58 protein-coding genes (2 of these 58 running past the window's edge) are annotated in these 54411 nt (G+C 72.9%); 28 read left to right on the forward strand and 30 right to left on the reverse strand.

Going from position 1 to position 54411, the window contains the following annotated elements:
* A protein-coding gene (locus tag ABZ444_RS03685) for a thiolase family protein (protein ID WP_357992153.1) crosses the window boundary here: on the reverse strand, positions 1–923 show its 5' portion. 262 nt of this gene lie to the left of the window's left edge; the window shows 923 of its 1185 coding nt (coding positions 1–923); its start codon is at positions 921–923; the stop codon falls past the left edge of the window.
* Between the two features lie 40 nt (positions 924–963).
* Positions 964–1692: a hypothetical protein gene (locus ABZ444_RS03690; protein WP_357992156.1), complete on the reverse strand. Its 729-nt coding sequence runs from the start codon at positions 1690–1692 to the stop codon at positions 964–966.
* 225 nt (positions 1693–1917) lie between these two features.
* Here ABZ444_RS03690 and ABZ444_RS03695 point away from each other — a divergent pair, with 225 nt between their 5' ends.
* Positions 1918–3432, forward strand: a complete 1515-nt coding sequence (locus ABZ444_RS03695; protein ID WP_357992159.1) for an LCP family protein — start codon at positions 1918–1920, stop codon at positions 3430–3432.
* 16 nt (positions 3433–3448) lie between these two features.
* On the opposite strand, the gene ABZ444_RS03700 is transcribed toward ABZ444_RS03695, so the two are convergent.
* Positions 3449–3742, reverse strand: coding sequence for a helix-turn-helix domain-containing protein (locus ABZ444_RS03700; RefSeq protein ID WP_357965003.1), 294 nt, complete (start codon positions 3740–3742; stop codon positions 3449–3451).
* Between the two features lie 93 nt (positions 3743–3835).
* On the opposite strand from ABZ444_RS03700, the gene ABZ444_RS03705 reads away from it, so the two are divergent.
* The 8 genes from ABZ444_RS03705 to ABZ444_RS03740 all read left to right on the forward strand — a co-directional run bounded on the left by ABZ444_RS03705 (position 3836) and on the right by ABZ444_RS03740 (position 13644).
* Positions 3836–5263, forward strand: coding sequence for an FAD-dependent monooxygenase (locus tag ABZ444_RS03705; protein ID WP_357992162.1), 1428 nt, complete (start codon positions 3836–3838; stop codon positions 5261–5263).
* Positions 5264–5354: 91 nt separating this feature from the next.
* Entirely contained in the window at positions 5355–6449 is a 1095-nt protein-coding gene (locus ABZ444_RS03710) for a hypothetical protein (RefSeq protein ID WP_357992165.1), read from the forward strand.
* 124 nt (positions 6450–6573) lie between these two features.
* Positions 6574–7575 carry a LacI family DNA-binding transcriptional regulator gene (locus tag ABZ444_RS03715; RefSeq protein ID WP_357992168.1) on the forward strand — a complete coding sequence of 334 codons (1002 nt, stop codon included), beginning with the start codon at positions 6574–6576 and terminating at the stop codon, positions 7573–7575.
* 31 nt (positions 7576–7606) lie between these two features.
* On the forward strand, positions 7607–8380 hold the full coding sequence (locus tag ABZ444_RS03720; protein ID WP_357992171.1) for a TIM barrel protein: 774 nt from the start codon (positions 7607–7609) through the stop codon (positions 8378–8380).
* An 8-nt stretch (positions 8381–8388) separates the two neighbouring features.
* A complete protein-coding gene (locus tag ABZ444_RS03725; RefSeq protein WP_357992174.1) occupies positions 8389–9303 on the forward strand; it encodes an alkaline phosphatase family protein in 915 nt (304 codons plus the stop codon).
* A 37-nt stretch (positions 9304–9340) separates the two neighbouring features.
* Complete coding sequence (locus ABZ444_RS03730; protein ID WP_357992177.1) at positions 9341–11911, forward strand: PEP/pyruvate-binding domain-containing protein; 2571 nt, start codon at positions 9341–9343, stop codon at positions 11909–11911.
* A gap of 17 nt (positions 11912–11928) precedes the next feature.
* Positions 11929–12543 carry a class I SAM-dependent methyltransferase gene (locus tag ABZ444_RS03735; protein ID WP_357992180.1) on the forward strand — a complete coding sequence of 205 codons (615 nt, stop codon included), beginning with the start codon at positions 11929–11931 and terminating at the stop codon, positions 12541–12543.
* A 57-nt stretch (positions 12544–12600) separates the two neighbouring features.
* Positions 12601–13644 (forward strand): glycoside hydrolase family 88 protein, encoded by a 1044-nt coding sequence (locus tag ABZ444_RS03740; protein ID WP_357992183.1) that lies wholly within the window; start codon positions 12601–12603, stop codon positions 13642–13644.
* On the opposite strand, the gene ABZ444_RS03745 is transcribed toward ABZ444_RS03740, so the two are convergent.
* From ABZ444_RS03745 to ABZ444_RS03765, 5 genes are all read right to left on the reverse strand, one after another.
* Positions 13641–14501: a sugar phosphate isomerase/epimerase family protein gene (locus ABZ444_RS03745; protein ID WP_357992186.1), complete on the reverse strand. Its 861-nt coding sequence runs from the start codon at positions 14499–14501 to the stop codon at positions 13641–13643. The genes ABZ444_RS03740 and ABZ444_RS03745 overlap by 4 nt on opposite strands.
* Entirely contained in the window at positions 14498–15649 is a 1152-nt protein-coding gene (locus tag ABZ444_RS03750) for a DUF993 family protein (RefSeq protein ID WP_357992793.1), read from the reverse strand. The genes ABZ444_RS03745 and ABZ444_RS03750 overlap by 4 nt, the downstream gene beginning before the upstream one ends.
* A gap of 29 nt (positions 15650–15678) precedes the next feature.
* Complete coding sequence (locus tag ABZ444_RS03755) at positions 15679–16824, reverse strand: Gfo/Idh/MocA family oxidoreductase (RefSeq protein WP_357992189.1); 1146 nt, start codon at positions 16822–16824, stop codon at positions 15679–15681.
* A gap of 131 nt (positions 16825–16955) precedes the next feature.
* Positions 16956–18182: a ribonuclease D gene (locus tag ABZ444_RS03760; protein ID WP_357992192.1), complete on the reverse strand. Its 1227-nt coding sequence runs from the start codon at positions 18180–18182 to the stop codon at positions 16956–16958.
* A 45-nt stretch (positions 18183–18227) separates the two neighbouring features.
* On the reverse strand, positions 18228–18824 hold the full coding sequence (locus ABZ444_RS03765) for a DUF3000 domain-containing protein (RefSeq protein ID WP_352365603.1): 597 nt from the start codon (positions 18822–18824) through the stop codon (positions 18228–18230).
* Positions 18825–19494: 670 nt separating this feature from the next.
* Between ABZ444_RS03765 and hemE the strand changes: the two genes are divergently transcribed.
* Positions 19495–20445 (forward strand): uroporphyrinogen decarboxylase, encoded by a 951-nt coding sequence (gene hemE, locus ABZ444_RS03770; RefSeq protein WP_357992797.1) that lies wholly within the window; start codon positions 19495–19497, stop codon positions 20443–20445.
* 3 nt (positions 20446–20448) lie between these two features.
* Here the strand turns inward: hemE and ABZ444_RS03775 are convergent, their stop codons facing one another.
* The gene (locus ABZ444_RS03775) at positions 20449–21396 is read right to left on the reverse strand and encodes a DUF4349 domain-containing protein (RefSeq protein WP_357992195.1); all 948 of its coding nucleotides are present in this window, start codon (positions 21394–21396) and stop codon (positions 20449–20451) included.
* A 107-nt stretch (positions 21397–21503) separates the two neighbouring features.
* Between ABZ444_RS03775 and hemG the strand changes: the two genes are divergently transcribed.
* The 3 genes from hemG to ABZ444_RS03790 all read left to right on the forward strand — a co-directional run bounded on the left by hemG (position 21504) and on the right by ABZ444_RS03790 (position 24787).
* On the forward strand, positions 21504–22907 hold the full coding sequence (hemG, locus tag ABZ444_RS03780) for a protoporphyrinogen oxidase (RefSeq protein ID WP_357992198.1): 1404 nt from the start codon (positions 21504–21506) through the stop codon (positions 22905–22907).
* Positions 22908–22912: 5 nt separating this feature from the next.
* Positions 22913–23614 (forward strand): hydrogen peroxide-dependent heme synthase, encoded by a 702-nt coding sequence (gene hemQ / locus ABZ444_RS03785; RefSeq protein WP_357964963.1) that lies wholly within the window; start codon positions 22913–22915, stop codon positions 23612–23614.
* Positions 23615–23767: 153 nt separating this feature from the next.
* Positions 23768–24787 carry a hypothetical protein gene (locus ABZ444_RS03790; protein ID WP_357992201.1) on the forward strand — a complete coding sequence of 340 codons (1020 nt, stop codon included), beginning with the start codon at positions 23768–23770 and terminating at the stop codon, positions 24785–24787.
* A gap of 189 nt (positions 24788–24976) precedes the next feature.
* Here ABZ444_RS03790 and msrB read toward each other — a convergent pair whose 3' ends face one another.
* Positions 24977–25378, reverse strand: a complete 402-nt coding sequence (gene msrB, locus ABZ444_RS03795) for a peptide-methionine (R)-S-oxide reductase MsrB (protein WP_357964958.1) — start codon at positions 25376–25378, stop codon at positions 24977–24979.
* Between the two features lie 334 nt (positions 25379–25712).
* On the opposite strand from msrB, the gene ligD reads away from it, so the two are divergent.
* Complete coding sequence (ligD, locus tag ABZ444_RS03800; protein WP_357992204.1) at positions 25713–26723, forward strand: non-homologous end-joining DNA ligase; 1011 nt, start codon at positions 25713–25715, stop codon at positions 26721–26723.
* Between the two features lie 155 nt (positions 26724–26878).
* Here ligD and ABZ444_RS03805 read toward each other — a convergent pair whose 3' ends face one another.
* Positions 26879–27178 (reverse strand): hypothetical protein, encoded by a 300-nt coding sequence (locus ABZ444_RS03805; RefSeq protein WP_357964952.1) that lies wholly within the window; start codon positions 27176–27178, stop codon positions 26879–26881.
* 331 nt (positions 27179–27509) lie between these two features.
* On the opposite strand from ABZ444_RS03805, the gene ABZ444_RS03810 reads away from it, so the two are divergent.
* Positions 27510–28046: a hypothetical protein gene (locus ABZ444_RS03810; protein WP_357992206.1), complete on the forward strand. Its 537-nt coding sequence runs from the start codon at positions 27510–27512 to the stop codon at positions 28044–28046.
* A gap of 255 nt (positions 28047–28301) precedes the next feature.
* On the opposite strand, the gene ABZ444_RS03815 is transcribed toward ABZ444_RS03810, so the two are convergent.
* The 4 genes from ABZ444_RS03815 to ABZ444_RS03830 form a co-directional block, all read right to left on the reverse strand.
* Entirely contained in the window at positions 28302–29114 is an 813-nt protein-coding gene (locus tag ABZ444_RS03815) for an MBL fold metallo-hydrolase (protein WP_357992209.1), read from the reverse strand.
* Positions 29115–29119: 5 nt separating this feature from the next.
* Positions 29120–29314 (reverse strand): hypothetical protein, encoded by a 195-nt coding sequence (locus ABZ444_RS03820; protein ID WP_357992211.1) that lies wholly within the window; start codon positions 29312–29314, stop codon positions 29120–29122.
* Between the two features lie 70 nt (positions 29315–29384).
* Positions 29385–30032 (reverse strand): response regulator transcription factor, encoded by a 648-nt coding sequence (locus tag ABZ444_RS03825; protein WP_357992213.1) that lies wholly within the window; start codon positions 30030–30032, stop codon positions 29385–29387.
* Positions 30029–31204 (reverse strand): histidine kinase, encoded by a 1176-nt coding sequence (locus ABZ444_RS03830; protein WP_357992216.1) that lies wholly within the window; start codon positions 31202–31204, stop codon positions 30029–30031. Before ABZ444_RS03830 ends, ABZ444_RS03825 begins: the two co-directional genes overlap by 4 nt.
* Positions 31205–31352: 148 nt before the next feature.
* Between ABZ444_RS03830 and ABZ444_RS03835 the strand changes: the two genes are divergently transcribed.
* On the forward strand, positions 31353–31889 hold the full coding sequence (locus ABZ444_RS03835; protein ID WP_357992219.1) for a YceI family protein: 537 nt from the start codon (positions 31353–31355) through the stop codon (positions 31887–31889).
* Here the strand turns inward: ABZ444_RS03835 and ABZ444_RS03840 are convergent.
* The gene (locus ABZ444_RS03840; protein WP_357992222.1) at positions 31849–33888 is read right to left on the reverse strand and encodes an acyl-CoA dehydrogenase; all 2040 of its coding nucleotides are present in this window, start codon (positions 33886–33888) and stop codon (positions 31849–31851) included. The genes ABZ444_RS03835 and ABZ444_RS03840 overlap by 41 nt on opposite strands.
* Positions 33889–34208: 320 nt before the next feature.
* Between ABZ444_RS03840 and ABZ444_RS03845 the strand changes: the two genes are divergently transcribed.
* Complete coding sequence (locus tag ABZ444_RS03845; protein ID WP_352325680.1) at positions 34209–34577, forward strand: RNHCP domain-containing protein; 369 nt, start codon at positions 34209–34211, stop codon at positions 34575–34577.
* A 1-nt stretch (position 34578) separates the two neighbouring features.
* On the forward strand, positions 34579–34980 hold the full coding sequence (locus ABZ444_RS03850) for an RNHCP domain-containing protein (protein ID WP_357992225.1): 402 nt from the start codon (positions 34579–34581) through the stop codon (positions 34978–34980).
* A 70-nt stretch (positions 34981–35050) separates the two neighbouring features.
* Here the strand turns inward: ABZ444_RS03850 and ABZ444_RS03855 are convergent, their stop codons facing one another.
* Positions 35051–35938 carry a tetratricopeptide repeat protein gene (locus tag ABZ444_RS03855; protein ID WP_357992228.1) on the reverse strand — a complete coding sequence of 296 codons (888 nt, stop codon included), beginning with the start codon at positions 35936–35938 and terminating at the stop codon, positions 35051–35053.
* 17 nt (positions 35939–35955) lie between these two features.
* Entirely contained in the window at positions 35956–37389 is a 1434-nt protein-coding gene (locus tag ABZ444_RS03860) for an aldehyde dehydrogenase family protein (RefSeq protein ID WP_357992230.1), read from the reverse strand.
* Between the two features lie 69 nt (positions 37390–37458).
* Between ABZ444_RS03860 and ABZ444_RS03865 the strand changes: the two genes are divergently transcribed.
* Together ABZ444_RS03865 and pgeF are read left to right on the forward strand one after the other, a co-directional pair.
* A complete protein-coding gene (locus tag ABZ444_RS03865) occupies positions 37459–38043 on the forward strand; it encodes a GNAT family N-acetyltransferase (RefSeq protein ID WP_357992233.1) in 585 nt (194 codons plus the stop codon).
* A 9-nt stretch (positions 38044–38052) separates the two neighbouring features.
* Positions 38053–38760 carry a peptidoglycan editing factor PgeF gene (gene pgeF, locus ABZ444_RS03870; protein WP_357992236.1) on the forward strand — a complete coding sequence of 236 codons (708 nt, stop codon included), beginning with the start codon at positions 38053–38055 and terminating at the stop codon, positions 38758–38760.
* Between the two features lie 26 nt (positions 38761–38786).
* Here pgeF and ABZ444_RS03875 read toward each other — a convergent pair whose 3' ends face one another.
* The 3 genes from ABZ444_RS03875 to ABZ444_RS03885 are packed head-to-tail and all read right to left on the reverse strand — an operon-like array spanning position 38787 to position 41008.
* A complete protein-coding gene (locus ABZ444_RS03875) occupies positions 38787–39125 on the reverse strand; it encodes a hypothetical protein (protein ID WP_357992239.1) in 339 nt (112 codons plus the stop codon).
* A 27-nt stretch (positions 39126–39152) separates the two neighbouring features.
* Positions 39153–40289, reverse strand: a complete 1137-nt coding sequence (locus ABZ444_RS03880; RefSeq protein WP_357992242.1) for an ATP-dependent DNA ligase — start codon at positions 40287–40289, stop codon at positions 39153–39155.
* A complete protein-coding gene (locus ABZ444_RS03885; protein ID WP_357992247.1) occupies positions 40286–41008 on the reverse strand; it encodes a pyrimidine reductase family protein in 723 nt (240 codons plus the stop codon). The genes ABZ444_RS03880 and ABZ444_RS03885 overlap by 4 nt, the downstream gene beginning before the upstream one ends.
* A gap of 132 nt (positions 41009–41140) precedes the next feature.
* Between ABZ444_RS03885 and ABZ444_RS03890 the strand changes: the two genes are divergently transcribed.
* Positions 41141–41542 (forward strand): hypothetical protein, encoded by a 402-nt coding sequence (locus ABZ444_RS03890; RefSeq protein ID WP_357992250.1) that lies wholly within the window; start codon positions 41141–41143, stop codon positions 41540–41542.
* Between the two features lie 10 nt (positions 41543–41552).
* Here ABZ444_RS03890 and glgX read toward each other — a convergent pair whose 3' ends face one another.
* Complete coding sequence (gene glgX / locus ABZ444_RS03895; RefSeq protein ID WP_357992253.1) at positions 41553–43682, reverse strand: glycogen debranching protein GlgX; 2130 nt, start codon at positions 43680–43682, stop codon at positions 41553–41555.
* Between the two features lie 33 nt (positions 43683–43715).
* The gene (locus ABZ444_RS03900) at positions 43716–44141 is read right to left on the reverse strand and encodes an OsmC family protein (RefSeq protein ID WP_357992256.1); all 426 of its coding nucleotides are present in this window, start codon (positions 44139–44141) and stop codon (positions 43716–43718) included.
* 145 nt (positions 44142–44286) lie between these two features.
* Here ABZ444_RS03900 and ABZ444_RS03905 point away from each other — a divergent pair, with 145 nt between their 5' ends.
* From ABZ444_RS03905 to ABZ444_RS03915, 3 genes are all read left to right on the forward strand, one after another.
* On the forward strand, positions 44287–44844 hold the full coding sequence (locus tag ABZ444_RS03905) for a sigma-70 family RNA polymerase sigma factor (protein WP_357964903.1): 558 nt from the start codon (positions 44287–44289) through the stop codon (positions 44842–44844).
* Positions 44844–45734: a maleylpyruvate isomerase family mycothiol-dependent enzyme gene (locus ABZ444_RS03910; RefSeq protein ID WP_357992259.1), complete on the forward strand. Its 891-nt coding sequence runs from the start codon at positions 44844–44846 to the stop codon at positions 45732–45734. The genes ABZ444_RS03905 and ABZ444_RS03910 overlap by 1 nt, the downstream gene beginning before the upstream one ends.
* A 174-nt stretch (positions 45735–45908) precedes the next feature.
* Positions 45909–46679, forward strand: coding sequence for a SigB/SigF/SigG family RNA polymerase sigma factor (locus ABZ444_RS03915; protein WP_357992262.1), 771 nt, complete (start codon positions 45909–45911; stop codon positions 46677–46679).
* A gap of 87 nt (positions 46680–46766) precedes the next feature.
* On the opposite strand, the gene ABZ444_RS03920 is transcribed toward ABZ444_RS03915, so the two are convergent.
* A complete protein-coding gene (locus ABZ444_RS03920; RefSeq protein ID WP_357992265.1) occupies positions 46767–48113 on the reverse strand; it encodes an ankyrin repeat domain-containing protein in 1347 nt (448 codons plus the stop codon).
* A gap of 145 nt (positions 48114–48258) precedes the next feature.
* Here ABZ444_RS03920 and ABZ444_RS03925 point away from each other — a divergent pair, with 145 nt between their 5' ends.
* From ABZ444_RS03925 to ABZ444_RS03935, 3 genes are all read left to right on the forward strand, one after another.
* Positions 48259–49011 carry a DUF1707 domain-containing protein gene (locus tag ABZ444_RS03925; RefSeq protein ID WP_357992268.1) on the forward strand — a complete coding sequence of 251 codons (753 nt, stop codon included), beginning with the start codon at positions 48259–48261 and terminating at the stop codon, positions 49009–49011.
* Positions 49012–49082: 71 nt separating this feature from the next.
* Entirely contained in the window at positions 49083–49583 is a 501-nt protein-coding gene (locus ABZ444_RS03930) for a SigE family RNA polymerase sigma factor (RefSeq protein WP_357964890.1), read from the forward strand.
* A 3-nt stretch (positions 49584–49586) separates the two neighbouring features.
* Positions 49587–50285 (forward strand): hypothetical protein, encoded by a 699-nt coding sequence (locus ABZ444_RS03935; RefSeq protein WP_357992271.1) that lies wholly within the window; start codon positions 49587–49589, stop codon positions 50283–50285.
* 46 nt (positions 50286–50331) lie between these two features.
* Here the strand turns inward: ABZ444_RS03935 and ABZ444_RS03940 are convergent, their stop codons facing one another.
* The 6 genes from ABZ444_RS03940 to ABZ444_RS03965 all read right to left on the reverse strand — a co-directional run bounded on the left by ABZ444_RS03940 (position 50332) and on the right by ABZ444_RS03965 (position 54013).
* Complete coding sequence (locus ABZ444_RS03940; protein WP_357992274.1) at positions 50332–51114, reverse strand: sirohydrochlorin chelatase; 783 nt, start codon at positions 51112–51114, stop codon at positions 50332–50334.
* On the reverse strand, positions 51096–51824 hold the full coding sequence (locus ABZ444_RS03945; RefSeq protein WP_125646206.1) for a phosphoadenylyl-sulfate reductase: 729 nt from the start codon (positions 51822–51824) through the stop codon (positions 51096–51098). Before ABZ444_RS03945 ends, ABZ444_RS03940 begins: the two co-directional genes overlap by 19 nt.
* Positions 51821–51964 carry an Insertion element protein gene (locus tag ABZ444_RS03950; protein WP_103955276.1) on the reverse strand — a complete coding sequence of 48 codons (144 nt, stop codon included), beginning with the start codon at positions 51962–51964 and terminating at the stop codon, positions 51821–51823. Before ABZ444_RS03950 ends, ABZ444_RS03945 begins: the two co-directional genes overlap by 4 nt.
* Positions 51961–53634 (reverse strand): nitrite/sulfite reductase, encoded by a 1674-nt coding sequence (locus ABZ444_RS03955; RefSeq protein WP_357992277.1) that lies wholly within the window; start codon positions 53632–53634, stop codon positions 51961–51963. The genes ABZ444_RS03950 and ABZ444_RS03955 overlap by 4 nt, the downstream gene beginning before the upstream one ends.
* A 103-nt stretch (positions 53635–53737) precedes the next feature.
* On the reverse strand, positions 53738–53821 hold the full coding sequence (locus tag ABZ444_RS03960) for a putative leader peptide (protein WP_311132608.1): 84 nt from the start codon (positions 53819–53821) through the stop codon (positions 53738–53740).
* Between the two features lie 66 nt (positions 53822–53887).
* The gene (locus ABZ444_RS03965) at positions 53888–54013 is read right to left on the reverse strand and encodes a hypothetical protein (RefSeq protein WP_352328175.1); all 126 of its coding nucleotides are present in this window, start codon (positions 54011–54013) and stop codon (positions 53888–53890) included.
* 55 nt (positions 54014–54068) lie between these two features.
* Between ABZ444_RS03965 and ABZ444_RS03970 the strand changes: the two genes are divergently transcribed.
* A protein-coding gene (locus ABZ444_RS03970; protein WP_357992800.1) for a TIGR03084 family metal-binding protein crosses the window boundary here: on the forward strand, positions 54069–54411 show its start. The gene runs 422 nt beyond the window's last position; only the first 343 of its 765 coding nucleotides appear in the window; it begins with the start codon at positions 54069–54071; the stop codon falls past the right edge of the window.

The following is a 54411-nucleotide window of genomic DNA, read 5'->3' on the forward strand; positions in this document are numbered from 1 at the left end:
ATGTCGCCGATGGACAGCCCGGCCAGCCGCAGCGCCCGCTCGGTGGACGGGATCGGGCCCACGCCCATCACCTCGGGGTCCACGCCCGCGAAGGCGTAGGAGACCAGGCGCATCTTCGGCGTCAGGCCCAGCTCGCCGGCGACCTCGCGGGCGGCCATGATGCAGCCGGTGGCGCCGTCGTTGATGCCGGAGGAGTTGCCCGCGGTGACGTTGCCGTGCGGGCGGAAGGGCGTCTTGAGCGCGCCCAGCGCCTCCATCGTGGTGCCGGGGCGCGGCGCCTCGTCCTCGGCGGCCAGGCCCCAGCCCTTCTCGGCCGTCCTGATCGCGGTGGGCACGAGGTCGGGCTGGATCTTGCCGTCGGCGTACGCCTTGGCCGCCTTCTCCTGCGAGAGCACCGCGTAGGCGTCGGCGCGCTCCTTGGAGATCGACGGGTAGCGGTCGTGCAGGTTCTCGGCGGTCATGCCCATGACCAGCGCGCTCGGGTCGACCAGCTTCTCCGACAGGAACCGCGGGTTGGGGTCCACGCCCTCGCCCATGGGGTGGCGGCCCATGTGCTCGACGCCGCCGGCGATGGCCACGTCGTACGCCCCGAAGGCGATGCCGCCGGCGACCGTGGTGACCGCGGTCATCGCGCCCGCGCACATGCGGTCGATCGCGTAGCCGGGCACGCTCTTGGGCAGACCGGCCAGCACCGCCGCCGAGCGGCCGATGGTCAGGCCCTGGTCGCCGATCTGGGTCGTCGCGGCGATGGCCACCTCGTCCACGCGCTCGGGAGGCAGCCCGGGGTTGCGCCGGACGAGCTCGCGGATGACGCGGACGACCATGTCGTCGGCGCGGGTCTCCGCGTACAGTCCCTTCGGCCCTGACCTGCCGAAAGGCGTGCGTACGCCGTCGACGAACACGACGTCACGAGAGGAAGGCACGGATTCGCTCCTCGTTCTTGGATGGGGTTCCGCGCCTATGCTACTCGTCGGTAACCACCCCGCAGACGAGGGCGGCGGTCAGCAGCGCGTAAACGATCGGCATGGGCGGTTCCCAGAGATGGGCGCGGGCTCCGAGCAGGGCGGCGACCGCCACGGCCGCGCCCGTCCAGAGCGCCGCGCCCCCTCGTGGACGCGCGCCCCGGCCGGGATCCCACGGATCGCCAGGTGATCCTCCCGGACGACCGGCGCGCGCCACTATCCCCAGGGCGTCCCGTGCCCACCAGACGAGGAACGACACGCCCGCGGCCAGGCCGATCACCATGGCGGCCTCGACGGCCCAGCTCAGGGCGTCGGCGAAGGCGTACCGGGCGGCCGCCCTGAACTGGCCGGGAGAGGTGCCGCCGAGCAGCAGCAGCACGGCCCAGCCGGACGCGACGCCGAGCCGGCTCAGCGGACGCCGCCGGGCCGAGGGCGGCACGGCGAACAGCTCGCGCTCGCGGCGGCGCACCAGGCGCGCCCGCGCGCCCCACACCAGCTGGGTGACCGCCAGGACGGGCAGCGCGATCGCGAACACCGCCAGCGAGAGCACCGCGAGCGGTAACGTCTGCTCTCTGGTCGGCGCGCGGTCGGCCAGCACCTGGGACGTGGCCAGCAGCGCGATCGAGCCGGTGAGCGCGACGAAGACGGCCCGGCGGGCGGTCCGGGCGGCGGTGCGCAGCCCGGCCAGCGCCTCGGCGCCTGGAGGGGGCGCCATCTCGGTCAGAAGCATGGACGTCATGATGGCGTCACGGACCGTAGTGACGCCGCGGATTCGCGCGCTTTGCATGGAGCCCTCGTCGGACGCGTCCTCCCAAGTCCGCCATCGGGTGAAATCAGCGACACGCCGTATAAATGGCGGATTGTCAGTATGCTGCGCGTCACACCAGAGGGGGCCGCGCTCTGCGAGGGGCGCGCGGGGGTGCGTCCTGTGCGGGGCGCGCGTAGAGGAGGGCGCGTGAGCGAGGGCCGGAGAGCGCCGGAACGGCCGCAGCATCGCCCCGACCACCGTCCTGATGGCCGCCCCGACGACCGCCCCGACCGTCGCCTGGACCGCCCCGCGGGGCGCGGGCGGCGGATCACGCCGCTGGCGTGGGTGAGCATGGCGCTGACGTTCGTGCTGGTCGCCGTCACGCTGGGCGGGTACGCGTACTACCGCAGCATCGACAACGGGATCCCGCGCGTTCCCGTGGACGCCGGGCCGTCGCGGCCGCCCGAGACCGGCGCGCTGAACGTGCTGCTCGTCGGCTCGGACTCGCGCGATGGCGACAACAAGAAGTACGGCGCGAAGTCGCAGGGCCTCGGCGAGCGCACCGACACGATCATGATGCTGCACATCTCCCCCGACCGGGACAAGGCCACCATGATCAGCTTCCCCCGGGACACCATGGTCATGATCCCGCCGTGCCGGAGCGGCGCCGGCGCGACGCTGGCCGGAGGACTGCGCCAGATCAACTCCGCCTTCAACGACGGCGGCATCAACTGCACGGTCCGCACGCTCGAGTCGCTCACCAACATCAAGATCAACCACATCGTGAAGGTGGACTTCACCGGTTTCAAGGGCATCGTCGACGCCCTCGGCGGCATCGAGATCTGCCTGCCCAAGGCGGTCAACGACCCCAAGGCCAAGCTCGTGCTCAGCGCCGGCAAGCACATCGTCAAGGGCGAGCAGGCCCTCGGGTACGTGCGCACCCGCTACGCCCTCGGCAATGGCAGCGACCTCGACCGCATCCAGCGCCAGCAGGTCTTCCTCACCAAGGTGCTGGACAAGATCACCGACGGCGGGCTGCTCACCGACCCCATCAAGGCCGACGCGTTCCTCAGGGCCGGGGTCAAGGCCGTCACCGTGGACGACAAGCTCACGCTGCCGCGGATGCTGGAGATCGCGGGCAGCGTCAAGGGGCTGACCGCCAAGGAGCTCAAGGGCATCACCGTGCCGGTGGAGGCGTACCCGGCCGACAAGAACCGGGTGCAGCTCAAGCAGCCGGACGCGCGCAACTTCTTCGAGGCCGTGCGCTCCGACACCGAGGTGACCCCGCCCTCGTCCGCCGCCAAGCCGAAGGTCGAGAACGGGCGGGTGCGCGTCCAGGTGCTCAACGGCACCGCGGAGTTCGGCAAGGCCGGCCAGGTGGCCGACGAGCTGGCCGACCAGGGGTTCGCCGTCGTCCAGGTCGGCAACGCCGCGCCGGTGGCCACCACGTCCATCCGGTACGCGAAGAAGGACGCCGACAACGGCGCCGCCTACGGGGACGCGGTGGCCGCCCGGCTGTCGAAGGACAAGCGCACGCCGGTGGCGGGCAAGGTCGCGCCGGTGAACCCGAAGCCGTACGCGACCAAGGTCACCCCGCTGCCCGACGGGCCGATCGTGCAGCTCGTCATCGGGGCCGACTGGCCGGGTGTGCGGGTGGTGTCGGCGATCCCCGGCTCGCTCAAGGACAAGGTGGTCGACTCCACCACGAACCCCTGCATGTGACCCGGGCGACGGGTGATCAGAGGTCCTCGGACAGCAGCAGGTCGACCAGGCCGGGGAAACGGGCGTCGAGGTCGTCGCGGCGCAGCCGGATGAACAACTTGCGGCCCTCCGGGCGCTGGCAGATGACGCCGGCCTCGCGCAGCACCCGCCAGTGGGCGGTCAGCGTCGACTTCGGCACGTCGGCCACGACCTCGCCGCAGAACAGCTCGTCCCCCGAGGCCAGCGCGCGCACGATCTTGGCGCGGACGGGATGGCCGAGCGCGGCGAGCACGTCCACCAACTGGATCTGGTCACGCGACGGGTGCAGCATGCCGCCATTGTACGGATAACACGAACGATGATTTGACGGACATTGTTCGTATGTACGAGGATTACGTACTCATCCGGTTTCGAGGAGGGTGCTGTGTTCGATGTCGCCGTGGTGGGTGGCGGGCCCGTGGGCATGTTGCTCGCCGCCGAGCTGGGCCTGCAGGGGGTGCGGCCGCTGGTGCTCGAACGGCTCGCCGTGCCGACCGGCCAGTCCAAGGCCGGGACGCTGCACGCGGGCACGGCCCGGAGCCTCGACCGGCGCGGGCTGCTGGAGGCCGTGGGGCGGTCCACGTACGGGAGCGTGAGCTTCCACTTCTCCGGCATGTTCGGGCTGGACCTCGGAGCGGTCACGGACGGCGGTCCGAGCATCGTGGGCAGCCCGCAGGCGTGGGCCGAGCAGGTGTTCGCCCGCCGCGCGGCGGCCCTCGGCGCGGAGATCAGGCGCGGCCAGGAGGTCACCGGCCTGGAGCAGCGGGACGACCACGTCGCGCTCACCGTGAACGGCCACGAGCTGACCGCCCGGTACGTCGTCGGCGCCGACGGCGCGCGCAGCGTGGTGCGCAAGGCCGCCGGCATCCCGTTCACCGGCACCGGGGCCCGCGTCGCCGCGCTCATGGGCGACGTACGGCTGCTCGACCCGTACACGGTGCCGCCGGGCTACACGCGTACGCCGCGCGGCTGGGTCATCGTCTGGCTCGACCCCGCCGGGCACAGCCGCGTCACCACCTACGACTTCCGCGCCCCGCACGCCGACCGCGAGGCCCCCGTCGCGGTGGAGGAGCTCCAGGAGGCGGCCGAGCACATCCTCGGCGTGCCGGTCCCGATGGCCGGCGCGCGCAACCTGTCCCGGTACGGCGACGCCGCCCTGCAGGCCGAGACCTACCGCGCGGGCCGCGTCCTGCTGGCCGGGGACGCGGCGCACGTGCACTTCCCGTGGGGCGGCCAGGGGCTGAACACCGGCCTGGGGGACGCCTTCAACCTGGGCTGGAAGCTGGCCGCCGAGGTGCGCGGCGAGGCCCCCGCCGGGCTGCTGGACAGCTACCACGCGGAGCGGCATCCGGTCGGCGCGCGGGTGTTGTGGAACGTACGGGCCCAGAGCGTGCTGGCCCATCCCGACCCGGCCGTCGACCCGCTGCGCGAGCTGTTCGCCGAGCTGATGCGGTTCGACCAGGTCAACGAGTACCTGAGCGGGATGATCAGCGGGGTGGACACCGCCTACGACGTGGGCGTGCCGGGGGCCGGGCGGATGGCGCCCGACCTGCCGGTCAAGACGGCCGACGGCGTGGTGCGCACCGCGGAGCTGCTGCGCGGCGGCCGGGCGCTGTTGCTGGACCTCGGCGGCCGCGACGACCTGGTGGCGGCGGCCGCTCCGTGGGCGGACCGGCTGGAGATCGTGCGCGGCAGCGCGGAGCACGACGCCGAGGCGCTGCTCGTCCGGCCCGACGGGTATACGGCCTGGACGTCGGGGGCGCGGGGGTACCCGCTGGAGGCCGCGCTCGCCCGCTGGCTGGGGCGAATGTGACGCAGAGTAACTTTAGTGAAACATGTGAAATTTCCGGACAAGTCTGTTAAGAAAGGTCGCGGTCCGTATTCAAAGCTAGAGAGGTTCCATCGTGGCGCGCGACGAGAACGACAGGCCGTACGAGGATGGGCAGGGCAAATCGTTAAACCCGGAGCTGACCGGAGACGTGCTGTCCCCCCGGTGGAGCACCGAGGACACCGACGAGCAGCCCGCGATCCAGGTCTCCGGCAACGAGACCTACATCCTCCCGGCCGGCCAGGCCGCGCAGCCCGTCGAAGCCCCGGCGACGCCGGCGGCCCCGGCCGACGCGCCGCACGACGTGCTCGACGGCCCGAGCGGCACGCACGACGTCCTGGACGGGCCGGGCGGGTCCCACGAGGCACTGAGCGGGCCGCACGAGACGCTGGCCGGGCCGTACGAGAGCCTGAGCGGGCCGCACGCCGTCCTCGGGGCGGACGGGCCCGGCGTCTCCGGCGTCTCCGTCGGCGACCGCGCGGCCGACGACGACCTGCCCTACCTGCCGCTGGACCAGGGCTACAAGCCCGAGCGCGACGACGACACGGGTGAGGCCAGGCGCGGCTTCCTCGGCTCCGGCTGGACGGACGACGCCGACGACCGCCGGGGCGGCGCCGGGCGCGATCGCGAGGTGCGCCGGCGTACCAGGGTGCTGGTGCTGGCGGCCGCCGCGGTGGTGCTGGTCGGCGCCGGGGCGGGCTGGCTGCTCACCGGCACCTCCTCCGACGACCCGTGCGGGGTCGGGACCTGCGCCGGGGCGAGCCAGGTCACCGCCCCGCCGCGGACGGCGCTCCCGGAGGAGACCGAGGCCGCGCCCGAGCCCGAGGATACGGACACCGCCGAGCCGACCGTGTCCGAGACCGTAACCCCCACCCCCGTGGCCCGCCGCCCCCGCCCCACCCGCGAGCCGTCGGTACGGCCCACCGCCCCCGCCCGCCAGAGCCGTCCGACGGCCACGCCCGACGAGAAGGTCACCCACGGCCCGCGGGACGAGATGAACGACACCTCCGACGGCACCCCCGAGGACTCGGCCGAGGCGCCCGCCACCAGGCGGCCGGAGCGGCAGGAGAGCGCACCTCCCACGCAGGCGCCGCCCGTGCAGCAGGAGCAGCCCGCCCCCTCGCCGAGCGAGAAGAAGGGCCTGTTCGACATCCTGTTCCCCTGGGCCTGAGGACCCCGTCGCCGTCCTGGTGAGCGCGGGGCCGCGAGTTGTCCCGCCGCCGGGGGCGGGCGTGCGAGGATGCGGAGCCAGGTCGTCGTCTGGCAGACTTGGAAACCGCTTTCCGGGAGGTCTCGTGGTCACGCTTGAGGACGTCGCCAAACAGGCGGGCGTCTCCCTCGCCACCGCCTCGCGGGTGCTCAACGGCAGCACCCGCCAGGTGGGCGCGACCCTGCGGGCCCGCGTCGAACGGGCCGCCGACGAGCTCGGCTACCGCGCCAACATCGCCGCCCAGACGCTGGCCCGGGGCGCGAGCAACGTCATCGGCATCGTCGTCCACGACCTGACCGACCCCTACTTCGCCGCGCTGGCCGACGGCGCGATGCGGGCCGCCGCCACCGAGGGCATGCTGGTCATGGTGGGCACCACCCACCGCGATCCCGAGCAGGAGATCGCCTACGTCGCCACCATGAACGCCCAGCGCGTGCGCGCCGTGCTGCTGGTCGGCTCGCGGGTCGCCGACCCCGTCGTGACCGGGCGGCTGCGCGAGGAGCTGGCCCGGTACCGGGAGGGCGGCGGCCGGGCCGCGTGCGTCGGCCAGGACCTGCTCGGCGTGGACACCGTCGCGCCCGCCAACCGGGCCGGCGCCGCGGCCCTGGCCCGCGCGCTGGCCGGGCTGGGGCACACCCGCTTCGCCGTGCTGGCCGGGCCGCCCCACCTGGTGACCGCCGCCGACCGGTGCGAGGGGTTCACCGAGGCGCTGCGGGAGCTGGGGCTGCCCGAGCCCGTCGTGGTCCACGGGCCGTTCGACCGCGACGGCGGCTACCGGGCCGCGACCGAGATCGGCCAGGCGACCTGCGTGTTCGCGGTCAACGACGTGATGGCCGTGGGGGCGCTGGCCGCCTGCCGGGAGCGCGGGATCCGGGTGCCCGAGGACGTCTCGGTGGCCGGGTTCGACGACATCGTCACGTTGCGTGACCACGTGCCCGCGCTGACGACCGTACGGCTGCCGCTGACGGACATGGGGGCGCGGGCCCTGGAGCTCGCGCTCGGCCGGGACGACGCCATCGCCGCCCCCGTGGTCGAGCACGTCGCGGGCGAGGTCGTGCTGCGGGAGAGCGTCAGGAGGATGGGGTGAGCGTGACGGGCGCGGAAGCCGGGGTGATGGCGTGAAGTCGGCGGTCAGCACGTTGGGGATGCCGGGGGAGGGGCTGGAGCGGGCGGCCGGGATCGCCGCCGCGCACGGCTGCCAGGGGCTTGAGCTGCGGCTGCATCCGGACACCGGCGTCCATGCCGGGCTCACCGCGCAGGAGCGGCGCGGGGTGCGGGAACGGGTGGAGCGGGCGGGGCTGGAGATCGCCGCCCTGGCCGGATATGTCGGCATCTGTGAGCCGGGACCGGACGAGCCGGTCGCCGACGCGCTCCTCGCCGACCTGCGGCTGGCCGCCGACCTGGGCGCGCCGGGCGTGCGGGTGTTCCCGCGCGGCGACGATCCGGCCGTCGGCGCCCGCAGGCTGAGGTCCGTCGCCGGTACGGCCGCCGACCTCGGCGTACGCGTCCTGGTCGAGACGCACGACCGGATGCCCACCGGCGCGGCCGTGGCCGGGCTGCTGGCCGAGGCGGGCTGCCCGGGGTCCACCGGCGCGCTGTGGGACCTGCTGCACCCCTGGCGGCACGGCGAGTCCCCGGCCGCCACGCTCGCCGCACTCGGCCCCTCGCTCGCCTACGTCCAGGTCAAGGACGCCGTCTCGGCGGAGGACACCACCCCGGTCCCGATGGGGACGGGCTCGGTCCCGCTGGAGGAGGCCGGCGACCTGCTGCGCGCGGCCGGGTACGCCGGATGGGTCTCGCTGGAGTGGGAGCGCACCTGGTACCCGGACGTGGCGCCGGTGGAGGAGATCCTGCCGGACGCGGTCGCCTGGGTGCGGCGGTTCACCGCTTAGATAGGGGAATGCCCCTTAACAAGAACAAAGTCCTCGTGGTCGGCATGGACGGCCTGCGCTTCGACCGGCTCGTCGCCCTGGCCCCGCCGGTCCTGTCGTCGTTGATGGCCTCCGGTGCGTACGGCACCAGCAAGCTCCCGTACGGCGAGGCGGCGGCCCCCAGGACGGAGTCGCCCGGCGAGGTCGTGCCCAAGGCTCCGGAGCCGCCGGCGGCGGGCCGCGTGATCAGGTCGCGCACGGACTCGGGCCCCGGCTGGTCGTCCATCGCCACGGGCGCCTGGCCCGACAAACACGGCGTCGTGGACAACAGCTTCACCAGCCCCCAGTTCACGAAATTTCCGGACTTTTTGAGTCGTGCGAAGAATGCCCGTCCCGACCTCGTGACCGCCGCCTTCCTCTCCTGGGCCGCCCTCGGCGAGCACGGCGCGTTCGGCCCCGCCATCGACCACCGCATGGTCCTCGACGGCTACGCCCTCACCTGGACCGCCGCCGACCGGCAGATCGCCGACGCCGCCGAGCGCCACCTCGCCGAGGCCGGCCCCGACCTGGCCTTCGTCTATCTCGGCGACACCGACGAGGTGGCCCACGCCCTCGGCCCCCACTGCCCCGAGTACGCCGCCGCCCTGCACGCCCAGGACGCCTACCTGGGCCGCCTGCTCGACGCCGTCCGCGCCCGTCCGGGAGAGAGCTGGACCGTGCTGGTCACCACCGACCACGGCCACGTGGACGAGGGCGGCCACGGCGGCACCTCGGCCGAGGAGCGCACGGTGTTCGTGATCGTGAACCGGCTGGGCGCGGACCTCGGCGGCCGCCCGCTGGCCGAGCCCCGCCTGGTGGACGTCGGCCCGACCGCCCTGGCCCTGCTCGGCGTGCCGCTCGACCCGTCCTGGGAACTGGACGGGACACCGCTGTTCAACAGTTGATGAATTTGTGGCAGACTCCGGAGAAGGGGTGCCTTCCATGAGGACCACGCGCGACTTCTCCGAGATCGACGCCACGATGCTCGCCGAAGTGGGCGGAAAGGCCGCCAACCTCGGCGAGCTGACCCGCGCCGGCCTGCCCGTCCCGCCCGGCTGGGCGCTCACCACCGACGCCTACCGGCAGGTCGCCGCCGGGCTCGACCTCACGCCGGGCGCCGGGCTCGCCGGGCGGGCCAGGCGCCACCTGCTCCGGGCCGAGATGCCCGCCCCCGTGCGCGAGGCGATCGTGACGTCCTACGCGCGGCTCGGCGCGGACGTCCCGGTGGCCGTGCGCTCCTCGGCCACGGCGGAGGACCTGCCGTTCGCCAGCTTCGCCGGCCAGCAGGACACCTTGCTCAACGTGGTGGGCGCCGAGGCGGTGCTCGACGCCGTGCGCCGCTGCTGGGCCTCGTTGTGGAGCGACCGCGCCGTGGCCTACCGGGAGTCCAACGGCATCGGCCACGACGGCGTCCGGCTCGCGGTGGTCGTCCAGGTGATGGTGGACGCGCGGGTGGCCGGGGTGATGTTCACCGCCGATCCGGTGACCGGCAGGCGGCGCGAGACCGTCCTCGACGCCGCCCCCGGCCTCGGCGAGGCGGTCGTCTCCGGAGCCGTCGATCCCGACCGGTTCGTCGTCTCGGGCGGCGAGGTGCTGGAACGGCGGGCGGGCGAGCCGAAGCTGGCCGTCCGGCCGCTGCCCGGCGGCGGCGTCGAACGCGTCGAGACCGCCGCCGGGGGCCTTTGCCTGACCGACGCGCAGGTGCTCGCCCTGGCCGAGCTCGGCGCGCGCGTCGAGGACCACTACGGCACGCCCCAGGACACCGAGTGGGCCATCGGCCAGGACGGCACGATCTGGCTCACCCAGGCCAGGCCGATCACCACGCTCTACCCGCTGCCCCGGCCGGCCGGGCCCGGCCGGCGCGTGCACCTGTCGCTCAACGTGGCCCAGGGCGTGATGGGGCCGTTCACGCCGATGGGGGTGTCGGCGTTCAACGTGGTCGCCTCGGGGGCGGCGACCCTGTTCGGGCACGCGCCCGCCGACCGGCTCGACGGCCCGGCGTTCCTGTCCGAGGCGGGGCAGCGGTTGTGGATCGACCTGACCACGCCGCTGCGCAGCCGTACGGGCCGGGCGGTCCTGACCCGCATGATGCCCCTGGGGGAGGCGCGGGCCGCGGCCGTCGTGCGGGAGCTGGCGGGCGACCCGCGGCTGTCGGTGGTGCAGACCTCGCCCCGCCCGTTCCTGCGCGGGCTGCGCCGCTTCGCGCGCCGGGTGCACGCGCCGGCGCGCGTCCGCGACGCGCTGCTGAGCCCGGCCAGGGCGCTCGGCCACGCCGCCCGCGTCGGCGAGGAACTGGACCGCCGGCTCGAACCGCCGCCCGGCGCCACCCCCGCCCAGCGCCTCGACCACGCCGAACGCCTGCTCGGCGGGACGTTCCCGGCCATCGTCTCGATCATGCCGATCGTGATCACCGGCTACGCCCTGCTCGGCCTGGCCGCCCGGCTCTCCGGCACGCGGGTGGGCGACCTGCAGGACGTCCTGCGCGGCGTCCCGCACAACCCGACCACCGAGATGGACCTCGAACTGTGGGACCTGGCCACCCGCGTCGAGCCCGAGCCGTTCGGCGACGTGCCCGCGGCCGAGCTGGCCCGCCGCTACCGGGCCGGCGAGCTGCCGCCGCGGACCCAGAAGGAGATCGCCGCCTTCCTCGGCAGGTACGGCCACCGCGGCGTGGCCGAGATCGACGTCGGCGTGCCCCGCTGGTCCGACGACCCCACGCACATCCTCGGCGTACTGGCCAACTACCTGCGCATGGACGCGGGTTCCGGCCTCGCCCCCGACGCGCTGTTCGCCAGGGGCGCGCGGGCGGCGCGGGAGGAGGTCGAGCGGGTCGCCGCGCTGGCCGCGCGCAGGGGCCGGTGGCGGGCGCCCGTGGTGCGCTTCGCGCTCGGCCGCACCCGGGCGTACGCGGGGCTGCGCGAACTGCCCAAGTACCACGCGGTCAGGGCCCTCGCCGCCGTCCGGCACAGCCTGCGCGCGGTCGGGGAGCACCTCGCCGAAGCCGGCGTCCTGGACGACGCCGCCGACGTGTACTTCCTGCGCATGGAGGAGGCCAGGTCTGCCCTGTCCGGCGGCGACCTGCGCGACCTGGTACGCGAACGGCGGGCGGCGTACGAGCGGGAGTCGCGCCGCAGGCACGTGCCCCGGATCATGCTGTCCGACGGCACCGAGCCCGAGGCGCTGGCCGGACCCGTGCCCGACGGCGCGCTGACCGGCACGGCGGCCTCGGCCGGCACGGTCACCGGCCTGGCCAGGGTGGTGCTCGACCCGACCGGCGCCCACCTCGAACCGGGCGAGATCCTGGTCTGCCCCTCGACCGACCCCGGCTGGACCCCGCTGTTCCTCACGGCCGGCGGCCTGGTGATGGAGATGGGCGGCGCCATGTCGCACGGCGCCGTGGTGGCCCGCGAGTACGGCATCCCCGCCGTCGTCGGCGTCCGCGACGCCACCCGCCGCATCGTCACGGGCCAGGAGATCACCGTCGACGGAGCGGCGGGTACGGTGACCCTTTAGGCCACTATGGTGATCGAGTGCCCGATCCGTACTGGAATCACAACGTGCACTACCAGCGGCTGGTGCTGAGCCTGATCCCGCACGGCTCGGCCCGCGCCCTCGACGTCGGCTGCGGCGACGGCCTCCTGGCGGGCAAGCTCGCCGCCCGCGTCCCCGACGTGACCGGCGTCGACCGGTCCGCGCAGGCGATCGCCCTGGCCAGATCCCGCCACGGCGACCGGCCCGGCCTCACCTTCGCCGAGGCCGACTACCTCGACCCGGCCGCGCTTCCGGAGTCCGGCTACGACTTCGTCAGCGCCGTGGCCGTCGTGCACCACGCCGAGTTCGGCGCGGCCGTGGGGGCGTTGCGGCGGCTGCTCGCGCCCGGCGGCCGGCTGGTGGTCGTCGGGCATGCCAGGAACCGTTCGCTCCTCGACTGGGTCATCAGCGGCACGGCGCAGGTCGTCACCCGCGTCCACCAGCTCCGCCACGGCCCCAAGAGCGGGCCGCCCGTCCCCGTCATGGCCCCCGTCATGGCCCCCGTCATGGCGTGGGCAGAGGTGGGGCGGGCCGCCAGGCGGCTGTTGCCCGGCTGCCGGTTCCGCCGGTTGTTGCTGCGGCGCTACCTGATCGTCTGGGACGCGTCCCGTTAAGCCCGTGCCGCCCCGGGTAACCGGAGGAGGCATCACGTTTCCGGATGAGGCGGTTCCATGCTGGTCGCAGAGCTGGTGCGCAGGGTCGGCACGACCCTCGCGCAGTCTCAAGGGCGCTTCCCCCTCTACGCCGACCCCGTGACGGGCGAATGGACCTGGTCCGAGGACGGAGACTGGTGCGGCGGCTTCTGGGGCGGCCTGCTGTCCCTGGCCGCGGTCGCCACCGGCGAGCCCCGCTACGCCCGCGCCGCCGGTCAGGTCGCCGAGCGGCTGGCCGCCCGCACCGACGCCCCCACGCTGCTGCGCGGCATGTTGTTCTGGTACGGCGCCGCGCTCCCGGCCGTGCTCGCCGGCGACGAGGAGCCGGGCGCCACGACCGCCGTGGCCGCCGCCCGGTCGCTGAGCATCGGCTTCGACCCGCTGGCCGGCCTGCTGCCGCCCCAGGAGGAGGACGTCGCCAAGTATGGCTGGCCGCGCCCCGGCGCCTGCGTGGACGGCCTGCCCGGAACGGTCCCGCTGCTGGCCTTCGCCTGCGAACGCACCGGCGCCCGCGAGCTGCTGGTGATGGCCGAGTCCCACGCCCGCACCGGCTACGCCATGTGCGTGCGGGGGGACGGCTCGGTCGCCCAGACCTCGGCCGGCGCCGTCAACGGCTCCTCGCCCGGCAGCACCTGGGCCCGCGCGCAGGCGTGGGCCATGCTGGGCCTGGCCCAGGCCGCCCACCTGTCGGCCGAGTTCATCGGCCCGGCCACCGAGGTCGCCGACTGGTACCTGGCCCACGTCCCGTCCGACCTGGTCTGCTACTGGGACTTCGACGACCCGGACATTCCCGCCGCGCCCCGCGACACCTCGGCCACCGCGATCGCCGCCGCCGCCCTGGCCAAGCTCGCGCCGCTGGCCAAGGACGGGTACCGCGAGCAGGCCGCCCGCACGCTGGAGGCGCTGGCCCGCGACCACCTCAACGAGCACGGCGGCCTGGTGGACGGCTGCTACGACCGGCGCAAGGGCCTGGCCACCGCCCACGAGCTGGTCTGGGGCGACTACTTCCTGCTCGAAGCCGCCCTCACCCTCGACGGCACGATCGACCCCGGCCGCGTCTAGACCACCAGCTCGGCGTAGCGGGCCTTCATCGTGGCCAGCACCTCGTCCGGGTCGGCCGCCCAGACGTCGGCGTTGAAGATCTCGACCTCGATGTCGCCCGCGTACCCGGTGGCCAGCACGGCCCGGGTGATCGGCGCGAAGTCGATCACCCCGTCGCCCATCATCCCCCGCCCGAGCAGCACGTCGGCGGGCAGCGGGTGCAGGTAGTCGCACACCTGGTACGACGCGATGCGCCGCCCGGCCCGCGCGACGTCCTCGGCCAGCCTGGGGTCCCACCACACGTGGAAGGTGTCCACCACCACCCCGACCTGCTCCTCCGGGTAGGGCAGGCTGAGGTCGAGCGCCTGGCCCAGCGTGGACAGCACCGCCCGGTCGGGGCAGTAGATCGGATGCAGCGGTTCCAGCGCCAGCCTGACGCCGCGCTCGCCGGCGTAGGGCGCCAGCACCGACAGCGCCTCGGCGACCCGCTCCCGCGCCCCGGCGACGTCCTTGGAGAAACCGGGCGGCAGCGGCTCGCCCGGCCGCACCCCCGGCAGCCCGCCGACCACCATCACCAGGCACGCGGCCGCCAGCTCGGCCGCCTCGTCCACGGCCCGCCGGTTGTCGTCGAGCGCCCGCTCGAACGCGCGCCGCCCCTCCTCGCCGGGCAGCCCGGCCGCCGTGAGGAAGCCGCCCCGGCACAGCGAGGACACCCGCAGCCCGGCCTCGCGCACCAGCTTGGCGCTGCGCGCGAGCCCCTCCTCGGCCACCTTCTCGCGCCACAGCCCGATCGCCTCCAGGCCGTGCCGCGCGCAGCCGTCCACGGCCTCGGCGACCGACCAGCGCCTGGTCGTCCACTGGTTCAGCGACAGGCTCACAGGCCGTTCACCGCCAGCAGCGCCGTCATCCTGCGCACGGCCAGCTCCGGGTCGGCCAGCAGCCCGGCCCGGTCGGCCAGTCTGAACACCTCCGCCAGGTGGCGCAGCGAGCGCGCCGACTGGGCGCCGTTCACCATGGCGAACGCGTCCTGGTGGCCGTTGAGCCAGGCCAGGAAGACGATGCCGGTCTTGTAGTGGTACGTCGGCGCCTCGAAGATCTTCCGCGACAGGGCGACCGTGGGGGCCAGGATCTCGTCGTAGCGGGCCAGGTGGTGGGCCGCCTGCTCGCCGCCGGCTGCCCCACTGGCTGCTCCACTGGCTGCCTCGGCGGCGTCCAGCTCGCGCAGGGCCGCGGCGGCGGCCGGGGCGATCGCGTCGAAGATGCCGAGCAGCGCGTGCGAGCCCGACCTGATGAGGGAGGGGTAGTTGAAGTCGTCGCCGGTGTAGAGCCGGACGCCCTCGGGAAGGGCGGCGCGCAGCCGTACCTCGTGCTCCTCGTCCAGCAGCGACACCTTGACGCCGTCCACCATGGCGGCGTGGGCGTGGACCAGCTCCAGGAACGACTCCGTCGCGGCGTCCACGTCGGACGCGCCCCAGTAGCCGGCGAGCTGCGGGTCGAACATCTCGCCCAGCCAGTGCAGGATCACCGGGCGGTCGGCCAGGCCGAGGACCTTGCCGTACACCTGGTGGTAGTCGGCGGGCCCGGCCGCGACCTTGGCGAGCTGACGGGAGGCCATGACGATCACGCCCGCCCCGGCCGCCTGGACGGCCTCCACCTGCTCGGCGTACGCGGCGGTGATCGTGTGCAGGTCGGCGGCGCCGGGCGCGTGGTCGGTGCCCGCGCCGCAGGCCACCAGCGCCGCCGGGTCGCCGAACGGGCGCGCCTCCTCGGCGCTGAGCCGGATCAGCTCCTTGGTCGCCGCCCAGTCCAGGCCCATGTTGCGCTGGGCGGTGTCCATGGCGTCGGCCACCCGCAGTCCGTGCGACCACAGGTGGCGGCGGAAGCGCAGCGTGGCGTCCCAGTCGACGGCGGCGGGGGAGCCCGGCGTGTTGTCGCCGAGCGGGTCGGCGACGACGTGCGCGGCCGCGTAGACGACCCGGCTCGCGGCCGGGGCGGCCGAGGCCGGCCAGGTCACCGGCTCGCGCAGCTCGTACGCGCCGCCCGGCAGGTCGATCCTCACAGCTGCGGCACCTCGATCCTGCGGCCCTCGGCGTTCGAGCGCAGGCCCAGCTCGGCGAGCTGCACGCCGCGCGCTCCTGAGGCGAAGTCGTTGGGGAACGGCGCGTCCTCCAGCACGTGCCGGACGAACGCCGCCCACTGGACCTTGAACCCGTTGTCGAACTCGGCGTTGTCCGGCACCTCCTGCCAGTCCTCGCGGAAGCGGGCCGTGGCGGGCAGGTCGGGGTTCCAGACCGGCTTGGGGGTGGCGGCCCGGTGCTGGAAGCGGCAGTTGCGCAGGCCCGCGACGGCGCTGCCGTGCGTGCCGTCCACCTGGAACTCGACCAGCTCGTCGCGGTTCACGCGGACCGTCCAGGAGGAGTTGATCTGCGCGATCACGTCCCCTTCGAGCTCGAAGATCCCGTACGCGGCGTCGTCCGCGGTGGCCTCGTACGCGCGGCCCTGCTCGTCCGCCCGGGACGGGACGTGCGTCACGGCCTTGGCGTATACCGACCGGACCCGGCCGAACAGGTTCTCCAGCACGTAGTGCCAGTGCGGGAACATGTCGAGCACGATCCCGCCGCCGTCCTGCGCCCGGTAGTTCCAGGACGGGCGCTGCGCCTCCTGCCAGTCGCCCTCGAACACCCAGTAGCCGAACTCGCCGCGCACCGACAGGATCCGGCCGAAGAACCCGCCGTCGATCAGCCGCTTCAGCTTGAGCAGGCCCGGCAGGAACAGCTTGTCCTGCACGACGCCGTTCTTCACGCCCCTGGCCGTGGCGGCCTCGGCCAGCGCGACGGCCTCCTGCACCGACTCGGCCGTGGGCTTCTCGGCGTAGACGTGCCTGCCCGCCTCGATGGCCTTGAGCACGGCCTTGACGCGGGCGCTGGTGACCTGGGCGTCGAAGTAGATCAGGTTGTCGTCGTCGGCGAGGGCGGCGTCGAGGTCGGTGGTGAAGTCCGGGATCCCGTGCCGGTCGGCGATGTCGGCGAGCTTGTCGGCGTTCCGGCCGACCAGGACCGGGCGCAGCCTGACCCGGTCGCCGTCCGAGAGCGTGACGCCGCCCTGCTCGTTGAGGGCCAGGACGGAGCGGACGAGGTGCTGGCGATAGCCCATTCGTCCGGTGACGCCGTTCATCACGACGCCGATGGTGCGCACGCTCATGGGAATCCCTTCAGGCAACGGATGGGGAAAGCGCTTTCCCGAAAGGTACGGCCGTCCCCCTCCGAGCGTCAAGTGGGACGGTGACGCCGGCGGGCGGAGGCGGGCCCTCCGCCCGTACGCCGGCGGGGGAACTAGCTGTCGACCCTGCCTTCGAGCCGGGCCAGCGCCTTGGCGATGGGACGGGCCGTGAGCGAGAGCTGCCACTCACGCGCCCCGAGCGCGCGCAGCCGCGCGGTCACGCTCTCGTCGGTGATCTCAGCGGGGGGTTCCCAGGTGAGCCTGCGCACCGCGTCGGGCTGGAGCAGGTTCTCCGTGGGCATACGGTGCTCCTCGGCCAGCGCGGCCACCACGGCGCGCGCCGCCGCGAGGCGCTTGGCCGCCGCCGGGTCGCGGTCGGCCCAGCGGTTGGGCGGGGGCGGCCCGTCGCCGGGCGTGCTCGGCTGGGGCAGCTCGCCCTCGGGCAACGTCCGGGCCCGGTTGACGGCGGCCAGCCAGTCGTTCATGTACCGGCGGGCGCTGCGGCCGGTGAAGGCCGAGATCTCGGTCAGGGCCTTCTTCGTGCGGGGCCCCTCAAGGGCGGCGGTGACGATCGCGGCGTCGGGCAGCACCCGGCCGGGGGCCAGGTCGTTCTCCCTGGCGATCGTGTCGCGCATGGTCCACAGCTCGCGCACGATGGCCAGCGCGCGCACGTTGCGCACCTTGTGGATGCCCGACGTACGCCGCCACGGGTCGGACCGCGGCATCGGCGGCGGGGTGTTGAGCACGGCCGCGAACTCCTCGCGCGCCCACTCCAGCTTCCCCGACCCGGCCAGCTCCTGGTGGAGCATGTCGCGCAGCTCGACCAGCACCTCGACGTCGAGGGCGGCGTAGCGCAGCCAGTCCTCCGGCAGCGGCCTGGTGGACCAGTCGGCGGCCGAGTGGCCCTTCTCCAGCCGCAGCCCGAGTACGGTCTCGACCATCGTGCCGAGCCCGACCCGTTCGTAACCGAGCAGCCGGCCGGCCAGCTCGGTGTCGAAGATCTCGCGCGGCTTGAAGCCGACCTCCATCAGGCACGGCAGGTCCTGGGACGCGGCGTGCAGCACGACCTCGGTGCCGGTGAGCGCGGCGTCGAGCGCCGACAGGTCGGGGCAGCCGACCGGGTCGATCAACGCGGTGCCGGCGCCGGCCCGGCGGAGCTGGACCAGGTAGGCCCGGTTGCCGTAGCGGTAGCCGGAGGCGCGCTCGGCGTCGACCGCCACGGGGCCGGTGCCCGCGGCGAAGGCGTCGACGACCCGAGCCAGCCCGCGCGCGTCGGCGATCACCGGGGGGATGCCCTCGCGGGGTTCGAGCAGGGGCTCTACGATGCGTTCTTCTGTCATGAGCTCACCGACCTCATGACGCTGGTGCTGTCTTGACTGGTGCCCTCACTTCGTACGGTCACTCTCCGGATCATCACGTCGGCGCGGCAGCGCGGCCACGTCGGGCGGGAGCGGCGGGATCCCCGCCGCCAGGCACATGAGGTCGCACCAGGCGGCGACGTGGCCGGACAGATCCTCCTCGGCGGGCGACCAGGACGCACGCAGTTCGAGCTCGGTCGTGACCGGGTCTTCCGCCTTGTTGCCGAAGCCCTCGGACACAGCTCTAGTCACGGTACCGCCCGCGGCGGAGTAGTCGGCTTCGTGCGCCTCCAGGGCCTCGGTCAGCCAGCTCCACACGACCGGGCCGAGCAGCGGGTCGGAGGTGATCTCCGGCTCCATGTCGGCCCGGACGTAGGCCACCAGCCGGAACGGGCCCTCCCAGCCGCGCTGGCCGTCGGGGTCGTAGAGCAGGATCAGCCGGCCGACCGCGAGCTCGTCGTCGTCGCGGTAGACCGAGGCGCCGATGGCGGCCGAGTAGGGGGCCAGCCGCTGCGGCGCGGGGAGGTCCTCCAGCTCGATCTCCGGCCTGACCTCGGACAGCCGCAGGCTCTGCGCCGCGCGGGTGAACGCGGCGGGCGGCGGTGGCTGGTCACCGAGGGTCATAGCCGAAGCGTAGGTCGAGGACGGACGGAAGGGGACCACGGGGGTGCTCATCCTTGGTGATCAAGCCGCTGCCGTAACCAGCTGGCGGACCGGTCGGGTGGTCTCGGCCGAGCCGAGCAGGATCGCGTGGCCGCATTCGGCGCAGGCCCATTCCGGGCACTCGCCAGGACCGTGCCCGTCGAAGCAGGGCGGCTGCTCGAACAGCCGCTCGCCGGCGCAGGCAGCACAGCGCTCGCTGCGAACCTCCGGGGAACTCCACAACGCGGTCATCGCACCAGTCATCGAACCGGGGCCTTTCTTCGGGTCGTGGCTCCGACGTTGGCACGAGCCGCTGACAATTCCCCGCAACGCGCTCGGCGTGTCCCGAAAGTGGTCGCTGAATCGGTGCCGCGCGGTGGGTTGGTGAACATTTGGTCCAGTCGAGACCGGCTCTCTGGGCGGGCATGGGGTGTGTTCGACCCGTGTGCGACGCCGCTGCCGGGCAGACCGGTAAACCTTCATCTGGCTATCTGATCATGATTTTGGGTATCCAATGCATGTTTTTCCGACACCTCGCGCCGATGTCTCGGCCGATCGGGTGCCATGGCACCCTTGGAGGGTGAATCTCGCCGACTCAGCCTTCCTGCGCGCCTGCCGCAGGCAGCCCGTCCCGCACACCCCGGTCTGGTACATGAGGCAGGCCGGGCGCTCGCTGCCCGAATACCTGAAGGTCCGCGAGGGTGTGCCGATGCTCACCGCCTGCGCGACGCCCGACCTGATCGTCGAGATCACCATGCAGCCCGTGCGCCGCTACGGCGTCGACGCGGCCATCTTCTTCAGCGACATCGTCGTCCCGCTCAAGGCCATCGGCGTCGACCTCGACATCAAGCCGGGCGTCGGCCCGGTCGTCGCCGACCCGATCCGCGACGCGCGGGCCGTCGCGGCGCTGCGCCCGCTGGAGCCGGGCGACGTGCCCTACGTGACGGAGGCGATCTCGGCCCTGGTCGGCGAGCTGGGCGCCACCCCGCTGATCGGCTTCGCCGGGGCGCCCTTCACGCTCGGGTCCTACCTCATCGAGGGCGGCCCGTCGAAGAACCACGACCGCACCAAGGCCATGATGTACGGCGAGCCCGCCCTGTGGCACACCCTCATGGAACGCCTGTCCGACATCGTGCTGGAGCACCTGCGCATCCAGATCGCGGCCGGCGCCTCGGCGATCCAGCTCTTCGACTCGTGGGTGGGCGCGGTGGCCCCCGACGACTACCGCGAGTTCATCCTGCCCCACACCCGGCGCATCTTCGAGGGCGTCGCGGGCGTGCCCCGCATCCACTTCGGCGTGGGCACCGGCGAGCTGCTCGGCGTGCTCGGCGAGGCCGGGGCCGACGTCGTGGGCGTCGACTGGCGGGTGCCCCTCGACGAGGCGGCCCGGCGCGTGGGGCCGGGCAAGGCGCTGCAGGGCAACCTCGACCCGGCGATCCTGCTCGCGCCGTGGGAGGTCGTGGAGCGCAGGGCCCGCGAGGTGCTGCGGCGCGGCGCGGCGGCCGAGGGGCACGTGTTCAACCTCGGCCACGGCGTGCTCCCCTCGACCGACCCCGACCAGCTCAAGCGCCTGACCGACCTGGTGCACGAAGCGGGCGCCTGACCGTCACGCCGCCGACGGGCCGGGCTCGGCGGGCTCGGGCGCGGCCGGCGGCGCGGGGCGGCGCGCGCGGTTGCGCCGCACCAGGAACACCGCCGCGGCCACCAGCGGCGCCATGACGACCAGCCACGGCAGCAGCGCGCCGAACACGGTCAGCGCCGACTTGGTGAACGACACCAGCGCCTCCCACCCGGCCTTCAGCCCGCCGAGGAAGCCCGCCGGCTCCTCGGCCGGGTCCTCCACCACGGTCACCGGCCCGACCAGCCGGAGCGTCAGCGTGGCCATCGCGACCTGGGTGGCCAGCTCCTTCTGCTGGGCCTGCAACGCCTCCAGATCCGCCTCGCGGGAGTTGATCTCCCGCTCCACCTGCAGCACCTGCCCGATGGTCTCGGCCTTCTTCAGCAACGTGCGCAGCGACTCCAGCGACTTCTGCGCCGACTTCAACCGGCTCTCGACGTCGGCGACCTGGAGGGTGACGTCCTGGGTGCCCTGGGTCATCGAGAGCTGCTTGCCCAGGTCCTTGCCCAGCCTGGCGGTCACGTCGGCGTACCGGGTGGGCGGGATCTTGAACTCCAGCAGGGCCGAGTCCTCGGTGTCGCCGGCCGACTCGGCCTCCTCCTTCGACAGGTAGCCCCCCGCCGCCGTGACGAGCTGCTTGGCCTGCTGCGCGGCCGGGATGACCTGCTTGGCGCGTACGGTCATGCTGCCGGTGTAGATCACCTGCCGGTCCTGTTGCCGCTGGGCCGGTTCGACACCGGAGACCGCGCTGTCGCCGTCCTGCGGCGCGGCCTGCTTCTTCGGCGCGGCCAGGTCCCGCGCCTCGGGGGCGGCCATGCCCTGCGTGGCCACCGCGGGCGAGCCGCCCGACGCCATCTCGACGTTGCCGCCGCCGCAGCCCGCGAGCAGCAGGGTGGCGCAGGCCGAGAGCGCGATGCCTAACCGGATTCTCCTCATGCCCTTATGACGGAAGCTGGATCACCCCGGTTTGGCGACATACATCACGGTAGGGTCACGTGCCCCGATCAGCTGGGCGGTCTGCCGAGGCGGTAGCGTCAGGAGACGTGGAAGGGAAACGGGCGCACGTCGTCGTCATCGGTGGTGGGATCTCCGGCCTGGCGGCCGCGTGGTTCCTCCGTCAGGGTACGAGCGAGCAGGTCAAGGTGACCGTGTTGGAGGGCAGCCCCCGCCTCGGCGGCAAGCTGCACGCCTCCGAGGTCGCGGGGGTGAGCGTCGACGCCGGGGCCGAGGCCATGCTGGCCCGCCGGCCGGAGGGCGTCGAGCTGGCCAAGGCCGTCGGGCTGGCGGACGAGCTGGTCTTCCCCGGCACCGTGCGGTCGGCCGTCTACTCCAGGGGCGCGCTGCGGCAGATGCCGAAGGGGCACGTCATGGGCGTGCCGGCCGACCTGGCGGAGCTGGCCAGGTCCGGCATCATCTCGCCCGGCGGCCTGCTGCGGGTGCCGCTCGACCAGGTCCTGCCGCCCACGCTGGTGCGCACCGACGTGTCCGTGGCCTCCTACATCCGGGCCAGGATGGGCGGTGAGATCGTCGAGCGCCTGGTCGAGCCGCTGCTCGGCGGGGTCTACGCCGGCCGTTCCGACATGCTGTCGCTGGAGGCGACGATGCCGCAGGTCGCGGCCGTCGCCAGGGCCGAGCGCTCGTTGCTGAGCGCCGCCCGGCACATCGTCGAGGAGGCGCCCAAGAACGGCGGGCCGATCTTCACGACGCTGCGCCAGGGCGTGGGCAGCCTGCCCGAGGCGGTGGCCAAGGCGTCCGGGGCCGACGTCCGGACCGGGGTGACCGTGCGCGAGCTCCACCGCACCGAGCACGGCTGGCGGCTGGTCGCCGGGCCGGTGCCGCGGCCCGAGGTGATCGAGGCCGATGCGGTGATCCTGGCCACGCCCGCTCCCGCCGCCGCCCGCCTGCTCAAGGCCGAGGTGCCCAAGGCCGCCGCCGAGCTGGCCAGGATCGAGTACGCGAGCATGGCCGTCGTCACGCTCGCCTACCCCGTCGACGCGCTCCCGCAGCCGCCGACCGGCAGCGGCTACCTGGTGCCGCCGGTGGAGGGCCGGCCGGTCAAGGCGGTGACGTTCAGCTCGGTCAAGTGGCCCCACCTGGCTCAAGACCTGCTGCTCGTGCGCTGCTCGGTGGGCAGGATCGGCGAGGAGCACCTGCTCCAGCGCGACGACGCCGAGCTGGTGTCGCTGGCCACGGCCGAGCTGGCCGACGTGGTGGGCGTGCGCGGCCTGCCGGTCGACAGCCGGGTCACCCGCTGGGGCGGCGGGCTGCCGCAGTACAACGTGGGCCACCTCGACCGGGTGGCCAGGGTGCGCGCCGCGGTCTCCGGTGCCGCCGGGCTCGCCGTGTGCGGCGCGGCCTACGACGGCATCGGCGTCCCCGCCTGCATCGCGACCGCCCGTACGGCCGCGGCCCGGATTCTGGACCACCTGTCGCGAGAAGGAGAATGAAGGACATGACAGAGGGCGCGCCGCGGCTGAAGGCCCGCGATCTCAACCAGGTGATCCGTTACACCATGTGGTCGGTCTTCCAGGTGACCGAGCAGGTCCCGGGCAACCGGGAGAACATGGCCGACGAGGTCGAGGAACTGCTCGCACAGGCGGCCGGGAAAGACATCGTGACCAGGGGGGTCTACGACGTCGCCGGCTTCCGTGCCGACGCCGACTACATGTTCTGGTGGCACGCTCCCACGCCCGAAGATCTCCAGGACGTCTACTCCCGGTTCCGCCGCACCGGCCTCGGCCGGCACAGCAGGCCGGTCTGGTCGGCCATGGCGCTCCACCGGCCGGCCGAGTTCAACAAGTCCCACATCCCGGCCTTCCTGGCCGAGGAGGAGCCGCGGGCGTACGTCAGCGTCTACCCGTTCGTGCGCTCCTACGAGTGGTACCTGCTGGAGGACTCCGAGCGGCGGGCGATGCTGGCCGAGCACGGCCGGATGGCCCGCGACTACCCCGACGTGCGGGCCAACACCGTGGCCTGCTTCTCGCTCAACGACTACGAGTGGATGCTGGCGTTCGAGGCCGACGAGCTCCACCGCATCGTCGACCTGATGCGCACGCTGCGCGGCGCGGAGGCCCGCCGCCACACCCGCGTGGAGATCCCGTTCTACACGGGCGCCCGCAAGCCGGTGCAGGAGCTCGTCGCGGCCCTGCCCTAGCGGTCATGGTGGCCTGGGGCGGAGCGGAACATCCAGGCCAACTTGACGATCTCCCTGCAGTGATCTATCCCCTTTGTCACAATCGAGGGTGAATTCCCTTTTGGTGGCATGGCGTCGGTGGCACGGTCCATGCAGGGGGCGAGGAGGGGCCGGGTGGAACAGTCCGCGGAAGGGCAGAGCCCCGGGCGCCGGCGCGCGCCAGGCCGCCATGCGGCGTTACGGGACACGACATCGGCCGACCAGCAGACAGGCGCCCGGACGGAGACCCGTCCGGGCGGCGCACGGGAGACCGGCGGCCGGGCGGAGGCGCGTCCGGGCGGCGCACGGGAGACCGGCGGCCCGGTGGAGGCGCGTACGGGACGCGGACGGCATGGGCGGCGGCGGCGCGGGCGTGCCGGAACACGGGGCCTGGCGGCGGGCGCGGTGGCGCTGGCCGGGGGAGTGGCGCTGCTGCTCGGCCTGAACGGCGCGCTCGGCGGGACGGTCACCGCCTCCGGAGCCCGGTCCGGCGCGGAGGGCGCCACGGCCCGGCAGGACCCGGTGGCCGAGGGCGGGGTCCCGGCGAACCCGGGCCGGGCGCCGGCCAACGGCAAGGGTGCCGCGGAGGCGCGCGAGCTGCCGAAGGGCCGGGCCCGGCCGAGCACGTCGGCCGCCGCCGACCCCGCCGGCTCTGGCGTGCCCGCCAGGACCGGCACCGCCGACCCCGCCGCGAAGCCGGACGCCGTCCAGGGCGGGCCGGACACCGTCACGGGGACGACCGAGACCGGCGACGCCGAGGTCAGCCTGCCCAAGGCCGATGAGCCGGGCGATGCCAAGGGTGGCGACTCGGCCGGTTACAAGGCCGACGGGCCGTCGCGGCACACCGACCGGGAGGCCGCCGAGTACTTCCGCGCCCGCTGGGGGCGGGGCGACAAGGCGATGAAACATCTCAAGGACATCCGCACCGTAGGCGGATATCTGCGCATTTACACGAACTTACCGGACAGTGCCGACAACTCCGCCACGGCCATCACGCTGTGCAAACGCGGCCTGGAGTACCTCAGGGCGAACGGCGTGAAGCGTCCGATCGTCTTCGTGCAGGCGGAGTTCGGCGAGAACGGGAACCCCGTCCTCGCCAACATCCTGGGCCCCTCCGATCACAACTGCCGTGTCACGTACCCCCGGCCGAACTGACGCGCGCCGGGAAAGAGCCTCCGGGGCGGGCTAGCGCACCCGGACCCTCGTCTTCGAGCACACCTCACACCGCTGAGTCACGACACGCCCGATCGTCTCAATCGTCACCCAGCGGTGGCGAAGATGGACACGGCCCACGGGCAGGCCCCTACCCCTTGTGGGCGATCGGTACGCTCTGTCGCTAATCGATCACCCCTTGGGTTCGAGCCTCAGCGAGACCGAGTTGATGCAGTAACGATCGTCGGTCGGCGTCGGATAACCCTCGCCGTGGAAGACGTGACCGAGGTGGGAGTCGCAGCGGGCGCAGCGCACCTCCGTGCGCACCATGCCGTGACTGTCGTCCTCGATCAGCCTCACCGCCTCCGACTCCGACGGCTCGAAGAAGCTCGGCCATCCGCAGTGCGACTCGAACTTCGTGTCGGACCGGAACAACTCGGCGCCGCAGGCGCGGCACGAGTACACGCCCTCGGTCTTGGTGTCGACGTACTCCCCCGTGAACGGGCGCTCGGTCCCGGCCTCCCTGAGCACGTGGAACTCCTCAGGAGAGAGCCTGGCCCGCCATTCGGCCTCGCTCTTGACCACCTTGTCCATGCGTCCAGAGTACGAGATCCGGCAAAAAGAGATCTCCGCAGGGTGAAGCATCCTTTCTCGGCGGAATTCGCGTCTTTGTCGGTAAGGGGGTGTCATCGCCTCCTGCCAAGGGGTGAGATCGTCCACGGCTCGCCGTAGCGGCACAGCCCACGCCCGTGCTGGCGCCGCTGGCGACCCGAGATGGCCGGCCGGGTGGCGCGCCAGCGCCCGGAACGGCGAAGGATGATCTTAGGTCCGTCCCGTCGAGCCCCGGTCCCGCCACCGACGCGGCTCCGGGACGGGCCCACCTCTTCTGTCGGCTGTTCTGTCGGCGCGGGGGAGTAGGTTCGGTGGCATGGCATCGCCGTTCATAGAGCTCGAGGTGGGGGAGCGGACCGTCAAGGTCACCAACCCCGACAAGGTCTACTTCCCGGAGATCGGGGCGACAAAGCGGGAGCTGGTCGAATACTACGTGAGCGTCGGCGAGGGGGCCCTGCGCGCGCTCAGAGACCGGCCGACCAACATCAAGCGCCATCCCGACGGCGTCCAGACCGAGGCCATCTACCAGAAGCGCATGCCGCCCAAGCATCCCGAGTGGCTGCAGTCGGTCACGGTCACCTTCCCCAGCGGCCGCACCGCCGACTCGCTCCGGGTGACCGAGGTCGCCGCGATCGCCTACTGCGCCAACCTGGGCACGATCGACTTCCACCCCTGGCAGGTGCGGGCCGCCGACGTCGAGCACCCCGACGAGCTGCGCATCGACCTCGACCCGCAGCCCGGCCTGGAGTTCGACGCCGCGCGCCGGGCCGCCGAGCGCACCCGCGAGGTGCTCGACGAGCTGGGCATGGCGGGGTTCGTCAAGACCTCGGGCAACCGCGGCGTGCACATCGCGGTGCGCATCGAGCCCCGCTGGGACTTCGTCCAGGTGCGCCACGCCGGCATCGCCCTGGCCAGGGCGGTCGAGGCCCGCGACCCCGAGCTGGTGACCACCGCGTGGTGGAAGGAGGAGCGCGGCGACCGCGTCTTCATCGACTTCAACCAGAACGCCAGAGACCGCACCGTCGCCAGCGCCTACTCCGTCCGGGCCCGCCCGTACGCCCCCGTCTCGACCCCGCTGACCTGGGACGAGCTGGCCGACGCCGACCCGCGCGACTTCGACATCCGCACCGTCCCGGCCCGCTTCGCCAAGCTGGGCGACGTGCACGCGGCCATCGACGACCGGGCGTACTCGATCGAGCCCCTGCTGGAGATGTACGCCGCCGACGACCGCGGCGACATGCCCTACCCGCCCAACTATCCGAAGATGCCGGGCGAGCCCAAGCGCGTCCAGCCCAGCAAGGCCAGGAACGCGCCGGAGGAGAAGTAACGCCTCGCAGAATCAGCCACGGCTCTTGTCGCGCGAAGCGGGAATCCCGGTCACCGACAGCCGGCCCTCCGTGCGGCAACCTCCGATCCCCGAAAGCCCCGAAAGCCCCGAAAGGCCGGCCACCGTTGTGGGGCCGGCCTTTTCGCGGGAGTCGGTCAGCAGGTGTCGGCTCCGTCGAAGGTGCGCACGCCGCGCGGCACGCGCGAGTAGATGGTCTCGCCGGAGTCCACGGTCTGGCACGCGCCGTCCGTCCCGCGCGCCCAGATGATCTTCAGTCGGAGCCGGTAGCCGCAGTCGTTGCGGGCATAGCCGGTCTTGGTGAGGGTTCCGGTGTTCTGCCAGACGGTCACGCACGACGGCGCGTTCCCGGCCGGCGCCGCCCAGGCCGGCAACGCGCTGAAGGTGCAGCACGTGACGGCGAGGGTGGCGAGGGCCGCTCGGGTGGCTGGGCGCATGTGAGGTGTCCTTCCGTTCCGGCCTCGGCCAGGCGGCTGCCTGGGCAGGGGGCGAGGTGGAGACAGAAGTGAACATCTCAGATCGGTAACGGCGATGGCGATCGTGAGCCGGCACAGGATGCGAGCCGCAGGTCTGGGCGTGTCGCGCGTAACGCTGGGACGGCGCTTCCGAAAATGTGGTCGAGTTCCCATAAAGTCCTGCGCCCCTTCCGCATGACGAAACGCTCCGGATGGCATGACGCGAGACGTCACGCGGCTCGGGCCGAACTTGTCAGGCGTTTCCCGCATCGAAACGGTCATGAACTCAAGCGCCACGCACAAGAGCAGCCCGATGGCCCGCCGACTCCGTGTCTGGGCGTCGACCGTCGCCCTGTCGACCTCACTGGCGCCGATCCTCGCCACGGGCGCCGCCTTCGCCGCGACCGGCCCGGCGACCGACCCGTTCCGGGGCGTCAACTGGGCGCCCGTCGTCGAGCGGGCGCTGCACTGCCCCAAGCCGGGGCCGAAGGACAGCTGGTACGTCGTCCGCGCCCGCGTCGCCGCCGTCGGCGACCTCACCCGCGACGGACGCCCCGACACGGTCGTCACCTCGTCCTGCCCGAGCCCCACGGCGGGCAACCCGGTGATGGCCTTCGTCTACGACGGCGCGTCCCGGCGTTCGGCCCCGCGTCTGATCGGCACGCTGGGCAAGAACCGGTACTTCAAGACCCAGAGCGTCGCCGTCCAGCACGGCGAGGTGCGCCTGAGCGGCAAGGTGGTCAGCGACAAGGCTCCCCGATGCTGCCCCGACCTGCTCGTCCGCCAGACCTACAAGTGGAATGGCAAGGCGTTCCACCGGACGTCGGAGAAGCTGACCCACCTCTCCTGAACGGGCCGACGGCTGTGGGCCGCACGGCCGGACCCGGCGCCTGGGACGGGACCCGACGGCCCGGCCGTGCGGCGGCACAGGAGGTGTGGCCGCAAACGAAGGTAACTCCCGTACCTCCCGCCGGGGAAGAAGTCGGATATGTAACTCTCCACTCCCGGTAGAGGATTCCTCGTCCGAGTAGAAGAAACCTCAACCCGGGCAGAGCGCCCGGAACACCCGTCCAGGAACGGGCCCGGACGGGTGCGGAGCGGGAGCTCAGCGGCGCACGAGGTGGTGCGGCGCCAGTTCGCGGGTCTCGCCGCGTTCCAGGTAGACCACGCGGTCGGCCAGGCCCACCTGCTCGATGTGATGCCGGAAGTCGTCCAGCGGTGAGCTGAAGACGCCGTAGTCGTCGTAGTGCACCGGCACCACGGTGTGCGGGTTGATCAGATCGACCCAGGTCGCGCCCTGCTCGCCGTCCATGGTGACGAGCAGGGTGCCCAGTAGGCGGGTGCCGCCCAGGTGCACGAGCGCGAGGTCGACCTCGGGGAAACGACGCGGGATCGCCTCCAGGCGGCGGTCGAGCAAGGTGTCGCCGCTGATGTGCAGGCGCAGCTCCACCAGGCCCTCGGGGCCGCGGAACTCCAGCATCGTCCCGATCACCGGCGGCAGCAGCGTCTCGGCGGGGCCGGGCGCGTGCCTGGCGGGCAGGGCGGTGACGGTCACGCTGCCCTGCGGCCCGTCCAGCTCGTGCTGCTCCCACACCTCCAGGCCCGTGCTGCGGCCGAAGCCGCGGCGGCGCAGCGTGCGCGCCGCCTGCCGGGTGGTGATGATCTGGGTGCCCTTGTCCAGGCCCTTCTCCGTCACCCGGTCCCAGTGGTCCCCGTGCAGGTGCGACAGCACCACCGCGTCGATGGGCGGCAGGTCCGACACGTCGATGGCCGGGTCCTTCAGTCGTCGCGAGCTCAGGCCGTAGCCCAGGTACGCCCGCTGGCCGCGGTGCAGGAAGTTGGGATCCGTCAGCAGCGTGAAGCCGTTGTAGCGGATCAACGTGGTCGCGTTGCCGATGAACTGCAGGCTGCCCTTCATCCGGCTCACCCCGGATACGGCGGGTGCTGGCCCGGAGGCACGCCGCCGCCCTTGCCGCCGCCCTTGTGCCCCTTGTCGCTGCCGTGCGGCCGGCCGGCCCGCCTGCCGCCGCTCTTCGACTCCGGCACGGCGTCGGTGGATTTCGAGTTCGCGCCGGACTTACCCGACCGGCGCAGTTCGGGCTGTTGCGGATTGCTCATGGCTTTTGTCCCCCTTTGCGGCTTATCACCTACCTCGCTGTTCCGCCGCCAAACCCTCCGACCGCGGCGGCTACCGGGTCAGGCCCGCGTCGTGGGCGATGAGGCCCGCCTGGGTGCGGTTGAGGCAACCCAGCTTGTCCAGCAGGCGCGACACGTACCCCTTGACGGTGGGTTCGGCCAGGTGGAGGCGGGCGGCGATCCGCGCGTTCGACAGCCCCTCGCCGAGGCAGGCCAGCACCTCGCGCTCGCGTCCGGTCAGCGACTCCAGCAGCTCGCGGGCGCGGGCGCGGGCCGGGTCCGCCGCGGCCGAGGCCGCCACCAGCCTGCGGGCGGCGACCGGCGACAGCACGGTGTGCCCCTCGGCGGCCACCCGGACGAGCCCGATCAGGTCCTCCGGCGGCGTGGACTTGACCAGGAAGCCGGCGGCTCCCGCGCGCAGGGCGCGCAGCACGTACTCGTCGGCGTCGAACGTCGTCAGCACCACGACGACCGGCGGCCGGGGCAGGTCGACCAGGCGTTCGATCGCGGTGAGCCCGTCCACGCGGGGCATGCGCAGGTCCATGAGCACGACGTCCGGACGGCTGCGCACGACCGCCTCGACGCCGGCGGCGCCGTCGTGGGCCTCGTCCACGACCTCGATGTCGGGCGCCGAGCCGAGGATGGTGCGCAGGAAACGGCAGACCATCGGCTCGTCGTCCACGACCACGACTTTGATCATGTCGCCACGTACGCCGGGAGAGTGGCCTCGACGGTGAACCCGCCGTCGGGGGACGGCCCGGCGCGCAGCGTGCCGTGCACGACCTCGACCCGCCGCCGCAGGTCGGCGATGCCGAGGCCGGAGCCGGTGCCGGCCAGGGGGCCGCCGGGCAGGCCGGTCGGCGGCGTGTTGCGCACCGTGAGCCGTACCCGTGCCTGGCCGTACTCGATCCGCACCTGCACCCGCGCGCCCGGCGCGTGCTTGCGCACGTTGGTCAGCGCCTCGCGCACGATCCGGTACGCCGTGCGCCCCACCACCGGCGAGGCCAGCGCCCGGTCCCCCTCCTCGACCAGCTCGGCCGGCGTGCCCACGGAGGCGGACTCGGCGACCAGCGCGGCGAAGTCGGCCGCCGACGGCGGCACGTCCGGCTCCGGCGCGGTGCGCAGCACGCCGATCAGGTCCCGCAGCTCGTCGAGCACCTGGCAGCCCGCGGCCCGCAGCTCCTCGGCGGTCTGCCGGGTGTGCTCGTCGGCCGCGGTGACCCGCAGCGCGCCGGCCTGCAGCACCATGAGGCTCACCCGGTGGGTGACGACGTCGTGCATCTCCCCGGCCAGCCGGGCGCGCTCCTCGGCGCGGGCCTGCTCGGCCAGCAGGTGCCGCTCGCGTTCGGCCCGCTCGGCGCGTTCGACCAGCATCCTGAGCACCCGCCGCCGTCCGTCGAGGTAGAGCGCGAGCAGCGGGCCGACGGCCGTGCGCAGCACCCCGTCGACGAGCACGCCGGCCGACGGGTCCCACACCCGTGCGATCACCATCGTGTACGCGGCCAGCACGGCGACGGCGACCCGCCGGTCCCTGCGGTCGTAGAGCGGCCCGTACGCCGCCGCGATGGTCGCGAACGGCGCCCACACGTTCCCCTGCCCGGCCGGGACCAGCATCCCGCCCGGCGAGATCAGCAACGTCACCACGAGCGTGAACGTCCCCAGCACGACCAGGACCGTCAGCGGCGCCCGGCGGCGGGCCACCAGCGACAGGCAGGCGGCCGCCTGGACCGCCAGCAGCGCCCAGGCGAGCGGACCGGGACGCTCGGGCCACCACGACAGCCCCAGCAGCGTCGAGCCGGTGTCCAGCAGCGCGAAACCGCCCGCGATGACCACGTCCAGCACGCGGGAACGGCGACACGCCCCTGCACCCATGCCGCAAACGCTACGACATCCCACCATGCCGTAAATATCGGGTGAGCGGGAAACCATACGAAAGTCGCACGTGCTCCCGCCGATCGTCGCCCCGGTGACCGACGGCCCGCCCTGCCGGACGGCCACCCCGCCGCCGTGCAATGGACCCATGACGAACCTTCCCCCGCTGGGCCGCTACGAGATCGACACCGAGAACTCCGCGATCCACTTCACCACCCGGCACCTGTACGGCCTCGCCCGCGCCCGCGGCACCTTCGACATCAGGGGCGGCACCGTGGACGTCGCCGAACCGCTCGCCGACTCCCGCGTGCGCGTGGAGATCGACACCGCCGGCTTCCACACCGGCAACCACCGGCGCGACGAGACCGTGCGCTCGCCCCGCTTCCTCGACGCCGCCCGCCACCCCGTCATCACCTTCACCGGCGGCCCCGCCGGCGACGGGACGCTGACCGGCGCGCTCACCGTCACCGGCGTCGAGCGCCCGCTCACCCTCACCGTCGAGCGCTGCGACGTGACCGCGAACGGCTTCACCGTCCTGGTTGCCGCGCGCGTGGACCGGACCGCCTTCGGGGTGACCGCCATGCCCGGGATCGCCGCCCGTCACCTGGCGATGTCGGCCGAGGTCAGGTGCGTGCGTGCGGGCGTCACGGATCGCGGGGAAGACCCAGCGCGCGCTCGGCGATGATGTTGAGCTGCACCTCCGTGGTGCCGCCGCCGATGGTGAAGGCCCGGGTGGCCAGGATCATGCGGTTCCAGTGGCGGTCGGACGGCGCCAGCGACCAGCAGAACTCCGAGACCGCCTGCGCGTGCCGCATGCCGAGCAGCTTGCGCACGCTGGAGGCGGGGCCCGGGTCGGCCCCGGCCAGCCTGGACAGCGTCACGCGCAGCCCGAGCGCCGAGATCGCCTGGCCCTCGGCCCACAGGCGGCCCGCCTGCTCGCGTTGCGACTGCCGCAGCGCCGGCAGGGCGCCGACCAGCCGGATCATGTCGGTGTGCCGGGAGCCCGGTCCCCAGGAGTCGCCGAGCGCGACCCGCTCGTGGGAGAGCGTGTCGCGGGCCACCCGCCAGCCGCCGTCCACCTCGCCCACCACCAGGTCGTCCGGGACGAAGACGTCGTCGAGGAAGACCTCGTTGAAGATCTCGTCCCCGTTGATCTCCTTGAGCGGCCTGACCGTGACGCCGGGGGCGGACATGTCCACCAGGAAGTACGTGATCCCCTCGTGCTTGGGCCTGCCGGGGGAGGTGCGGGCCAGGCAGATGCCCCAGTGGGCGTACTGGGCCAGGGACGTCCAGATCTTCTGGCCGGTCAGCGACCAGCCGCCCTCGACCCGGGTGGCCCTGGTGGACAGGGCGGCCAGGTCGGACCCGGCGCCCGGCTCGCTGAACAGCTGGCACCACACGAGCTCGCCGGTGAACGTCCTGGGCAGGAAACGTTCTCGCTGCTCGGGGGTGCCGTACGTGACGATGGACGGGACCGCCCAGGCGGCGATCCCCAGGTTGGGGCGCTTGAGGTCGCGGAACTCCTGGTGGATGATCACCTGTTCCAGCGGCGTGGCCGCGCGGCCCCACGGTCTGGGCAGGTAGGGCATGATCCAGCCGTCCCGCGCGAACCGGCCCAGCCGGGCGAGCGGCTCCTCGCGCCGCAACGACTCGGCCTCCGCCCTGATCGTCTCCCTGAGCCGGACGGACTCCTCGGGCAGGTCGGGCTCCATCGTGCGGCGGGCGCCCGCCAGGGCCAGGTCGGCGACCTGCTCGGCCCACGGCCCCGGGTCGCCGGCGAGCATGCGGCCGGACAGGGCGCGGCGGTAGTGGCGGTGGGCGTCGTGCTCGAAGGTGTAGCCGATGCCGCCGAGCACCTGGATGACGTCGGCCGCGCAGCGCACCGCCGCGTCCGGCCCCAGCACGGCCGCCACCCCGACGGCCAGCCGCACGTCGTCACCGAGCCCGCGGGGCTCGCCCGTGTGCAGGGTGTCGAGGGCGCGGGCGGCGTCCCAGACGGCGGCGCGGGCCTGCTCCAAGGCCACCAGGGCGGCCGCCACCCGGTGCTTGACGCCCTGGAACTGGCCGATCGGGCGGCCGAACTGCTCGCGTACCTTGGCGTGGGCGGCGGCCGTGCCGACCGCCCAGGCGGCGGTGCCGCACGCGTCGGCGCCGAGCAGCACCGCGGCCAGCTCCCGCACCGGCACCGGCCCCAGCAGGCGCTCCGGCGGGACGTCGAGACCCGTGACGGCCGTGACCGCGCACAGGTCCCGGTCCAGGTCGACGCCCTCGGCCGGCTCGGCGCGCACGCCGGCCCGGTCGAGCAGCGCCCACCCGTCACCGTGCGGCACGAGGAACAGGTCGGCCCCGGCCGCCCCGAGCGCGAGCGGCCCGAGCGCGACGGCCGCCGTCAGCGACCCGTCGGCCAGCCCGCGCAGCAGGCCGGGCACGGGCCTCCCGGACCGGGCGAGCGCCGCCGAGGCCAGCACGACCGGCAGGTACGGCCCCGCCACCCGCAGCTCGCCCAGCACCTCCAGCGCCACGCACAGCTCGACCAGCCCGTATCCCTGCCCGCCGTGCTCCTCCGGCAGGTGCAGCCCCAGCACCCCCTGCCCGGCCAGCGCCCGGTGCTCGACGGTACGCCCCGCCAGCCCCCGTACGGAGGCCGCCAGCGCCCGGTGTTCCTCGGTCAGCCCGATCCCCATGGACGAACACTAGAACGATATTCGGTCGATCTCCAGGGCCCAGGAAAACCGTTGGCGCTCGACCGGCGGGGGTGGTTACCCTGGCGACTGTCCCGTTCGGTGCGATTTCAGGAGGTGGGTTGATGACCGGCACGGCGCCCAGCGCGCCTCTCCGTGTCACGGGCGTGCCCGCCTCCCCTGAGTTCCAGAGCCTGAGGACGAGTATCTGAAGTCCTGGCCTCAGTGGGCCGGACCGCCTGTGGCACAAGCGTGCCTGTGAGGCCCGCTCGGCGCTCCCTTGCTGCCTTTTTTCATGACAAATCCGGCAAGGAGAACCCAGGTTGTCTGCCAACGGCAAACCTCGTTCCATCATCAGCACCGACACCTTCGCCTGCGTCCGCTGCGGCCTGACCGTCGCCGCGTACGCGCCCGGCGGCGTCCGCCGTAACCACTGCCCGAGCTGCCTGCACTCGTTGCACGTGCTCGACCGGGTGGAGGGCGGGCCGTCGGAGTGCCGGTCGCGGATGAACCCGATCTCCATCGCGGTCCTCCGCACCGGCGACTGGATGATCATCCATCGCTGCTCGCGCTGCGGCGAGCTGACGTCCAACCCGATCTGCGGGGACGACAACCAGCTCATCCTCATGCGCATGGCCGTACGCCCGCTCGCGCAGCCGCCGTTCCCGCTCGAAGCGTTCGGCGACCTGTGACATGCCCAGGAGGAACCCTGGCCGGGCCAGGCCGCAACAGCCGAAGGCCGGACAACGTGGCGAGCGCGGCGACGCGTTCCGCTGCGTCGGCTGCCGGCTGGACGTACCGATGGACGCGCCGGGCACGGCGCACCGCAACCACTGCCCGCACTGCCTGACCAGCCTGCACGTCGACCACCGGATCCCGGGGGACCGGCGGGCGGGCTGCCGGGGCCCGATGGCGGCGCTGAGCGTCACCGTCAGGCCGGACGGGGAGTGGCTGATCATCCACCTCTGCCAGGCGTGCGGCGGGCTCAGCGCCAACCGCATCGCCGGCGACGACAACGCGCTGGCCCTGCTGCGCATCGCCGTACGGCCGCTGTCCGACAGCCGCCTGCCGGTGAGCGCCCTGCTGGCGCTGTGACAGAAGGCGCTCCAGAGGTGCCTTGACGACGGCGGGCCGCCCTCCGGGGCGGCCCGCCGCTCGCGACGGCCTAGTCGTCGCCGAACTCCAGGCGCAGGGCCAGCGTGAAGTCGCTCACCGCCTCCTCGTGCCGCTCCATCTCCTGGAAGATCTCGCCGCGCACCCGGTAGGCCCAGATGTACTCGGGGTCCAGCTCGATGGCCCTGTCCAGGTCGCGCAGCGCGGCCTGGTTGTCGCCCATCTCGCTCAGCACCGCGCCCCGGCTGCCGAACGCGCGGTCGTTGTCGGGGTCGAGCTCGACCGCGCGGTTCAGGTCGGTCAGCGCCTCCTGGTAGCGGTCGATCATGCGCAGCGCCTCGCCGCGCCGGCTGAGCGCCCGCACGTGCTCGGGGTCGGACTCCAGGGCCCGGGTGTAGTCGGCGATGGCCTCGCTGTAGAGGTGCATGCGCTGGTACAGGTCGCCGCGCGCCACCCACGAGTACGCCAGCTCCTCGTTCAACGCGATGATCTTGGCGTGCTCGTCCAGGGCCTCGTCCAGCCGGTCCATGTCCACCAGGGCGTCGGCCTTGGCCTCCAGGATCCACAGGGACTCGGGGGCGAGGGTGAGCGCGTGGTCGAAGTCCTCCATCGCCTCCTCCAGCCGGCCGAGCGCCGCGTACGCCTGCCCGCGCGAGCCCAGCGCGTACGCGCTGTCGGGTTCCAGTCTCAACGACTCGTCGAAGTCCGCCAGGGCGGCCTCGTACCGCTCGATGACCCGATGGCTCTCGCCGCGCAGCCGCCAGGCGCGGGCGTTGTCCGGGACCAGCGTTATCGACTCGGTCAGATCGGCGATGGCGGCCTCGTGCCGCGACAGCGCGATGTACGATTCGGCTCGGCTGCGCAGCACGGACGCGCGCGACTGGGCGGCTGCCTCGGTCAGCTCGGTCAGCTCGGACTGGTCGTTGATCCCCTCGCTCATGGAGGGAATCTACCGAACTAAAACTGGATGATGGCCGCCTTTTCCCGGGTGTACTCCATGACGGAATCGTGGCCGTACCCGCTGTCCTTCACGCCGCCGAACGGCAGGCCCGGAGGCATCTGGCGGTAGGTGTTCACCCACACGGTGCCGCTCTGCAGATCCCGCACGAACCGGTGCGCCCGCCCGAGGTCCCGCGTCCACACCCCGGCCGCCAGCCCGTACGGCGAGTCGTTGGCGATCTCCAGCGCCTGCTCGTCGCTGTCGAACGGGATGGCCACCGCCACCGGCCCGAAGATCTCCTCCTGGCAGATGCGCAGGCCGTTGTCCTCGGTCGTGTAGAGCGTGGGCGCCACCCAGTAACCGCCCGGCAGGCCGGGCACCACCTCGGCCCCCGACCGTCCGCCGAAGACCAGCTCGGCCCCCTCCTTCTCGGCCGTCTCCAGGTACGAGCGCACCCGCTCGAACTGCCCGGCCGACACGATCGGGCCCATGGTCGTGGCCAGGTCGAGCGGGTCGTCCAGGACCAGCCCGGCGCAGACGTGCCTGATCCGCCCGAGCAGGTCGTCCCAGATCGACCGGTGGACGAGGATGCGCGAGCCGGCCACGCACACCTGCCCGGCGTTGCCGGTGTAGACGGAGTTCACGGTGACGCCCTGCGCGGCGGCGTCCAGGTCGGCGTCGGGGAAGACGATGTTGGGCGACTTGCCGCCCAGCTCGAACGTCAGCGGCTTCAGCGCGTCCGCCGAGGCCCGGGTGATGGCCTGGCCGGTGGCCGTGGAGCCGGTGAGGCTGACCTTGCCGACGTCCCGGTGCCGGACGAGCGCGTCGCCGACCTCCTCGCCGAGCCCGCTGACGATGTTCAGCACGCCCGGCGGGAACACCTCGGCCAGCAGCTCGCCCAGCCGCAGCACCGACGCGCTGGCCTGCTCGGCGGGCTTGACGATCACCGTGTTCCCGGCGGCCAGGGCGTAGGCGGCCTTGGCCGAGAACGTCGAGACGGGGGAGTTCCAGGGGATGATGCAGACCGCCACCCCGTACGGCTCGCGCCGCGTCAGCCCGAGCGCGTCCGGCCCGAGCAGGACGGTGTCGCCCTTGACCGCCTCCAGGCACTGCCCGGCGGCGAGCTGCCACAGGTACGCCATGCCCGGCAGGTCCTTCTTGAGCGTGTCGCGCAGGATGCGGCCGTTGTCGCGGGTCTCCAGCCGGGCCAGTTCCTCGGCGTGCCGGGTGAACAGCTCCGACACCTTGCGCAGGAAGTGCGCCCGGCCCAGCGCAGGCATGGCCGACCAGGCGGGGAAGGCCGCCCGTGCCGCCGCCACGGCGGCCTCGGCCTCGCGTGCGCCACTGGCCGGGATCCGGGCCCACGCCTCGCCCGTGGCGGGGTTGACGGTGTCCATCGTCCGGTCCGCGGGGACCAGCTCGCCGCCGATGAGATTGCGGTAGTCAGGCACGCGACCAAGCATATGCTTGCTTGTCGCGGGCGGGCCAGCCCTGGATGGATCGGGGCATAATGGTCTTCCGTGAAAATCGATCTGACCTGGCCGGAAACCGCCGACGAACCTCTGCTCGCCGCCGTCCACCGCGTGCTGCACGCCGTCGTCGAGGTGGGCGGCGCGGTCGGCTACCTCGCGCCGCCCACCAGGGACGAGACCGACCCCTGGGTGGAGGCCACGCTCGCGATGGCCGCGAAGGGCGAGGGGCGGCTCGCCCTGGCCACGGTGGACGGCACGGTCCAGGCCATGGGCCTGTGGCGGCGCGGCCAGGAGGCGGTCTTCCGGCACTCCGCCGAGGTCGGCAAGATCATGGCCCACCCGCAGGCGCGCGGGCTCGGGCTCGGCCGGGTGGTCGTGTCCGGCCTCGCGGACGACGCCCGCGCGGCCGGCATCGAGACGCTCACGCTGCGGGCGCGCGGCAACAACCACGGCGCGATCGCGCTGTACCAGAGTCTCGGGTTCCGCGAGTGGGGGCGGCTGCCGAACGTGGTCGAGGTGGGCGAATGGCGCTTCGACGAGGTGAACATGTACCTGGAGCTCGGCCGCCGGCCCGGCACCATCCTGCACGGCTCGTCCCCGGGCGGCCCCGGCTCCTCGCCCCAGCCCGGCTAGGATCGGGGCATGCTGCTGGCCCCCGGAGTGCACGCCGTCGTCACCGACCGCCACGGAGGGGTCAGCGCCCCGCCGTACGGCTCACGCAACCTGGGCGGCATGGTCGGCGACGACCCGGCGGCCGTACGGGCCAACCGCGCGGGCCTGGCGGCCGAGCTGGGCGTGCGTGCCGTCGTCTACATGCGCCAGGTCCACGGCGCCGACGTCGCGTACGTGAGCGAGCCGTTCGGCGACGACCCGCCGCCGCTCGACGGCGTGTTCACCACCGAGCCGCGCCTGGCGCTCGCCTCGCTGGGCGCCGACTGCCCGGCCGTGCTGGTGGCCGACGCCGAGGCGCGCATGGTCGGCGCCGCCCACTCCGGGCGTCCCGGCACGGAGGCGGGCGTGGCCACCGCCCTGCTCGAGGCCATGGCCGCCAAGGGCGCCCGGCCCGGCCGGATGGTCGCGCTGATCGGCCCCGGCGCCTGCGGCTGCTGCTACGAGGTGCCCGAGGACCTGCGGGAACAGGTGGCCTCGAAGGTGCCGCCCACAAGGTCCACGACGTCCTGGGGAACCCCGGCGCTCGACCTGCGGGCCGGGATCGAGTCCCAGCTCAGGGCGGCGGGCGTCGCCGACGTGCGGCACGACGCGCGGTGCACCATCGAGTCCGCCGAGCTCTACTCCCACCGCCGCGAACAGCCAGGCGGCCGTTTCGCCGGCCTCATCTGGCTGACCTGACCCGAAATCCCGCCCCCGGGAGGCGGTTACTTCTCCCGGGAGCTGTTGAAGACGACGTTCACGATGATGATCCCGACCCAGATCGGGATCAGCGCCATCATCCGCCCGCCGCCCGCGAAGGCGAGCGCGACCGTGGACAGCGTGCCCAGAGAGAGCGAGACGATCGCCAGCGCCAGCCGCTGCCCGTCCGACCCCCTGGCAGGCGCCTTGGCGCGCGGGGCCGTGCCGGCCAGGCGCTCGTCGACCCGCCGGTCGACCTCCTGGCCCACCTTGTCGAGGAACGACTCCACCAGCGCGTCCTCGAAGTCGGGGCCGAGGTCGCGCCGCGCGGACACGGCCGCCTTGAGCTCATCACCGGTGGTCATAACGGAGAGACTAGACCGCTTTGCCCCCTAACGGGCGAGGATGTCGTCGAGATCGTAGCTGACCGGCCGCTCCAGCTGCTCGTACGTGCACGACTCGGGCGTGCGGTCGGGCCGCCACCGCCGGAAGTGCGCCGTGTGCCGGAAGCGGTCGCCCTCCATCTGGTCGTAGGCCACCTCGATCACCAGCTCGGGCCGGAGCGGGATGAACGACAGGTCCTTCTTGGCGTTCCACCGCGACACCGCGCCCGGCACCCGCTGCCCGCCGGTCGCGGGCCCCGCCGCCGGCTGCCCGGCGTTGGCCGTGGCCTGCTCGGCCCAGTGGCCCCACGGGTGCTCGCTCAGCTCCGCCAGGTACGGCTTGAGCTCCTCCACCAGCTCGGCCCTGCGCGCCATGGGGAAGGAGGCCGCCACGCCCACGTGATGCAGCCGGCCGTCGTCGCCGTAGAGGCCGAGCAGCAGCGAGCCGACGATGGGCCCGGTCTTGTGCTCGCGGTAGCCGCAGATCACCACGTCGGCCGTGCGCTCGTGCTTGACCTTGAACATCGTGCGCTTGTCGGGGACGTACGGCTGGTCGCCCGGCTTGACGATGATGCCGTCGAGCCCCGCCCCCTCGAAGGTGTCGAACCATTCGCGGGCCTGCTCGTCGGCGGTGGTGACCGGCGTCAGCCGGACGGACCCGCCCTTGTGCGGGAACAGCTCCTCCAGCCGCCGCCGCCGCTCGGAGAACGGCTCCTCCATCAGCGACTCGTCGCCCACCGCCAGCAGGTCGAAGGCGATGAACTGGGCCGGTGTCTGCTCCGACAGCAGCTTGACCCGCGAGGCGGCCGGATGGATGCGCTGCTGGAGGGCGTCGAAGTCGAGCTGCGCCCCCCGGGGCAGCACGATCTCGCCGTCGATCACCACCTTGCCGGGCAGCTCGGCCTTGACCGCCTCGACCAGCTCGGGGAAGTAGCGGGTGAACGGACGCTCGTTGCGGCTGCCGAGGTAGACCTCGTCGCCGTCCCTGAACACGATGCAGCGGAAGCCGTCCCACTTGGGCTCGTAGAACAGGGTGCCGTCCTGCCTGGGCATGGCCTTGACCGGCTTGGCCAGCATCGGCGGCACGGGCGGCCGGACCGGGAGGTTGGGCACCGGCTCCGGCTCTTCGACGGGCTGCTCGGTCATGGGCTCTGCTCCCTCGTGTATCTGCAGAAGAGGACGCCCTCCTCTTCCAGGACCTGGCGGAGGTCAAGCGGGACCTGCGCGGCCACGCCGTTCAGTATGCGGGCCGCGCCGCCCGCGACCAGCATGGGACTCACCGACAGGCACAACTCGTCGATGAGGTCGTCGGCCGACAGCTGCGCGTTGATGCGCGGGCCGCCCTCGCACAGGACGCGGGTCAGGCCGCGCTCGTGCAGCTCGCGCACGGCCAGCCGCATGTCGACGCCCTCGTCGCCGGCGATGATCAGGTCGGACCGCCGGCCGGCCAGCTTGCGGCGCTCTGCGGGCGCGGACTCGCAGGTGATCACGATCGTCGGGTTGGTCGCGTCGGTGAACAGCTCGCCGTCGAGGTCGAGGTCGAGGCTACGGGTGATCACCGCGATCGGCGGCACGTCGGGACGCCCGGCCCGGATCGAGGACCAGGAGGCGCGCGGCTTGACCGGGCCGTAGCCCTCGGTGCGGACGGTCGCCGCCCCCGCGACGATCACGTCGGACAACCCGCGCAGGACGGCGAAGATGCGCTTGTCGCCCCTGCTCGACAGCCCGCCCGAGCGCCCCTGCAGCCACGCCGCGCCGTCGGCGCTGGACACCATGTTGAGCCGCAGCCAGGGCCGCCCCTCGGGGTAGGCGTACGCCTGCGGGATGTCCGGATTGTCTTGAAAGTCGGGATAGATGCGCCGCACTCCTCTACCTTGGCACACCCCACCGACAAACCGTCCCCGGAGGTTTTGCGGCTGACAGCACTTTTGAGTAACTGAAGGACGAAAGGCCAGGAGTCTGCATACGGTGGCGGCAGGGACTCGCCGGGAGGGGACATGGGCCTGCTCACCGCCGTCACATGGACGATCGCCGCACTGATCGGGGTCTACCTGCTCTACCGCTGGCTCTCGGCCGGCGGCCTGCGCGGGCAGGAGGCCAAGGTCACCCGCTTCCCGGTGACGCTGCTGCTGTCCCATCCGGCGCTCGCGGCCGCGTCGCTGGCCTGCTGGGTGGCCTACCTGCTGACCGGCAGCGCCCCGCTGGCCTGGATCGCCTTCTGCGGGCTCACCGTGGCCGCGCTGCTGGGCTTCACGATGTTCACCCGCTGGCTCGGCGGCGGCCGCCACCAGCGCCGGGCCACCGGCTTCCCGGTGCTCGCGGTGGTCCTGCACGGCGTGGCCGGGGTGACCACGTTCGCCCTGCTCCTCGTCACGGCCGGCATCGCCCGCGTGTTCTGACGGACGGCGGCTAGGGCGTCTGCGGCTCCCTGGGCAGCCGCAGGACCTGGAACGACCGGCCGGTCACCGCCACCAGGTCGCCCGCCCGCCACCGCTCGTCGCCGAACGCCTCCTCCACCACGTCGTGACAGGTGTCGAGCACCGGCAGCCACTCGGCCCCGAACTCCGGCCCCGGCAGCGTGAACGACAGGTTCTCGTGGTGGGCGTTGATGAGCAGGAGGAAGGAGTCGTCCACGATCCGCTCGCCACGCGGGCCGGGCTCGGTGATGGCCTCGCCGTTGAGGTAGACCATCAGCGACTTGGCGTAGCCGGTGTGCCAGTCGCCGGCCGTCATCTCCTTGCCGCCCGGGGTCAGCCAGACCAGGTCGCGCTTGCCGTTGTCGGGGTGGCGGCCGTGGAAGAAGCGGCGGCGCTGGAAGACCGGGTGCTCGCGGCGCAGCTTCGACAACACCTTGACGAACTCCAGCAGGTCGGACTCGGCGTGCAGCATCGACCAGTCGATCCAGGCCAGCTCGTTGTCCTGGCAGTAGGCGTTGTTGTTGCCCCGCTGGGTGCGGCCGATCTCGTCGCCGTGGGAGAGCATCGGCACGCCCTGCGACAGGAACAGCGTGGTCAGGAAGTTGCGGCGCTGGCGGCGGCGGAGGGCGACGATGTGCGGGTCCTCCACCGGGCCCTCGGCGCCGCAGTTCCAGGAGCGGTTGTCGTTGGTGCCGTCGCGGTTCTCCTCGGCGTTGGCCTCGTTGTGCTTGTGGTCGTAGGAGACCAGGTCGGTGAGGGTGAAGCCGTCGTGGCAGGTGACGAAGTTGATCGAGGCCACCGGGCGGCGGCCGGAGGACTCGTACAGGTCGGCCGAGCCGGTCAGGCGGGAGGCGAACTCGGGGAGGGCGGAGTTGGTGCCCCGCCAGAAGTCGCGCACGATGTCGCGGTACTTGCCGTTCCACTCGGTCCAGAGCGGCGGGAAGTTGCCGACCTGGTAGCCGCCCGGCCCCACGTCCCAGGGCTCGGCGATCAGCTTCACCTGGGAGATCACCGGGTCCTGCTGGATGAGGTCGAAGAACGCGCTCAGCCGGTCGACGTCGTGCAGCTCCCTGGCCAGGGCCGAGGCCAGGTCGAAGCGGAAGCCGTCGACGTGCATCTCCAGCACCCAGTAGCGCAGCGAGTCCATGATGAGCTGCAGCGCGTGCGGCGAGCGCACGTTGAGCGAGTTGCCGCACCCGGTGTAGTCGAGGTAGTAACGCCGGTCGCCGTCGTGCAGGCGGTAGTAGTTGACGTTGTCGATGCCCCGGAAGCCCAGCGTGGGGCCCATGTGGTCGCCCTCGGCGGTGTGGTTGTAGACCACGTCGAGGATGACCTCGATGCCCGCCTCGTGCAGCGCCCGCACCATGGCCTTGAACTCCAGCACCTGCTGGCCGCGGGTGCCCGAGCCGGAGTAACGGCCGTGGGGGGCCAGGTAGGCCATCGTGTTGTAGCCCCAGTAGTTGGTCAGCCCCCGGGCCACCAGGAAGTGCTCGGGCACGTAGTGGTGCACCGGCATGAGCTCGACCGCCGTCACCCCGATGGACAGCAGGTGCTCGATGATCGCCGGGTGCCCGACCCCGGCGTACGTGCCGCGCAGGTCCTGCGGCACGCCCGGGTGGCGCATGGTCAGCCCCCGCACGTGCGCCTCGTAGATCACCGTCTCGTGGTAGGGGATGCGCGGCGGCCGGTCGTTGCCCCACTCGAAGAACGGGTTGATCACCACGTTCTTCGGCATGTACGGGGCGCTGTCCTCCCTGTTGCGCACCGACGGATCGGTGAAGTAGTAGGGGAACAGCGCCTCGTTCCAGGTCAGCTCGCCGTCGATGGCCTTGGCGTAGGGGTCGAGCAGCAGCTTGGAGGGGTCGCAGCGACGCCCCTGCGACGGCTCGTACGGCCCGTGGACGCGGTAGCCGTACCGCTGGCCCGGCTGGATCCCCGGCAGGTAGCCGTGCCAGACGAAACCGTCGACCTCCGGGAGCGGCACCCGCTCCTCGCTGTCGTCATCGTGAAAAAGGCACAGCTCGACCCGCTCGGCGACCTCGGAGAACACGGCAAAGCTGGTGCCGACGCCGTCCCAGGTGCCGCCGAGTGGATAGGGTTCGCCCGGCCAGACCTCGCGCATGTGACCCAATTGTCGCACGCGAAAGCGTTCCTGTTAGAGGAGTTCGGCTTTCAGGGTGATCGTGGTGCCCGCCAACGCCTTGCTGACCGGGCAGTTCGCCTTCGCGGTCGCCGCGGCCTCCTGGAACTGCTCGGCCGAGATGCCCGGAACGTGCCCCTGCACGGTGAGCACGATGCCCGTGATGCCCTCGCCCGGCTGGAACGTCACGTCCGCGCTCGTGCGCAGCGACTCCGGCGGCGTGCCCGCGCCGGCCAGCCCATGGGACAGGGCCATGGCGAAGCAGGAGGAGTGGGCGGCGGCGATGAGCTCCTCGGGCGAGGTGCGGCCGCCCGCGGTCTCGGCCCTGGAGGGCCAGGAGACCTCGAAGGCGCCCACGCCCGAGCTGTCCAGCGAGACGGTGCCCGAGCCGTTGAGCAGGGCGCCCTTCCAGTGCGTGGTGGCGGTGCGGGTGGTGGCCATGACGGGTGATCCCTCCGGTCGTCGTCCGTTCGACACTATCGCGGGGCCGGGAAGCCGGTGGCGGCCGCCTCAACATTTCCGGCGAATGATGACATGCTCGGGTCGCGGCGCACCCGCCCGCCTTGGTCCGGACCACGGGAGTGTGGTGCCAGTGGAGGCACCGTACGACGACCGCCTGCTGCACCAGCGGGTGGTCGGCGGCGACGAGTCGGCGCTGGGGGAGGTCTACGATCGGCTGTCCGCACTGATCTTCGGGCTCTCCTTACGGGTCACCAGGGACCGCGTGATCGCCGAGGACATCACGCAGGAGGTGTTCCTGGTGTTCTGGGAGCGCCCGCTGGCCTACGACCCCGGACGCGGCACGCTGCGCGCCTGGCTGGCCACGATCGCCCACCGCCGCGCGGTCGACCACGTACGCGCCGAGGAGCGCCGCCGGGTCTCCGCGCTCGGGCCGAGGCTGTTCGAGCGCGAGCCCGCGCGGCTGGAGGAGGCCGTGCTCGCCGCCGAGGAGGCCGAGCGCGTGCGGCAGGCGGTGACGTCGTTGCCCGAGGGGTTGCGCCGGCCGGTGGAGCTGGCCTACTTCGGCGGCCGGACGTACCGGCAGGTGAGCGAGGAACTGGGCGTGCCCGAGGGCACGGCCAAGTCGCGCATCCGGCTGGCGCTGCGGCGCCTGGCCGACGCGCTGGCGGAGGAAGAAGTGTGATGGATCCTGTCGAGCGCCTGTTTCTGGACGCGTTGATGGAGGACCCGGTGGTGCCGGTCCGTTCCCTGCGCCCGCAGCTCCTGGCCGGGGCCAGGGCCCGCCGCCGCCCCGCGGCGCCGACCGCCGAGTGGGCGCTGCCGTACGCCGGCCGCGTCGCCGCCATGGACGCGCTGCTGGCCTCGGCCGTGGACGACGACTGGGCGCGCGTCATCGTCGAGGGCTGGACGCTCCAGGAGCTCGTGGCCCACCTGGCCGCCAAGGACGGCCTGCTGGCCGCCTCCGTCGGCGCGCCCGTCCTCGGTCCGCCGATGGCCGCCCGGGACGCGGCCGGCCGCACGGCGGACGTGCAGGCGTACGAGCGGGCCCGCAGCCCCGAGCAGACCAGGCGCGACTGGCGGGCCCAGGCCGACGCCCTCTGCCGCCACCTGGGCGGCCTCGACCCGGCCACGCCGGCCACGGTGGACGGCATGGAGACGGTCGTGCGCGACCACGTCCTGGCCAGGAGCCTGGAGACGTGGGTGCACGCCGCCGACGCCGCCACGACGGCCGGGGTGCGCCTGCCCGACCCGGTGCCCGAGCACATCAGCCCCACGGCCGACCTGTGCGCCCGCCTGCTGCCCTGGACGATGCTCCTGTCCGGCCTGGACGGCTCCGGCCGCACCCTCCGGCTCACCCTCACCGGCGCGGGCGGCGGCGACTGGCGCATCCCGCTCGGCGTCACCGACACCGTCCCGGGCACGCCGGACGCCCATCTGACGGCGGACGTGGTCGCGTTCTGCTTCCTGCTGGGCGGCAGGGGCGAGCCGGACGCCTTCCCCGCCGAGCTGACGGGCGACCTCGCGCTGGCCCGCGACGTCCTGACCACGGCTCCCGCCCTGTCGGGACCGTGAGCGGGTAAGCTGTGATCGATTCGTGACCTAATATAAGGTGATAAATCGGGATCCATAGGGAATCCTTTGATCCGAAGTCCAGCAGAGGGCTTCACCTCACGTTCAAACGTGGCGTGCCTCTGCCTGGGCTTTTTCCATGGACAGGGCCGCCTTCGGGCATATGGAGCTACTCAGATGGCCGTCCTGGATATCGCACTCGACGAAATGACCGCCGAACAGCTTCTGGCTGAGATGAACAGGCCGGAAGCCTCGGACGAGAACAAGGCCCGCATCCGTGAGCGCGTCGTCACCATGTACGACTCCCTCGTCACCGAGGTCACCCGTCGCTACCGCCACCAGCGCGAGCCGATGGAGGACCTGCGCCAGGCCGCCTACGTCGGCCTGATGAAGGCGATCAACGGCTTCGACCCCGAGCTCGGCCACGAGTTCCGCGGCTACGCCATGATCACGATGGTCGGCGAGGTCAAGCGGCACTTCCGCGACCGCACCTGGGCCGTCAAGGTGCCGCGCGTCTACCAGGAGCGCCGGCTGGAGCTCAACAAGGCCACGGCCGACCTCACCCAGACGCTCGGCCACTCGCCCACCGTCTCCGAGCTCGCCGCGCACATGAACATCACCGAGGAGGACGTCCTGCTCACCCTGGACGCCTCGACCGCCTACAGCGCCCTGTCGCTGGACGCCCCCGTCGGCGGCGACAACGACGGCGCCGACCTCGGCGACTTCCTGCCCTCGCAGGACGAGTCGCTGGACACGCTGCTCGGCAAGTACTCCGTCAAGCCGCTCATCGACGCCCTGCCCTCGCGGGAGCGCAACATCCTGCTGATGCGCTTCTACGGCAACATGACCCAGTCGGAGATCGCCGCCGAGTTCGGCATCTCGCAGATGCACGTCTCCCGCATCCTGCGCGCCGTGCTGAACCAGCTCCGCACCGCCCTGTCGGACTGACCGGGTGGGCGGGCGGCCCCTGCTCCAGGGCCAGGACCCGCGCCCCCGGCGGCCCCGCCCAGCGGGCGGCCGCCGGGGGCGACAGGGTCACTCCGCGCCGATCCCCGTGACGAGGTCTCTGGCGTAGTCGTCGTCGCTCTCCTCCAGCACCCGCCGGACGCCCTGCCCGGCCCGCTCGTCGCCGCGCGCCGCGAGCCCCCGCGCCGCCTCGGCCACCGTGCGCAGGTCGGCGTCGCCCAGCCGGTCGGCCAGCGCCTCCCGGATGCGGGGCGTGTCCGCCGACAGCCCGGCCAGCCCGGCCGTGGCCCAGTCGCGGATCTCGGCCTCCTCGTCCCGGGACATCTCGATGAGCAGCGACAGGCCCTCCTCGTGGTCGGCGGGCAGGACGTCGGCCAGCGCGATGGCGTCCGTCATCGTGCGCTTGTGGCCCGGCCGGCCGACGATGTCGAGGACGGCGGGCAGCGCGCGCGGGTCGCCCTGGTGCCCGAGCGCGGCCAGCACCGAGCGCAGCACCTGCGGGTTGCCCTCGGTGGTCACCATCTTCTGCAGCAGCGCGAGCGTGCGGTCGAGGTAGGGCTTCTCGCCGTCGGCGAACCCGAACTGGGCGATCGCGTCGACCCCGAACTCCCGCTCACGTGCGTCCTCGCTCACGCACAGCCGGGCCAGGGCCTCGTACGTCTCGTCGTCGGCCCGCCGGCCGAGCGAGTCGGCCACGATCCACCAGGTCTCCGCGTCCTCGTCGACGTCGCGGTGGGCGACGGCCCTGGCGACGAGCTGGTCGACCGGCGTGTAGACGCCCGCCGCGTCCTCCAGGACGGTCGCCACGGCGGCGTGGCCCCGCTGGGCCTGCACCTGCTCGGTCTGCGAGCCGTCGGGGGAGCGGCCGGCCACGGTGACCAGCTCGGTGCCGTCCTTGGCGTACTGGCGGCCGACGACGTACTCCCAGCCCTCCTGGGCGATCTGGTCGAGCAGCGCGGACTCCAGGTGCACGCCCACCCAGTCGGCCGCGATGTCGAGCGGGCTGTCGCCGTCGCCGTCGAACTTCTCGTGGTCGGCGCCCGCCTCCAGCAGCGTCTGGACCACGCCCAGCGCCCCGCGCCTGGCCGCCAGCGTGAGCGGCGTGTCGCCGTCGTCGTTGGCCGCGTCGACCTCGGCGCCGGCCTCGATCAGCACGCCCGCGGTCGCGGCGTGGCCGTTGGCGGCGGCCCACAGCAACGCGGTCCAGCCGCCGGCCTCACGGCCGTTGACGTCGGCCCCGGCCGCCAGCAGCGCCTCGGCGACCTCGACGCGGTCCCAGGCGGCGGCCGCGCAGAGCGGCAGCCCGGCCTCCTCGCCCTCGCTGGCCTTGTTGGGGTCGGCGCCGCCGGTGAGCAGCTTGCCCACGGTCTCGGTCTCGCCGTTCAACGCCGCGCGATAGAGCTGTTCCTCATGCATGACAGGACCCTAGCGTCTTCGCAGCCCGCGGTCGCCGGAGCACGCTGAGGGGCGGCCCCGGGGCAGCGGAGCCCATCCAAGGGTGTACGGATGTTCCTCCCAGGGGAGGAGCCCCAACCGGCCCAAGACGCGATATGTTGCGTCTATGACAGATCCGGGTGAGGTGCGCGCGTCGGACGCCGAGCGCGAGGCCGTCGTGGAACAGCTCCGTGTCGCCTCGGTCGAGGGCCGGCTCACGCTCGCCGAGCTGACCGACCGTACCGAGGCCGCCTACACCGCGACCACGCACGCCGAGCTCGCCCTGCTCACCCAGGACCTGCCCGTGGGCGGGGGGCCCGCGCCCACGCCCGCCCCGGCCCGCGCGGGCGGCAAGCGGCGCTGGTTCGTCGGCATCATGGGCGACACCAAGCGGCGCGGCACCTGGCGCATCGACCAGGAGCTCGGCGCGGTCGCCGTCATGGGCGACGTGCTGCTCGACCTGCGCGAGGCCGAGGTGCGCACGGACGTGGTCGACGTCACGGCGGTGTCCGTGATGGGCGACGTCAAGATCATCGTGCCCGACGGCGTGAACGTCGACCTCGACGGCGTCGCCGTGATGGGCGACAAGAAGGTCGACGTGCTGGAGGCGGCCCCCGGCATGAACGTGCCGGTGATCCGGGTGCGCGCCTACGCCGTGATGGGCGACGTCAAGGTGCTCGGCGACTCCCGCGCCCAGCCGCTCAAGCGCGGCCTGGCCGCCTGGCGGGAGCACTGGCGGGCGCTGCACGGCGACGACTGGCGCGAGATCGGCCGCCAGATGCGCGACGACGCCCGCGAGGTCGGCCGGCAGATCCGCGACGAGCACCGTGCCCTGGAGCGCGACCGCCGCGACCGCCGCCGCGACCATCGGGATTACTGAGGCCGTGCAACGCGGGCGGGGGCCTTCGGCGTAGTGATCGGTGAACATCACCGGACAGTGAGGACCCCTCGATGCGGGATCGTGCCGACTTCGAGCGCTACGTCGAGCAGCGCTCGGCCCGCCTGCTCAGGACGGCGTACCTGCTGTGCCGCGACTGGGCCACGGCGGAAGACCTGACGCAGACCGCGCTGGCCAGGGCCTGGCTGGCCTGGCGGCGGGTCGGCGCGAACCCCGACCCGTACGTCTACCGCATCCTCACCAACACGCACGCCTCCTGGTGGCGGCGGCGCTGGCGGGGCGAGGTGGCCACGGGCGAGCTCCCGGACCGCCCCCAGGACCGGGACGACACGGCCGGGCTCGGCACCCGGGACGCGCTCAGGGCCGCCCTGGCCGCGCTCCCGGCCAAGCAGCGGGCCGTGGTCGTGCTGCGGTACTTCGAGGACCTGCCCGACGAGGCCATAGCCGAGATCGTGGGCTGTTCGGTGTCCACCGTACGCAGCCAGGCCAGCCGCGCGCTGGCCAAGCTGCGGCTCGACCCCGCGGCCAGGGCCGCGGCGGAGACGGGGAGCTGAACCATGACAGAACAGCGACTGCGCGACCTGCGCGACCTGCTCGACGACGACACCGCCGGCGCGCCCCCGGGCGGGGTACGACTGGCCGACGTGGACGCCCGCGTCCGCCGCATCCGGCGGCGCCGGGGCCGCGCGGCGGCCTCGGTGGCGGCGGCGGCCCTGACGGTCACGGCCGTCACGGTGCTCACCGCGGACGCCCGGCCCGTTCCCGCCACCGCCCCCGCCGCCGGGGACGTGTGGGCCGGCGCCCTGGCCCAGCCCGCGCCGACGCGCGCCCAGCCGACGCCGCCGCTCTTCCACGGCTACACCAAGGGGGGCAGGCGGGAGACGTTCACGTTCGCCGCGAAGGCCGAGAAGCTGTCCTTCGCCCTCACCTGCCCGCCCGGCGGGTACGGCCTCATCTGGCTCAACGGAGACCTGGTCGCCGCCGGCCCGTGCGGTCCCACGGTGAGGCAGCCGCCCGGATGGTTCGGCGAGGGCATGGCCCGCGACGGCCTGAACGAGCTGAGCGCCGCCATGGTGAAGCTCTCGGACGCGGGCACGGGCACGATGACGGGCGAGCGCGCCGACGAGCTGCTGGCCTGGACCGCCTCCTATCCCGCCGACTGGCGGCTGATCCTGGCCGACGCCCGCACCCGGTCGTGCCGGACGGACGTGGTCAGGGTCGACCCGAAGACCGGTGAGATCAAGGCCCAGTGCTGAGGGCCCAGTGCTGAGGGCCCAGTGCTGAGGGCCCAGTGTTGAGGGCTCAGCCGGCCACCGGCACGCGCTCGCGCAGGGCCGCGTCGTACCGTTCGAGCAGCACGTCCACCAGCTCGGGCGCCGGGCCGAGCACGTCGGCGCAGACGGCCGGGGCGGTGACCCGGCGGATGCGGTCGGCGAAGAAACCGGGAGCCAGCAGGTAGGGGGCGACGGCCACGCGGGGCGCGCCCGCCGCCCTGAGCCGCGCGACGGCCTCCCCGGGCGTCGGGCCGGCGGCCGAGGCATAGGCCGCGGTCACCGTCCACCAGCCGGCGCGCCGCCAGGCGCGGGCCATCCCGGCGATCACCTCGTTGGCGCTGGCGTCGCTCGACCCGGCCGAGACCAGCACGACCGCCGTCTCCGGGTCACCGGCCGGCACGCCCACCTCCGCCAGCCGCCGCTCCAGCGCCGGCAGCAGCAGCGGGTGCGGCCCGAGCGTCGTGCCGTAGCGGACCCGCAGGCGTGGATCGCGCGCGCGGGCCTCGTTGAGCGCGGCCGGCAGGTCGACCCGGCTGTGGTAGGCCTCGGTGAGCAGCAGCGGCAGCACCACGGCTTCACCCAGCCCGTCGAGCGCCTGCCCCAGCGTGGGCGCGCAGTGGTCGAGGTAGGCCACCCGCACCGGCACGTCGGGACGCGCCAGGCGCACGCGGTCCAGCAGCGCGGCCACGGTGGCGGCGGCACGCGGGTCGCGCGACCCGTGCGCGACCGCCACCAGTGGCACGCGCCCGGGGGCCGGCCCGCCTGCCAACGGGACGCGGCCCCTGCCGGGGATCACAGGTGAATGCCGCATTCGACCTTCCCCAGCCCCGCCCAGCGGCCGCTGCGCGGGTCCTCGCCCTCGGCGACCTGGCGCGTGCACGGCGCGCAGCCGATCGAGGGGTAGTTGTCGTAGTGCAACGGGTTGATCAGCACCCCGTTGTCGGCGATGTAGTTGTCGACGTCCTCCTGCGTCCAGGCGGCGATCGGGTTGACCTTCACCATCTGGCGCTTGGCGTCCCACTCGACGACCTTGGTGCTGGTACGGCTGGACGACTCGTCCCGGCGAATGCCGGAGATCCACGCCAGGTACGGCTCCAGCGCCCGGTTGAGCGGCTCGACCTTGCGCAGGTAGCAGCACAGGTCCGGGTTGCGGCCGAACAGGCGCGGCCCGAGGTCGCGATCCTGCTCCTGGACCGTCCTGGACGGCTTGATGTCGATCACGTTGACGTCATAGACCTGCCGCACCGCGTCACGGGTGCCGATCGTCTCGGCGAAGTGGTAGCCGGTGTCGATGAACAGCACGTCCACGCCCGGTTTGACCCGGCTCACCAGGTCGATGAGCAAGGCGTCGCTCATGGAGGACGTCAGGCACAACCGGTCGCCGAACGTCGCCGCGGCCCACCGGATGATCTCCCGGGCCGGGGCGCCCTCAAGGAACGTGGCGGCGGACTCGACGATGTCCTGCAGGTCGAGCGTGCCACGCTGATCTCGCAAACCCACCTCGATGTCGACGAGCGTCATATCTTCACTCCGATTCCGAGAAACTTCAGTTTGAAGGCGCGGGCGCAGGCGCGGCAGTACCAGCCGCCGTCCCCCTCGTAGGGCTCCAGGTCCTCGTCGCCGCAGTACGGGCAGTGGAAGGGGACCGCTCGCGTGGTCATTTCAGGTCCGCCTCGTCCGCGCGCTGCACCCAGCCGGCGAAGGACTCGCCTTCCTTCTTCTGGGCGTCGTAGTTGCTCACCACGCGCTCGACGTAGTCGGGCAGGGCCTTGGCGGTGGTCTTCAGGCCGCGCACCTTGCGGCCGAAGCCGGAGTCGACGCCGAGCGAGCCGCCCAGGTGGATCTGGTAGCCCTCGACCTGGTCGCCGTTCTCGTCCACGACGAGCTGGCCCTTCAGGCCGATGTCGGCGACCTGGATGCGGGCGCAGGAGTTGGGGCAGCCGTTGACGTTGATGGTGAGCGGCTGCTCGAAGTCGGGCAGCCGCCGCTCCAGCTCGTCGATCAGGTGCGCGGCGGTGGCCTTGGTCTCGACGATGGCGAGCTTGCAGTACTCGATGCCGGTGCAGGCCATCGTCTGGCGGCGGAACGTGGAGGGGTTGACCTGCAGGTCGTTGGCCTCCAGCTCGGCCACGATGGACTCCACCCGGTCCGGCGCGACGTCGAGGACGACCATCTTCTGCTCGACGGTGGTGCGCACCCGGCCGGAGCCGTGCCGCTCGGCGATGTCGGCGATCACGTTGAGCTTGTCGCCGTCGAGGCGGCCCACCTTGGGCGCGAAGCCCACGTAGAAGTTGCCGTCCTTCTGCGGGTAGACGCCCACGTGGTCGCGGCGGCTGCCGCGCGGCAGAGTGGGCGCCGGGCCGTCGGGCAGGCTCTCCTTGACGTACTCGGTCTCCAGCACCTCGCGGAACTTCTCCACGCCCCAGTCGTTGACCAGGAACTTCAGCCGGGCCCTGTGCCGCAGCCGCCGGTAGCCGTAGTCGCGGAAGATGCCGATCACGCCCGCGTACACGTCGTCGACCCGGTCGGGGCTGACGAAGACGCCGAGGCGCTTGGCCAGCATCGGGTTGGTGGACAGGCCGCCGCCGACCCACAGGTCGTAGCCCGCCTCGCCGTGCTCGTTGACGACGCCGACGAAGGCGACGTCGTTGATCTCGTGCACCGTGCAGTGGGCCGGGCAGCCGCTCAGCGCGCTCTTGAACTTGCGCGGCAGGTTGGAGTACTCGGGGTTGCCGATGAACTGCCGGTTGATCGAGTGGATGTCGTCGGTGGCGTCCAGCACCTCCTCGGCGTCGATGCCGGCCAGCGGGCAGCCCAGGATCACCCGCGGGGTGTCGCCGCACGCCTCGGTGGTGGACAGGCCCACGGCCTCCAGGCGCTCCCAGATGTCGGGCACCGACTCGATCTCGATCCAGTGGAGCTGGATGTTCTGCCGGTCGGTGAGGTCGGCCGTGCCGCGCGCGTACTCGTTGGCGATGTCGGCGATCGTGCGGAGCTGGCGCAGGTCGAGCTGGCCGCCGTCGATGCGCACGCGGAGCATGAAGTAGCGGTCGTCGAGCTCCTCCGGCTCCAGGACCGCGGTCTTGCCGCCGTCGATGCCGGGCTTGCGCTGGGTGTAGAGGCCGTACCAGCGCATCCGCCCGCGCAGGTCGGCGGGGTCGATCGAGTCGAAGCCGCGCTTGGCGTAGACGTCGATGATGCGCTGGCGGACGTTGAGCCCGTCGTCGTTCTTCTTGTTCTCTTCGTTCTTGTTCAGCGGTTCCCGGTAACCGAGGGCCCATTGGCCCTCGCCGCGCGGGCGCTTGTGATGCCGGCTGGCAGGGGTGCTCATTGCGCGTCCTTCGTTTTGTGGGCGCGCGCAGCGTTCCTCCTGCCTCGTCGTCGAGTGCAGGGGTTCAGGTGGGTGCGACGCGCTCTGCGGTGGAGAAGATGAGTTAGCGGGCGTCGCAACAGATGGCACTGCGGACACGCTGAAGGTCGACGTGGCGTCGACCGACGAGCATGGGGTCCGCTGGCATACCTTGAAGATACTCCGGAGATCCCGGATGTCCAAGACGGGGTCCAGAGTCTGGACTCAGCGGGCCCTAACCCTGGCGCGGCCAGTCGAGCGGCGACTCCTGCGGCCGTTCCTCGCTCTGGTGCTGGCAGTCGCACCAGGAGCCGCCGCGGCAGTCGTCGTGACGCTTGTCCTTGCAGCTCTCGCAGATCACGTCTCGATTATTCTCCCAGAACGTTGTTCGGGTTAGGCTGGCGCGCGTGGACCTCATGGCCGGACTGCTGGCCGACCTCCGGGCCGAGACCGATTCCCTGGAGGCGCTGCTGGCGCCGCTGCGCCCCGCCGGCTGGGAGACGCCCACGCCCGCCGCGGGCTGGGCGGTGTGCGACCAGGTGAGCCACCTGGCCTGGTTCGACGACGCCGCCGTGGTGTCGGTCACCGACCCGGACGGCTTCCGGGCCCTGGCCGCGCGGGCCGGCTCGGTGGACGACCTCGCCGAGGCCGCGCGCGGCCTGCCGCCGGGCGAACTGCACGCCTGGTTCCGCACGTCCCGAGACCGGTCGCTGGCGGCGTTCGCGACGCTCGGCGCGCGCGTGCGGGTGCCGTGGTTCG

Origin of the sequence: Nonomuraea sp. NPDC005730 (assembly GCF_040630865.1) — a bacterium.
GTDB lineage: Bacteria > Actinomycetota > Actinomycetes > Streptosporangiales > Streptosporangiaceae > Nonomuraea.

Bases quoted from the DNA above. Each gene is read 5' to 3' on its own strand.
- ligD (WP_357992204.1), top strand. From the start codon at position 25,713: ATGGCATCGCCGTTCATAGAGCTCGAGGTGGGGGAGCGGACCGTCAAG.
- pgeF (WP_357992236.1), top strand. From the start codon at position 38,053: ATGCTGCTGGCCCCCGGAGTGCACGCCGTCGTCACCGACCGCCACGGA.
- ABZ444_RS03920 (WP_357992265.1), bottom strand. From the start codon at position 48,113: ATGCATGAGGAACAGCTCTATCGCGCGGCGTTGAACGGCGAGACCGAG.
- ABZ444_RS03850 (WP_357992225.1), top strand. From the start codon at position 34,579: ATGCCCAGGAGGAACCCTGGCCGGGCCAGGCCGCAACAGCCGAAGGCC.
- ABZ444_RS03900 (WP_357992256.1), bottom strand. From the start codon at position 44,141: ATGGCCACCACCCGCACCGCCACCACGCACTGGAAGGGCGCCCTGCTC.
- hemE (WP_357992797.1), top strand. From the start codon at position 19,495: ATGAGGCAGGCCGGGCGCTCGCTGCCCGAATACCTGAAGGTCCGCGAG.
- ABZ444_RS03875 (WP_357992239.1), bottom strand. From the start codon at position 39,125: ATGACCACCGGTGATGAGCTCAAGGCGGCCGTGTCCGCGCGGCGCGAC.
- ABZ444_RS03755 (WP_357992189.1), bottom strand. From the start codon at position 16,824: ATGAGCGTGCGCACCATCGGCGTCGTGATGAACGGCGTCACCGGACGA.
- glgX (WP_357992253.1), bottom strand. From the start codon at position 43,682: ATGCGCGAGGTCTGGCCGGGCGAACCCTATCCACTCGGCGGCACCTGG.
- ABZ444_RS03840 (WP_357992222.1), bottom strand. From the start codon at position 33,888: ATGGGGATCGGGCTGACCGAGGAACACCGGGCGCTGGCGGCCTCCGTA.
- msrB (WP_357964958.1), bottom strand. From the start codon at position 25,378: ATGGACAAGGTGGTCAAGAGCGAGGCCGAATGGCGGGCCAGGCTCTCT.
- ABZ444_RS03810 (WP_357992206.1), top strand. From the start codon at position 27,510: ATGGCCCGCCGACTCCGTGTCTGGGCGTCGACCGTCGCCCTGTCGACC.
- ABZ444_RS03740 (WP_357992183.1), top strand. From the start codon at position 12,601: ATGCTGGTCGCAGAGCTGGTGCGCAGGGTCGGCACGACCCTCGCGCAG.
- ABZ444_RS03925 (WP_357992268.1), top strand. From the start codon at position 48,259: ATGACAGATCCGGGTGAGGTGCGCGCGTCGGACGCCGAGCGCGAGGCC.
- ABZ444_RS03730 (WP_357992177.1), top strand. From the start codon at position 9,341: ATGAGGACCACGCGCGACTTCTCCGAGATCGACGCCACGATGCTCGCC.
- ABZ444_RS03960 (WP_311132608.1), bottom strand. From the start codon at position 53,821: ATGCCAGCGGACCCCATGCTCGTCGGTCGACGCCACGTCGACCTTCAG.
- ABZ444_RS03825 (WP_357992213.1), bottom strand. From the start codon at position 30,032: ATGATCAAAGTCGTGGTCGTGGACGACGAGCCGATGGTCTGCCGTTTC.
- ABZ444_RS03950 (WP_103955276.1), bottom strand. From the start codon at position 51,964: ATGACCACGCGAGCGGTCCCCTTCCACTGCCCGTACTGCGGCGACGAG.
- ABZ444_RS03880 (WP_357992242.1), bottom strand. From the start codon at position 40,289: ATGACCGAGCAGCCCGTCGAAGAGCCGGAGCCGGTGCCCAACCTCCCG.
- ABZ444_RS03690 (WP_357992156.1), bottom strand. From the start codon at position 1,692: ATGCTTCTGACCGAGATGGCGCCCCCTCCAGGCGCCGAGGCGCTGGCC.
- ABZ444_RS03820 (WP_357992211.1), bottom strand. From the start codon at position 29,314: ATGAGCAATCCGCAACAGCCCGAACTGCGCCGGTCGGGTAAGTCCGGC.
- ABZ444_RS03760 (WP_357992192.1), bottom strand. From the start codon at position 18,182: ATGACAGAAGAACGCATCGTAGAGCCCCTGCTCGAACCCCGCGAGGGC.
- ABZ444_RS03830 (WP_357992216.1), bottom strand. From the start codon at position 31,204: ATGGGTGCAGGGGCGTGTCGCCGTTCCCGCGTGCTGGACGTGGTCATC.
- ABZ444_RS03945 (WP_125646206.1), bottom strand. From the start codon at position 51,824: ATGACGCTCGTCGACATCGAGGTGGGTTTGCGAGATCAGCGTGGCACG.
- ABZ444_RS03910 (WP_357992259.1), top strand. From the start codon at position 44,844: ATGGATCCTGTCGAGCGCCTGTTTCTGGACGCGTTGATGGAGGACCCG.
- ABZ444_RS03855 (WP_357992228.1), bottom strand. From the start codon at position 35,938: ATGAGCGAGGGGATCAACGACCAGTCCGAGCTGACCGAGCTGACCGAG.
- ABZ444_RS03725 (WP_357992174.1), top strand. From the start codon at position 8,389: ATGCCCCTTAACAAGAACAAAGTCCTCGTGGTCGGCATGGACGGCCTG.
- ABZ444_RS03765 (WP_352365603.1), bottom strand. From the start codon at position 18,824: ATGACCCTCGGTGACCAGCCACCGCCGCCCGCCGCGTTCACCCGCGCG.
- ABZ444_RS03940 (WP_357992274.1), bottom strand. From the start codon at position 51,114: ATGCGGCATTCACCTGTGATCCCCGGCAGGGGCCGCGTCCCGTTGGCA.
- ABZ444_RS03805 (WP_357964952.1), bottom strand. From the start codon at position 27,178: ATGCGCCCAGCCACCCGAGCGGCCCTCGCCACCCTCGCCGTCACGTGC.
- ABZ444_RS03775 (WP_357992195.1), bottom strand. From the start codon at position 21,396: ATGAGGAGAATCCGGTTAGGCATCGCGCTCTCGGCCTGCGCCACCCTG.
- ABZ444_RS03700 (WP_357965003.1), bottom strand. From the start codon at position 3,742: ATGCTGCACCCGTCGCGTGACCAGATCCAGTTGGTGGACGTGCTCGCC.
- ABZ444_RS03835 (WP_357992219.1), top strand. From the start codon at position 31,353: ATGACGAACCTTCCCCCGCTGGGCCGCTACGAGATCGACACCGAGAAC.
- ABZ444_RS03815 (WP_357992209.1), bottom strand. From the start codon at position 29,114: ATGAAGGGCAGCCTGCAGTTCATCGGCAACGCGACCACGTTGATCCGC.
- ABZ444_RS03935 (WP_357992271.1), top strand. From the start codon at position 49,587: ATGACAGAACAGCGACTGCGCGACCTGCGCGACCTGCTCGACGACGAC.
- ABZ444_RS03930 (WP_357964890.1), top strand. From the start codon at position 49,083: ATGCGGGATCGTGCCGACTTCGAGCGCTACGTCGAGCAGCGCTCGGCC.
- ABZ444_RS03915 (WP_357992262.1), top strand. From the start codon at position 45,909: ATGGCCGTCCTGGATATCGCACTCGACGAAATGACCGCCGAACAGCTT.
- ABZ444_RS03955 (WP_357992277.1), bottom strand. From the start codon at position 53,634: ATGAGCACCCCTGCCAGCCGGCATCACAAGCGCCCGCGCGGCGAGGGC.
- ABZ444_RS03890 (WP_357992250.1), top strand. From the start codon at position 41,141: ATGGGCCTGCTCACCGCCGTCACATGGACGATCGCCGCACTGATCGGG.
- hemQ (WP_357964963.1), top strand. From the start codon at position 22,913: ATGACAGAGGGCGCGCCGCGGCTGAAGGCCCGCGATCTCAACCAGGTG.